Below are 53,553 nucleotides of genomic sequence, written 5' to 3' on the forward strand. Positions count from 1 at the left end.
ATTTTGACAATAAGGGCTGAATATACCCGGATGTGTCTGCCGTATAAAAATGCGTATAAAAGGCCGTTTTGCTCAAATATAAAGGTCTTAACAAGGAGAAAAAATGAAAGGGTTTAACAAAATTTGGCATTTGTTGCCGTCATCCCCGAAGGTTTCTGTCGGGGATCTGTTGTTACTAAAAAAGGGAAATGACAGATTCCCGAGCCCTGCGGGTCGCCTCACCCTTGGGAATGACGACTTTATGAAAAAAGGAGGTCATCCTGAACTTGTTTCAGGATCTACATCTTGGGTTGTGAGCCGTGGCTTTACCCTTATTGAACTATTAGTCGTTGTCCTTATTATCGGTATTTTGGCGGCGGTGGCTATGCCACAGTACGAGCGGGCCGTAGAAAAATCCCGTATCGCGGCGACTCTACCTCTTTTGGATGGTATTTATCAGGCCCAAGAGTCCTATTATTTGGCGAATGGTACATATGCTAGGAATTTAGAAGATTTGGATATCGCTCTTCCGTGGACAGAGAACGCTTGTCCCGGTTTATGCGGTATTTTTAAACAGTTTACCGAGGTTTCCTCCCGTTCGGATGGCCGGTTTGTTTTGGCTTCAAGCGTGAGCCGGGATGGAAGCACCTTGTTGGTGGCTGTGGTGGCACAAAAATATGCGCCCGGTTCCGGCTTTTTAAAATATGCGGGGCCCTCTTATAGAAATATTATTCCAGGTGCCTTATATTGCGTTCAGCGTACGGACGGTAATAATACTAACGATTATTGTAAAAAAATGGGCTACTCAAACCGCCTTACAGATTACGCAGGGCATTTTTGGTTTTATTCCCAGTCTTAATTCCCCTCGGGTAATGATAGCAGGCGTTTAATAATATCCTCGTGAATACGAAAAAGGGCTTCGTCCTTGGAGGCCAAATTGTTGGCCATTAATGCAAAAGCAATGATACGGCCGTCTTTATCGTGCGTATAACCCGCCAAGGCTTTTACTCCGTCAATCGTGCCGCCTTTTACGCGCACTTCCTGCACCTTTTTTTTCGGTTTTAAAAAACGGCGCAAAAGAAGCAAATCCCCGCGGTCGTCCGGCGTGGCTAATGAATTATAATAATAGGGAAAATTGGGGCTTTTTGCCATAAATAAAAGCGTGTTTACCAGCGTTTTCGGCGTGAGCATATTATCGCGCGACAGGCCGCTCCCGTCATATAAAACGGCTGTTTTTTCGTCTGCTAAATGATTCTTTTTGAGAAACGCATACAGTTCGTTTAATCCGTTTTGCACGCTGCCTTTTTTCCCGGCGTGTAAGGCTAAATTTCGCAAAAGCATTTCGGCATACAGGTTAAAACTCCGCTTGTTTACAATAACCACAATGTCTTTCAATTCGGGCGATTCGTAGGTGTCCAGCAGTTGCATTTGGGTATAATCGGGGGCGGTTTGCGTGGCAGACGGACGTCCGCCAACGGCTATACCTTCGGCGCGCAAGGCATTGTGTAAGGCTTCGGCCGCAAACTGCGCCGGATTGGGTAAGGCCGCTTTAATGGAAAATCCCATAAAATTAGTGGGAATTGTGCCGTAGAGTTCCATTTCGTACTGGTTGGGGGCGCCGTAAGCATAGGCATTGTCTTTTTTGGTTTTGCCGTCGGTAGTTACAAAACTTTTTAGGGTGAGGCCCGGCACTTGCGGAACCGTTTTTTGCACTTCGGCGGGTTTATCCGCGCGGGGCTGTGGTTTAAAGTGAATTTCAAAAGAATTGTCGTTAAAGCACAGCGGACTGGCGGGTGCGGCATAATAATTGCCGATATTTTCCCAGTTGACTTTGTTGGGAATAGACGGCCCTTCAAAGGCGGATTCGTCAGCGATAATACCGCCTTCCACACGCGTGATACCTGCCCGTTTGACGGCGCGCGCCCAACGGGCGGCCACATCTTGCCACGTTTCTCCGCCGGTTACGCGGGTGGAGCCTAGGGTAGGGTCGGCGCCGCCTTGCAGATACAGGTTTCCGTCCAATATCCCGCGCTCATCAGGCCTATGTTGTGCATATAATCTTGTTTGAAAGCGGTGGTGCGGCCCCAGTATTTCCAAGGCGGCGGCGGTAGTTAAAAGTTTTAAGGTAGAGGCAGGCGTAAAGCGGGCATCTGCCTGAACGGAAAAAATTTCCGCATTGTCATAGGCGGCGTAACCACCCCACCAAGCCCCGTTCAAAACAGGGTGTTGCAATCGTGCCTGCACATAAGTTTGCAAATTTTGCGCGCCGGAGAAAAGCGGGAAAAAGAGAAAAATGAGTAAGTAAAAATATTTCATATCTTAATATAGGATATCAAAATTAGCCCGTCTGCGCAGGGTTGAAAAATTGCTACAATAAAAAAATGAAGAATAAAATAATCCTTTTGTTTGCTGTATTTTTATTTAGCGTGAACGCTTGGGCGGATGAGCGGATTACGCGCTTTAACTCTACGGCTTGGGTAAATACCAATGCCACCGTGCGGATAGAGGAAGAAATTTCCGTCGTGGCGGAACACCGCCAAATCCGCCGCGGCATCTACCGCGAGTTGCCTTCTTCACGCAAAAATCCCGTACAAATAGAATCTTTGACAATGGACGGAGTACCGCACCCGTATTTTACCGAGCGCGCGGATAAAAACCTGCGCATAAATTTTGGTGATGATAATTATATTGCGCCCGGCCCGCATACCTACCGCTTGGTTTATTCTATGGCGAATGTGATTCGCTTTTTTGACGGGTATGACGAATTTTATTGGAACGTAACCGGGAACGGGTGGAACTTTCCCATAGAAACGGCGACGTTTTCGCTCCACTTACCCCCAGGCGCACAGGTGGACAAAAGCCGCATTTCCCTATATACGGGTGCTTATGGCAGCCGGGAAAATGAGGCAACGAGGAACTTTGAAAACCTTTCCTTTTGGACGACCCGCCCTTTGCAGCCTTATAATGGTTTTACCGTGGCGGTGCCGTTTGCCAAAGGGCTCATTATGCCTCCCGTCAAAACGTGGAAGGATGTTTTACTGGATCCGTATGGCTGGGGCGCAGTGGGCTTGCTGTTGGTTTTGCTTTGGGTATATTATTTATGGGCGTGGAACCGCGTAGGCAGAGACCCGCAGGCGCGCGTGCTGCGGCAGTTTGAGCCGCCCGAAGGACTTTCCCCGGCGCAGGTGGGGTATGTGTACCGCTATGGGAAAATGGACAATTTGTTCCCGGTGGTACTGGTTAGTTTGGCGGTGAAAGGTGTAATAAAAATACAGGAAAAAAAGGACTTTTTTGCGCGTGAATATACACTGAAACGTTTGGTATTTTCGCAGGAAGAAATGCCTGTTTTGGCAGAAGAAGAAACGGCTGTTTTCAACACATTGTTCCCCGGCAAACAAAAATCTGTGCCCATCAGCCAGGACTTTCAGAGAACCTTTGTAAAAGCGGGAAAAGAACTGCAAGAAAAATTAAAAGCGGTAAAGGCGCAGTATTTTTCCGAAAATCTGCTGTGGACGATACCTACTTATCTGGTTTTGGGATATTTTGCGTACCTGTTGCTTGACCTGGGCGGGATGGATTTGCTGCTTCCGATTTCGTTTTTTATGATGTTGGCTATATGGGTGCCGCTGTCTGCTTTAAAAAACTGGTTTATGATGCTTTATGCCGGTATTTTTGTCTTGTTTGTTGCGCCTATGTTTTTTTCTGCTTTGCGGGAAATGGAGGCTTTCCCTGTGCTTGTAGGTGTGGTGGTTGTGGGTGTTTCGGGCTCTTTTTTTGCTTGGTGGATTAAAGCCTATACGCGTGTGGGGCGGCAAAAAATGGACCAAATAGAGGGCTTTAAAGAATATCTAAAAATCGGTGAAGGGGGAAGAGTGGCCGCCTCCAATCCGACTGATGCGGAAAAAATATTTTGCGATTATTTACCCTATGCCTATGCACTGGGCGTGGAAAAGAAATGGATTTCCTATTTTGAACGCACCTTATCTGCCGAAATGGTTGAAAAGACCGTCCGCTCGCGTGGACTGTATCTGCACAATGTGGGCGGGTTGGGGGCGTTGTCGTGCTCTCTGGGCGGGGCTATGGCTTCGTCCGGCAGCGGCTCTGGCGGAGGCGGATTTTCCGGCGGCGGTTGTGGTGGCGGTGGCGGAGGAGGACGGTAATAAAAAGGGCCGTTTATGGTTTATGAACAGGTATGGGAAATTTCTAAAAAACCCCGCAGTAAGCGGGGTTTTTTACGTTACTAAAATCAGTTAAACCACGGATACCATTTATCGCGGTCGCGGATGTTTATCAGCAGGGAAACCGCTAATAAATCACGCGCGTTAATGGCTTGCGGTTTATCTATATTGCAAACAAAACTGTCAAACGGGGCGTGTGTATTTTGCAGGGAACCTTGCGCATCCATCGCGCCGTTTATCACATAATCTGCACGCAAGACGCCCCACAAATGCCCGAACAGTTTGCGTAAAATGGCTCTAAGTGCGCTAGGCTCCGCCAAGTGTGCCAATGCCGCCCCTTCGCGCGTAAACAACCGCCAATCCCGGCGGAAAGAAAAGCGCTTGCGGGTAACGACCAGTACATCTTTGGAGCGGGCAAAATAAATCTCGTACCGCTCGTTTTTCAGCCCGAAACCTTTTTGCAAAATAATGGCGGCTTTTTGGCCCTTGCGGTCAAAAAGTGTAATTTCGCGCAGGACCAACTGGGACCATACCAACCCGCAAAAAAACACAATTCCGCCCAACGGAATAACGAGTGAGCAGGCCGAGTAAACTGTGTTATACACAAAGTTGGAAACAGGGAGCAAATTCGTTTGTTCGCACAGCCCGGCCGCGGCCAGCACCGCAAAGGATAGCACAATTAAGGCCAGCCCGGAGAATAAAAATAAACTATCCCACCGCGAGGACAGCGAAATAAGCGTGTTGCCTTGGTTGTCTTTTGCGCGGAAAATGAGCGAAGGCGTACCATACAAGCGTTTGAACCAAATGGGGTAAAGTGAGTTGGGGTTGGCGGGGGGCAAATGGACCCCTTTACGCAGAAACGGACGTACGCAGCCGCTGCCTATAAGAAGGAAAATAAATAAAACTCCCAATACCGCTAATATGTCAAACCCGCGGCCCAACTGGCGCACATACGGCGGCATATTTTTAGATAACAGCGTTTTGCCTTTTAAAGAGATTAATACCTTTTTGAGTTTGGCAGTGAAAGAGACAGCCGGCTTTTTGGCCTTAACGGGGGCAGGCTCTTGCGGGGCCGTTTCCTCCACCGGGGCGACGAAAGTTTTTTCTAATGTTTCCTCGTGTACGGCGGGTAATGCCGTAATGTCGTAGGCGCGGGGGTCCTTTATATCTATTTCCAAGGGCTTTGCCACAGACTTTTCAACAGGGGAAATAAACGAAAACACCAGGTCCGTTTCCGCATAAGTAAGTTCCTTGGCTAAAATGGAATAGGCCTTGGAGTCAATCAAAAAATAGCCTGCGCTAAAATCATTTTTGGGTGTAAAAAAACTGATGTAAAAAAACGGGTCGCCGGTGGAAAATTCAATGCGTTTAATTTCTTCCCCGGTGTAGGAATTTTCCACTACTTTCATTTTTTTGCTTTTTACATCAGCCAAATCCGCGTTTATTTTTTGTTCAATGCAGGTTTCTGTGGTGCAGGGAACGCTTTTAATATCCAAACGGGAAGAGCCTTTTTGCAAGGAAAGAACCGTGGCGGCGGGCGTATTTTGCACCTGTTTCCAACCCGCAGGCATATCCAGTGTAAACGCACCGTCCTTAGACGTAAACACCTCCGCCTGCAACGCAAACGGAACGCACGCTAAAAGTGCGCCCAGCAGAAATTTTTTTAAAAACGCATATTGTGGCATACTTCCATTATTATATTATATTCTGGCGCGGTTTTACCGCAATATTCTCCTACGCGCGCGAAAACTAATAATTGTGAACGCGCTGTAAAATTGTTATGATATCTGTATAGAGGTTTTGGAGGGATGTATAATGGCTGAAAGTATTGTAACGGCGGACCGCTTTTCCGCACTTAAAAAATTAATGCAAGAAAACAACTTAGACGGCCTGGTTGTTACCAACAATTTAGACCAATTTTATTTGAGCAATTTCTTCTTTTACCCAAATGAATCTGTTTTTTTAATTCATCCAAAAGGCATTGTGTGTTTTACGCGCGAATTGTATGTGGATCCGTTTAGCAAGTTTGCCCCGTATATGGAAGTAATCGGTGGGGAACACCGTGTGGCTGCTACGGTTGCGAAAGTAAAAGAATTAGGGCTTAAAAATGTAGGTTTTGATGCCGAAAAAGAATCGTTTTTAAACGGTGAATTAATGTTAAAAAACGGTTTGGTGCAACAACCCAGTTTTATTACCGAACTGCGCAAAACCAAGGACGAAGCAGAGTTGAAAGTAATGCGCGAATCCAACCGTATTTCTTACTTGGCGTATGAATACATTTTGCCGCGCGTAAAAACGGGTATGACCGAGTGCGAAGTGGCTGCGGAAATGGAAAAATTTATGCGTGAACACGGTGCTACCTCCACTTCGTTTAATACGATTGTGGCCTTTGGCGCAAACTCCGCCAACCCGCACCACGAAACCGGCGATACAAAACTCAAAGAAGAAGATGCGGTTTTGGTTGATTTCGGTTGTTTGTATAAGGGCTATTGCTCGGATATGACGCGCAGTTGGTGGCACGGCAACAATGAGCCGGCCGAATACAAGAAGATTTGGGAAATTACCGATACCGCCCGCAAAACGGGTATCCAAAAAGTAGGCATCGGCATAGCGTGCAAGGCTGTGGACGGAGCCTCCCGCGCGGTAATTGAAGAGGCCGGATACGGCCCGTATTTTACGCACGGCACGGGGCACGGCGTGGGGTTGGAAATCCACGAGGAACCGTACAACGCGCAACACTCCGACGCTATTTTAAAAGAAGGAAATATTGTAACCGTGGAACCGGGCATTTATTTGCCGGGCAAATATGGTGTGCGCTTGGAAGACACCGTGGCAGTAACCAAAACCGGCGCTGAAATTTTAACGAAGAAATAATATGGCAGCCAAAGATTTTTCCCAAGAGCGGATGCGCGATTTCCGCCGCGTGCTCAAACAGGCGGGATTGGACGGTTATTTAACCGCTGACCCGTTGGAGCAACGCTATTTGTCCAGCATTGAACTTTCCGCCGGGGAAGCCGTCTTTTTGGTTACACCCTCCAAGGCTTGGTGCGTAACCAAACAGTTAATTGCCAGCAAAATGGTTCCCGCTGCCAAATTTTTAAAAACGGTTATCGTTCCTTTTGGCGGAATGCTGGACGGAGCATTAGCCGAAATCAAAAAGCGCGGGTTAAATACCGTAGCCTTTGATCCGGCCTTGGTGGACTTGGCGACTGGGCAGAAACTTTTGGACAACGGCCTTTGCCGTGCCGAGGGGCTGGTTGGCGAAATGCGCCTTAAAAAGTATGATGACGAAGTCGCCCGCATAAAGAAAGCCTGCAAAATAGCCGCCCAAGCATTTGACGAAGTTTTTCCGCAGATTAAAACCGGTATGACCGAAGATGAGGTGCGGATTTTAATGGCGGTGGCGATGATTAGCCGCGGGGCGGATTCTGTTCCCTTTAACATTGTGTGCTTTGGCGACAATACGGCTGATGCCCACCATACCGCCAGTAAAACGCGCAAGTTGAAGGCGGAGGAACCCGTGTTAATGGACTTCGGCTGTTTTTACGAAGGGTACTGCTCGGATATGACGCGCAGTTGGTGGCACGGCAAGAAAGAGCCGGCCGAATACAAAAAGATTTGGAACATTGTGGACAAAGCCCGTACGGCAGGTGTAAAAGCCTTGCGCCCCGGGGTGGCCGCGGGAGATATTGACCGCGCCGCCCGCAGCGTAATAGAAGCCGCCGGGTATGGAAAGGAATTTTTCCACACTACGGGCCACGCGATTGGCCTGGTGGTGCACGACCGTCCGATTTTGCGCTCCGGCGCGCCGGATGAGTTGGAGGAAAACTTTGTAGTAACCGTGGAGCCCGGCATTTATTTTGACGGGCGCTGGGGTATCCGCTTGGAAGACAGTTATCTGCTTACCAAAGACGGTTCCAAAAAATTGACGCACAAATAGATTCTTGGGCTTTGGCCCGAAAAGAGGTAATAAAAATGCTTAGCACTACAGAATTTCGTGAAGGTCTTATTTTTGAAGACGAAAACGGTCAGTTGGTAGAAATTATTGAATTTCAGCACCACCGCAAAAGCCAGGCCCGCGCCGTCGTTCGTGTGAAATTGCGCAATATTCACACCGGGTCCGTAATTGAAACGGCCTACCGCCCCGAAGACAAATTCAAAGAAGTGGAAGTTGAAAAACGCCCCTTCCAATATTTGTACACCAATGGCGATATGGCTACCTTTATGAACGCGGAAACCTACGACCAAATTGAAGTGCCCCTTAAAAAATTGGGCGATTTGAGCAAATATTTAAAAGATAATATGGATGCTATCGGCATTTATATTAACAACCAACTTTTTAATGTGGAACTTCCGATTAAAGTACCGCTTAAAATTGCTTCCACCGTTCCGGGTGTAAAGGGCGACACCGTCGCTAACACCACCAAGGAAGCCACCTTGGAAACCGGCGCTGTAATCAAAGTGCCGCTTTTCATCAACGAAGGCGATACCGTGTTGGTGGATACCCGCACCGGCAACTACGTTGAACGCGTGGCGGCCTAATGTTTTATAAGCGCATAGTCCTGTTGGGGCTGTGTTTGTGGGCCTCGTCGGGGCTATGCGCTTTTACCTTGCAGTACGGTTCTTTGTTTAAGGTGGCAGATATTACGCTTAGCCAAGAGGGTAAACCGGTTCTGCCGCTTGCCCGCGGAAAATATGCCAATATCCGCGTGCTTACCAAAGATACGTTTGAGATGTTAAAAAAGTGTCCGGCCTCTTGCCGACAAACGGCAGATAAAGGCGAAATTTCCATACACGGGTTCCGCCCGGCCAAAACTCGCCCCGGTATGTGGATTGCCGAGGTGGCTTACGATGAAAAATGGCTGGTTACTTTTTTAATATTTCAAAATAAGGAAGGTTTTGGCGTAGTTGCGCCGGAGCATTTTGTATTTTTGGATAAAACATTACGAGCGCGTACCGAACAGTTGTTATCGGCCCGCGCACAGGAAGAAAAATGAAGTGCGTATTAAAACGCACCGGCGAAACGCTGGCGCAAGAAATAGAAATGGCAAATTCGTATTGGACCCGCTTAAAAGGTTTGATGTTCCGGCGCGGGCTTGCGTTAGGAAAAGGGCTTTTGCTGGACCCTTGTCCGCAGATACACACTTGCTTTATGCGCTTTGCGATAGATGCCGTATTTTTTGATAAAAACGGTCGCGTGTTGTATGTGGCGGAGCAAATGAAGCCGTGGCGTTTTAGCCGCTTTGTGCGCGGCTCGCGTTATACGTTGGAACTGGCGGGCGGCACACTTGCCGGGCGGGTAATAGCCGGCGACGAAGTGGCGCTTATCAAATAACGATTTTAATTTTTATATAGAGGTTACAAATGAAAGTAAAGCAACTGGTTTTGGTTTTGACGGCGTTGTTTCTGTGCGCTCCGGGCGCGTTTGCCCGCAATATTTGGGACGATTTCGGCGCGAACGTAACCCAGCAAAACGTCCGTGCTTTTACGAAGGACTTGGGCGGCATTATCGGCTCGGGCACTTATACTACGGGCCGTATTTTGGGATGGGGGGGATTTCAAATCGGCCCCCGTGCCAGTATGGTTTTTAAAATGAGTAAAGGTAACGGTGAGGATCGTGCCACCCAACAGCATACCGCCTTGGGCGACCGCGACGAAGTGGGAGCGGTGGAATACCCGTGGTTGCAGGCAGATATCGGGATGCCGTTTCGTATTGACGGGTTTATCCGCGCGAGCAGTTACCAAGGTTTGACGATTGCCGGCGGCGGTCTGCGCTGGGGAATTACCCGCCCGAACGAAATGTTAGGCTCCTTTCAACCTATGTTGGTGGTGGCGGCCCATAGCGCGAGCGCGCGTGATTTTTCTGCCGCGCATTATAATGCCAGTTTAGTGCTGTCTATGAAGTTTAAATATTTTGTGCCGTATGTGGGCGGCGGGGTAGATTATACCACGCTTAATATTAACCAGGCTATGCTGGCCCCCGAACTTATTGGCACGCACGAACACGCCGCCACGGCGCGCGCTACGGCGGGTTTTAACTTTAAATTGCCGTCGTACTTGGATTTAAGTTTAGCCGCCAACTATGCCTATTACGGTTTAGGCGCGGAAGCCTCTCTATCGCTTCGTTTTTAGTTGCAAGTAGCCTTTTTGGGTATATATAAAAAACCCCGCTTTTAAGCGGGGTTTTTCTCTGGCAAGTTATAATTTACTTGTAGTAAATTTCCTTTTTGGTTTTGTTGGCGGTTTCTTGCCCGGCGACGGCTTCTAGCACCGCAAAGGCAAAGTCTATCGTGGCGGCCGCGCTCTTGCCCGTAACAATATTTCCGTCCGTTACGGCATAATCGTCGTGATAAATACCGCCGAAGTCCTCGTTCATAGAGGTAAAGCAAGTATAATTTTTACCTTTTAAATATCCTGCGTGGCCCAGTAAGGTGGGGCCTGCACAAATGGCGGCTACTACTTTGCCTGCTTCTATAAAAGTTTTAATCAGATCCTGTACGGCGGGGCTTGCTTCCAAGGTTTTATATTCCGGCCCGCCGGGAATAACCAGGGCCGCATAGTCAGCCGCATTTAGTTGGGAAAACAGATTCAATTTTGTACAGGTAAGGCCAAAGCGTCCGGTGGCATCTTGGTCAAGCAAGGAATAAATATCCACACTCAGCCCGCCCCGGCGCAAAATAGCATAAGTGCCTACTGCTTCTATTTCTTCAAATCCGTCTGTTAAAATCATACAAACTTTTTTCATTTATTCTTCCTCCGTGCGCGGGGCATATGGTTCAAAAATCCCGTCAAAAAGTATTTCTTCGGCCAGTCTGGCTGCATCGGCAATACACCCTTGGCAACTGCGCAAGACCTTGCCCGTTTCTATTCCTTTTAATTCGCGGCAGACGGTTGAGCCGTTCCACTCCTTAAAGCGGGTCATAAGTTGTTGGCCTAGTTTTATGGTGCTTCCGCGGCCCGAACGGTCGTTCGGGTTTCCGTTGCTGTTTTTTAGTCCGGCCAGCATTAAGAGCCCGCACACGGCTCCGCAGGTGGCCCCGCTGGCCGCAATTCCGGCGCCAAAGGCTTCCATTGCGCGCAGAGCATCAGCCTCGCTCATATTTAGCAGGCCGCAATAAGTGCAAGCCACCGCTTGTGCGCAATTATAGCCGCGCTTGTGGAGAGCGGTGGCTTCTTGTACCCGAGATTTTAACATTGTAAAAATTCCTCCTGATAAAACAGCCCCGTTTGCACGGGGCTTTAAATTAGTTTGCCGCTTTTTGAAGGGCACTTACTTTATCCGTCTTTTCCCACGGAAATTCTTTGCGGCCAAAGTGTCCGAAAGATGCCGTTTGCAGGTAAATAGGATTGCGCAGTTTGAAATATTCAATAATGCCGCGCGGGGTCATCGGGAAAATCTTGCGCGCAATTTGCGCCAGTTTTTCGTCGGGCAGAACGCCTGTGCCGTCCGTATCTACATAAAAGCCGACGGGTTCGTCGCGTCCGATAGCATACGCGATTTGTACCGTGCATTCTTTGGCAAGTTTAGCGGCTACAATATTTTTGGCAATGTAGCGCGCCATATATGCCGCGGAGCGGTCCACCTTGGTCGGGTCCTTGCCGGAGAAGGCTCCTCCTCCGTGCGGACAGCGGCCGCCGTAGGTATCCACGATAATTTTGCGCCCGGTAAGCCCGGTGTCGGACTGCGGGCCGCCGATAACAAATTTTCCTGTCGGGTTGATATAGATTTTAGTATCTTTATCAATCCATTTTTTAACAGCCGGAATAATGGCCGCGGCTTCAATTTCTTTTTTAGATTTTTCGGTAATTTTACTGCCTGTTCTATCCAAAATATCTTCGGTATGTTGGGTGGAAACCACTACTGTATCCACGCGCACGGGCTTGCCGTCCACATATTCCACCGTTACCTGGCTTTTTGCATCCGGGCCTAAATAGGGGAGCATTTTCGTTCGGCGTGCTTTTTCCAAATTCTTTAAGATTTCGTGCGAAAGCACCAAAGACAATGGCATATATTCCATTGTTTCGTCCACGGCATAACCCACCATTAAGCCCTGGTCTCCTGCACCGCCTACGTCAACCCCTTGGCTGATGTCGGGCGATTGCTTGCCGATGACGTTAATTACGGCGCAGGTTTTGTAGTTAAAACCGTATTTGGCGTCGTCGTAACCGATATTTTTTATTACGTCGCGCGCAATTTGTTCCACATCTACCCAAGTGCGGGTGGTAATTTCGCCGCCTACAATCACAAGTCCCCTCGTAATATATGTTTCGCACGCGACGCGGGCAGTTTTGTCTTTCTTTAAAATTTCATCTAAAATCGCATCAGAAATTTGGTCGCAGACCTTGTCCGGATGTCCTTTGGAAACGGATTCGGACGTAAAATAACATTTGCCTTGTTTAATCATACTACGGCTCCTAGATACAAATTTGAGGGGTATTAAATATATTATAGCACTTTGGAAAATCTGCGTGGAGATAAGCCTGTTTCCTGTGGCTTTTTGGGGGAAAACCTTTTGTTGTCCCAGTGCGTTTTGGTAGCCCGCTAGGACCCGGCGCGGAGAGTTCCAAAATCTAATCCTTGTTTTATAACAACAGATCCTGGACTACAACTTTCCAGGATGACGGCACCGGCGAACAACGGATTCCCGACTACGACATTCGGGAATGACATCAAAAGGAAGCCCCGAAGGGTTTTGGCGGCCCGCAGGGTTCGGGGATCTGTCGTTTATTGATTGGCTGTTAACGGGTCTAAAAGACCCGTATAAAAGAGTTTTTCCGTCTGGGTCCAAAAAAGGCTTGACTCGTTTTTTTTTTTTGATACAGTACCATTACGGTCCGGGGAGGGTTATATAAAAACTCCTACAGTCGCCCAAACCGGGCCGTACACAAGAGAAAGTGAAAAAGGAGAAGAAAAATGATTAAGAATAATAACAAAGGTTTCACGCTCATTGAGTTGTTGGTCGTGGTCCTTATCATCGGCATTTTAGCCGCAATGGCAATGCCGCAATACTTCAAAGCAATGGAACGCTCCCGTATGACGGAAGCCGTAACGTTGCTTGCTAACATTGCGCAGGCGCAACAACGCAAATATATGCAGATTAACGCTTATGCCAAAAATTACAGCGGTTTGGACGTTGCTCCGAAAGGTGCTTCTGCTGGTAATTATTGCACCAAAGGGACTTTGGCGGCGGATGGAAAATGTGGTAAAGGTAATGGTTTCTTGGTTTCCTTGGAACAAACTAATACTGGCTTAAACAAGGGTAATGCCGTAGCCAAACGCGTGGGGCCTGGAACCTTGCAATATCAGTACAATTTGGTACGCTATTATAATGGTGAAGGAACCCAATGCAACGCAGAAAACAAAAACGGTGCGGAACTTTGTATGGATTTCTGTGGCTTGGATGAAACTCCTACTGCTACTTATAAATGCTGCAGCGATGGTACCACGGGCGATAAAAAAGGTGCTTGTGCCGAACCGACTATGGACCTTGGCAACTAATATTATTTAGCAAATGCCTAACACCGCTCTTTCCTCTGTTTGGAAAGGGCGGTTTTTAATGGGGGGAAAATACATAAGTTTATTTTGTATTGTCATTCCAGGGCCCGCATACAAGCGGGAACCTGGAATCCAGAAATAAAATAAGGAGTTTTTCTAATAAACAGACTGGATCCCGGGTCCACGCCCGGGATAACAATTAGAAAGAGTGTTATCCCAGAGGGGAGTAGGCGGCCCGCCAGGACCCGGCGCGGAGCGTTCGGGAATCTAATCCTTGTTTTATAACAACAGATCCTGGACTACGACTTTCCAGGATGACGCCAACGACGAACAACAGATTCCCGAGCCCTGCGGGCGGCCACTCTTTCGGGAATGACGATAAGCAAAAAAGCAAAAAGCAAAGGCAATCGTCATCCCCGAGTGTTTTTGTCGGGGATCTGTCGTTATTGTTGTTTGCACGACGAACAACGGATTCCCGACTACAACTTTCGGGAATGACGGCAACGGCAAACAACAGATCCTGGACTACAACTTTCCAGGATGACGGCAACGACGAACAACGGATTCCCGACTACAACTTTCGGGAATGACAACAAAGACAAGGAATAAACACGAGCCTTTTCACCAAGGGTTTTTAAAAATGCAACAACAAGCAAAAGCAATCGTCATTCCCGACAGAAACCCTCGGGGATAACAAAGGAAAGTTGTGCGTCCGCCTTACTTTTTAAGTGTGGAACAAATTTCCTGCCCTTGGGGGGTGCGCGGAGTGCAGGTTAAAGGGCCGCCGCCAAAGGGGTAGTAAAGCGTATAAATGATGTCCATAGCCCCGGTGCGGGCATTGGCTTGTATGCCGCCGCGTTCCAACACCAGGTCAAAGCCGCGGCAGGAAAGTTTCTGCGGGCCAATTTTCAGGCACTCGCCCGGCAACACTTGCCACTCGCGCGGGTCCACCCCCGGGCGGGATGCGGCCGCCACCTGGGCGCGGGCGGCTTCGTCCGTTTCTGCCAGTACGCGCGTGAGTTGCACATACCGCTCTGTGTGTTGATATTGCGGCAAGGCAACTCCCCACAACAAGAGAAGCACAAACACAATCGCCAACGCCACCGATACGAGTGTTATCCAAGTAAGGGAGGCTTCCTCGTCTTCTTCTTCCATAGCGTCCGGGTCAAATTCGGCAGATTTTAAAATTACCGCGCTGTGGCTGATTCGGTCGTGCAAGGTGCGTTTCTTTTTGTCCCACGCGGCTACAAAGAATCCGAAATAAAAAGTTACATTGGTTACCAGTTTGGAAACAATGCGCTCCGTGGCCTGCCAAAAGGAAAGCCGGCGGCCGCGGCGGTCCACTACCTTTATGCCCATTAATATTTTGCCTACGCTGGCTTGAAGGGGGGAACTTTCCAAGAGCGCATAATAGAGCCAAATGATGACGAGTAACACAAGCGAAACGGTGGCATAACTCTTCATCATTTGCCACAATACCCAATACAAAACAGCAAAGAAAAGAACGTCAATTAAAAAGGCAAAAAAACGTTTTCCTATTCCGGCGTACATAAGGCACCTCCCAGAACAGCATATATGTATAGTATAGGGGTTTAACGCTATTTAACAAGCCGGAAAATGAATTATAAACATAGGGGTACGTCTTGTGCGTGGGCGGCTTTTAAGAGGTCATTGGGGTTGATTTTAATTTGCAAACCGCGCAGTCCCGCGCTGACGTATATAAAATCCCACAAAATGCAATCCTCGTGGATAAAGGTAGGAAAGGGTTTCTTCATACCCAAGGGGGAACAACCTCCGCGCATATAGCCTGTAACCGGTACGAGTTCTTTGACGTGCAGCATTTCGCACGATTTGTTGCCGCTTGCGCGGGCGGCGGCCTTCATATCCAGTTCCGCCCCGCCGGGGATTACACACACAAAAAAGCCCGTTTTGTCGCCGCGCAACACTAAGGTTTTATATACTTGGTCAATGTTTTGCCCCAGGGTTTGCGCAACGTGCAGTGCGCTTAAATTTTCTTCGTCCACCTCGTAGGGGATAAGTTCATAAGAAATATTTAATTCGTCCAAGTGGCGGGCGGCGTTTGTTTTGTGGATTTTATTTTTCATTTTTTGCTTCCCTTGGCTTTTTTGGAAGATGCCTTTGGAGCAGCAGTTTTGGGGGCGTGGAGTTTTTGCTCCGGGTGCGCTGCCAAAAATTTATCCACCGCTTCCAATTCCGGCTTTAAATAACGCCCGGTATAAGATTCCTTGCACCCGGCTACCTGCCGGGGAGTGCCCGCGCAAACAATCGTGCCGCCCTTGTCGCCGCCTTCGGGGCCGAGGTCAATCAGCCAGTCGGCGGTTTTGATAACGTCTAAATTGTGTTCAATAATCAGTACGGTATTGCCCTTGTCGGCCAGGCCGTGCAACACGTGCAAGAGTTTATCAATGTCTGCAAAGTGCAAGCCGGTGGTTGGCTCGTCCAAAATATAGAGGGTTTTTCCGGTCCCCTTGCGGGAAAGTTCGTCCGCCAGTTTTACGCGCTGTGCTTCCCCGCCCGAAAGCGTAGTGGCGGCTTGGCCCAGTTTAATGTAGCCGAGGCCTACGTCGTTGAGGGTTTTTAAATAGCGTTTGATTTTGGGAATAGCATCAAAAAATTCCAATGCCTGCGATACACTCATATCCAATACTTCGGCAATATTTTTACCCTTGAATTTTACTTGTAAGGTATCCTCGTTGAAGCGCTGGCCGTTGCACTCCTCGCACTTTACATAAATGTCTGGCAAAAATTGCATTTGAATTTTTAAAATGCCGTCGCCTTGGCATTTTTCGCACCGTCCGCCCTTTACGTTAAAGGAAAAACGGCCCGGCTGATAACCCCGGCGCTTGGCTTCGGGCATTTCGGCGAATAAATCGCGAATATGCGAAAATACGCCCGTATAGGTGGCGGGGTTACTGCGTGGCGTTTTGCCGATAGGGCTTTGGTCCACAATGATAACTTTATCAATGTTTTCCAGCCCCTTAATGGCTTTATGTTTGCCGGGGGCGTCTTTGGCTCCGTAAAATTTTTGGGCAAGGGCTTTGTATAAAATTTGGTGGATAAGCGTGGATTTGCCCGAGCCGGACACACCAGTTACGCAGATGAATTTGCCCAGCGGAAATTTAACGTCAATATTTTTGAGGTTGAACTGTTGTGCGCCTAAAATTTCCAAATACTTGCCGTTGCCTTTGCGCAGTTCCGCGCGCGGGAGAATCATCCGCCGTCCGTTTAAGTAGGAAGCCGTGAGCGACTTTTCATCGCGCAAAAAATCAGCCGTCGGCTCTGCCGCCACAATGTTGCCGCCGTATTCGCCTGCCGCGGGGCCGAGTTCTACTACATAATCGGCGGCTAAAATAGTGTCTTTATCGTGCTCCACAATGATAAGGGTGTTGTCCAAATCGCGCAGGTTTTTAAGCGTATCAATTAAGCGGTCGTTGTCGCGCGAGTGCAAGCCGATAGTCGGCTCGTCCAATACATACAGCACCCCCGTTAAGCCGGAACCGATTTGCGTAGCCAGGTGGATACGCTGTGCTTCCCCGCCCGATAAGGTTTGGCTTTTGCGCTCTAACGTTAAATAAGAAAGCCCTACACTGTTTAAAAAATCCAGACGGGCGCGGATTTCCTTTAATACGTCCTTGGCGATAATTTTTTCCTTCTCCGTTAGTTCAATCTGTTCAAAAAAAACTTTGGCGGCGGATACCTGCATAGCCGTAATATCATTAATATTTTTGCCGTTAATGCGAACGGATAAGGCCTCGGGCTTTAAGCGTTTGCCGTTGCAGGTGGGGCAAGTAATTTCGCGCATAAAGCGGTTATATATTTCCTCTTTTACAAAGTCGCTTTCGCTTTCTTGGTAGCGGCGTTTTAAGTTGGTAATTACGCCCTCAAAATCCTGCTCGCCGCCCGAAATGACGGACGTATAACTGGCTCCGCCCACACCGTATAGAATTAAATCGCGTTGTGCTTTGGGTAATTTTTTCCACGGTGTATTCATATTGATATGGTTGCGGTGGCAAATTTGTTTTAAAATATCAAAATAATAACCGCTCCACGAGGTTTTCCAACGGTGGGTGCGGGTGGTAACAGGATTGTGCCACGCGGCAATGGCTCCTTCGTTAATAGAAAGGGTATTGTCCGGCACGACCAAATCTTCGGCCACCTCTATTTTTAGCCCCAGGCCGTTACAGTCCGGACACGCACCGTAAGGGGAGTTGAACGAAAAAAGACGCGGTTCCAGTTCGCTAAACCCGATACCGCAATGTGCGCAGGCGTTATTTTCACTATATGTAAATTCGCACGGCTGGTCGCCCTCGGCTTCCACAATGTGCACAAGCCCTTGTGCGTATTTTAACGCGGCTTCCAAACTTTCCACCAATCGTTCACGGTCAAATTCTTCTACAAAAATCTCGTCCGTTACCAGTTCAATGGTATGCTTTTTGTAGCGTTCCAGCGAGGGGGTATTGTCCAACGTGATGACCGTACCGTCCACGCGGGCCTTTACATAACCTTCTTTTTTAAATTTGGCAAAAAGTTCCTCGTAAGTTCCCGCCCGCCCGCGGACGACGGGGGATAAAATAAAAACGGTTTTTTCGTTAAATTTTTTTAAAATATCCTGTGCAATACCCTGTACGCTCCAAGATTCCACTTCCCGTCCGCAATGGGGGCAAAAGCGGTGTCCCACGCGGGCGAATAACAGACGTAAATAATCGTAAATTTCCGTAACTGTGGCAACCGTGGAGCGGGGATTTTTGGACGGATTTCTCTGCTCAATGGAAATAGCCGGGGAAAGCCCCTCAATATGTTCTACATCGGGTTTTTCCATCAGTTCCAAAAATTGCCGGGCATAGGCGGACATACTTTCCACATAGCGCCGCTGCCCTTCGGCATAAATGGTGTCAAAAGCCAAGGAACTTTTACCCGAGCCGGACAGCCCGGTTACTACGACCATTTTATCTTTTGGTAATTCTACGGTAACATTTTTTAAATTGTGGCCTTTTGCGCCGATTACTTTAATACTCTTCATAACGTTAAAAACCCCCAGGGGCGTCGCACTCTTTTTATAAGCGCGTAAAACGCCCTTTTTGCTTAAATAAATTATATAATTTATATATCTTTCATACCCGGAGCGCGCGCGTGAAAAAACCGCTTAAATATTTGCTCTATACTTTGGGCATCCTTTTATCCGTCGGCCTGATTGCCGTTATGATTTATCAGGCTAAGGACAGTTTTGTAAAAATTTGGCAAGGTGTCAAAACCAAATACCTCTTTTTATCTTTGTTGTCATCCGTTCTTATTTATGTGGCAATGGGGATGAGCCTGTACGAAGTGCTGCGTATTATGGGGCGGAAAGTTTCTAAAAGCGCGGCAATGGGTATCGCTCTTGTTTCCACCACGGTAAACTATATCGTTTCCTCGTTGGGGGTCAGCGGGTTTGCTTTGCGCGCCCACTTGCTAAACCGCCGCCGGGTGCCGTTCGGCACTTGCGTTACGGCCAGCATTGTCATTACGGTACTTTTGTATTTTGTGTTGGCGATTATCATTTTGCAGGGGTCGGTGCTGATGCTGTTTAATTCGTCGGCAACCACAATGCAACTGCTAAAAAACTTTTCGCTTATTATTGTAATGTGTGCGGTGTGTGTGGTGATTACGGCATTTCTGTTTAATAACGAACTGCGCTCCAAATGGTTGCGAAAATGTTTCCGTATAATGAACAAGGTGCTTTACCGCGTTTTCCGCGCCTTAATTCCAAAAGGAAAATATGATGACTTTATGGACCAGTTGGACGAAGGAATAGACCTTATCCACCGCAAAAAGAATAAACTTACTATGACGATTATTTACGTCTGCGCGGATTGGCTGTTTACGATTTTGGTGCTTTATTTTGCCTTCCGTGCCGTGGGCATACACATTACGGCGGGGGTGTTGGTTGCCGGGTTTGCCGTCGGTATGGTTACGACGCTAATTCCCATTTTGCCGGGAGGTTTAGGCGCTATGGAATTGGCGATGACGGCGGTTTATTCCCAAATGGGTATAGACTGGGATTCCGCCTTGATGGCTTCGCTGATTTACCGTGTGGTGTATTACATTTTGCCGGGTATTGTAAGTATTTTTATCTATTGGGGCTTGCAACTTTCGTCCCCTTCCTCGCCGCGCAAAAATAAAAAGTCCAAAGGAGCCCTGCTATGAAAGAACGCATTAACGAACAAGTCCCCAGCGTGCGCCCCAGTTGTTATGTGCATAAAACGTCGGTATTAATCGGCGACGTTACGTTAGGGGAAAATGTGTCTGTTTGGCCTTGCGCCGTGTTGCGCGGGGATATCGCTTCCATTACGGTGGGGGATAATTCCAATATTCAGGAAAATGCCTGCGTTCACGTCAATTATGATGCCCCTTGTATTATAGGCCGCGGGGTTAGTGTGGGGCACGGGGCAGTTGTGCACGGCAGTAAAATCGGCGATAATTGCCTGATTGGGATGAACGCCGTAGTAATGGAAAGTGAAATCGGCCCGAACTGTATTATCGGTGCGGGAGCAGTTGTGCCGGCTGGAAAAAATATTCCGGCGGGTTCTCTTGTAATGGGTGTTCCGGCCAAAATTGTACGCAAACTGGAAGATGACGAAGTAAACGGTATTATCAAAAATGCCCGTGAATATGCCGGGGCTATCCGTTTGTACAAAGATAATTGCGAAGAATTGTAATATGAAAAAAGTGGTACTTATAGAAGATTCCAAGGTGTTGGGAAACGCTCTTTGCGGTGCCTTGAAAGTGGACGGAATTGAGGTGCATTGGGCCGAAAACGGCGTGGCCGGGGTGCAACTGGCTAAGCAGATAAAGCCTAATTTGGTTCTGCTTGATTTAATGCTTCCTAAATTAAGCGGGTTTGACGTGTGCAAACTGTTAAAGACCGATAATGCCACCTGGCGGATTCCGGTGGTAATAATGTCCACTTTATCCGACCCCGAATCGCGTGACCGGGCTACGGAAGCGGGGGCTGATTATTTTATTCCCAAGCCCTATGATTTAGCCGCCACCTTAGCCGAAATAAAAAAACTGTTGCAGATGTAGTTTGGCTTGTTTCCCTGCAAAAAGTACAGGGTACAAAGTTATATGGTAATGATTAAAAGTTTCAGGCCGTTAAATTAGGAGTGTATATGTCTCAATCCACAAAGAAACAAACCGCAAAATTAGATTTGGACGTTTTGGAAAATTTGCTTGATGAGGGCCGTCCGTCGGACGCTTTGGCGGTACTGGCCGAGGCCAAAAAGAAGGATGCCGCCGCTTGGTTTTTAACGGGGGAGGCGCAACGCCAACTCGGCTCCTTTGAGGACGCTTTAAAGAGTTATGCCGCCTGTTTGAAAGTAGCCGACGAGGCCGAACGCCGTATGGATGCGCTTTTGGCGATGGCGGCTTGCTACCGCACTTTGGGACACTCTGCGGCTGCGTATGAATTGGCCGAAGATGCCTTAAAAATGGCGCAGGAATTGGAATACGACGAGTTCGCCGTCCGTGCAATGCAAGAAATGGGTATGGCCTTGCGCGCTTGGGGCCGCTTGGAGGAAGCACTTGATTTGTTGGATGCCGTTTTGTCCGCCTATACACAGTTAAAGGACTATGCCGGAATGAGTTTCATCCATTGGGCCAAGGGGGGAATCTTCCGCCTGCAAGGCCATTTTGAAGAAGGCGTAGCGCAGTTTAAAAAGGCTATTTCTCTTGCCAAAAAAGCGGGCGATGATATTTCCGTGGCCTACGGGCATTGCGGTCTAGCCGGAATTAGCCGGATTTGCGGAAAGATTGACGAGTGTGTAAAGAACTATAAATTGGCGGAAAAAATCTTCCGCAAAAGCGAGGATGTTTTCGGCAAGGCCTATACCAACTGTGGTATGGCCAACGGCTTGCGCCAACAGGGCAAGTACGACGAAGCCCTGCGCCACTATAACGTGGCTGATAAACTCTATTCGTCTATCCACGATACGGTGGACTTGGGCTTTGTAAAATGGGGCCGCGCGGATATTTTAAAACGCAAAAACAAAATGGCCGCCGCCTTAAAAGATTTGGAAGAAGCGCGTGTTTTGTTTGATAATTCTGATGAAAAACGCGGGCAAATTCTCACAAAACTTTCTTTGGCGCAGGTGTTATATGCCTTAGGCCGCACCGACGAAGCAGAGCAACTCTACGAGGAGGGCGTATCGCAGGCGCGCGCCGAGGGGTTGCATACATATTTGGAAAGTTATACCTGATTTAAGTTTGAAGCAGTAAAAGCCCCTAGGCCCGTTCCTAGGGGTTTTTCGTTAGTTATATTTTAATCCCTTGTAAAAGGTAAAAAGAACAACTATACTATAAATATATTCATCTGTTGTAAAAGTGCCGTAAGGCGGGTTTTACAGCGGACTGTTTCCTATTGGGGAAAATATGAAAAAATATCTTTTATTATTAACCTGTTTAACACTCGCCGCCTCTGCAAGTGCGTGGGGGCTGTTGGAGGATTTGGTTTCATTTAATGGGGATCCTTATATATACAAGAAAAGTTTTTTGTATTATGTGCTGACTGCTAAAAACCCCAAGATTCGTGTGTGTGTGAGTACAGAGGGAACCAGCACCGACCCGGCCCGTCAAAAAATTACGCGGGATTATTTTTTGCAATCCACACAATCGGCATTGGATAATTGGTTATCTTTTGTCCGCACGCAGTTGGGCGAGCGCCAACCTGTCCGGTCCACTCCCGCCAAGGGTAAAAAGAAAGCCAAAAAGCAACAGACTTCTGCCGTTGCGCCAGAATTTGCGCGTAAGGGCGAGTTTGCTGATATTTTGGAGGCTTTGCCGCGCCGCATTGAGTTGCAAGTAATTAACCCCAATGGCGAAGATTGCGATAAAGTAATGAAAGGCAAATACGATTTGCGTATTAAATCGCTGGGAAATTTAAAGTATGGTTCCGTTTGGCAGCAACTTTCTCACACCCGGGGGAAGGCCGCCTCTATAAAAGGCGTTTACGATAAAGATCCGACGATTTGGATACTTTCTCTGCCGGGTAATGATGATTATACGGCTTCTAAATTGGCGGAGCAAGAGGCTATGAGAACAACCGGTATATTTATGAGCGCGTACACGTTAGACTACGATATGGATAGAGTAGCCAGGCACGAAATGGGGCATTTTTTTGGATTGGCCGACCAATATGAAGACAAGAAAAATATGAATAAGGTCCGCTCCTTGCTTCGCACCGAACCGGGCGAGGTCGTTTTTGGCGGCTTACCTTCTGTAATGGCGAAATCTACAACTCTCACTTGCGATGATTTGGAAGGCTTTATCAACGCGGTGGACTTTATTTGGGGTATGGAGGGGAAAAACTCCCCGCGCGTGCAAAATGGGTGGAAGAGCCTGTGCGGAAAACCTTATACCTATTTGCAGGGGATTCCCGTCAAAGATTCTGCCGATATGGCCAAGGTACAGGCCTATTTAAAAAATTGGAAACAATCTGCCGTGCAACTGGGACAGTTGGCCCAACTGGGGCAAGAGTGGCGCGCTTATTTGGAAAAAGTCCGCAAAATGGAAGAGGAGTATGTTGATGCTTTATATACCAAACGCCAACAAATGCGGGGCGGTTTGGATAAGGCGGGGCTGGCTTTGTCCGCCGAGAGCCGGTACTTAACGCAAAAAGCGGCTAAAATCAAGGATATTATAGAACAGCAAATTGAGCCGGCGGAAGAGGCTGCGCGGGCAGGCAATGTTTCAGCCCAGCAGATACGCCAGTTAGTGCAAAATTTAAGCCAATACAAGGGACAATATACGCCGGAATCCAAGGTTTTAGATGCCAAGGGTTTGCTGACGGCCCAACCGTATGAGGATGACTTTTCGCCGATTACTTACCCTTGCTTGGTTTGCGGTAAACCGGTGGGGCTGGAAAATGGTTATTTAAGCCAAGATGTAAAGGTACTCGGACGTATTCGCCCCTATCATATTCATAGCGCTTGCGAGGCTAAGGCCTCTGCCTATTATTCCAAATTGGGGAACACTTACCGACATAAGGCGACCAAGCGCACAGTACCGACGTGGACACAACTGACACAATCGCAAGAGGCTAATCCTTTGTTAGCACAGTTGGAGACGGATTTGATGCCTGCTAAAAAGACGGTTCCCGTGGTGCTTGATAATCTGGACGCTAAAAAGGGTAGCGAGGTTGCTCCGCGCAAAAATCCTTTGGTGGCTTCGTTGCCAGCCAAACCCGCGGGAGCAACGCCTAAACGGGCGACTCCTTCGTCAGCCCCCAAAAACAGCAAGCCTGCTTCTGATGGGCAAAATGCAGCCCCCGTCAAGCAGAAAGCGGAACCCGCTAAGCCCGTTGTATCTCCCGTTCAAACGCCTGTTATCGCGCCTAAGGCAAAATGCGTGGTCTGCGGACAGGAAATGGCGGACGGTACTTTTTACACCGATTCCGTGGGCCGCACCGTGCATAAACACTCGTTGTGTGCGTACCGCTTCTTTAAGCGTTTCCACAAAACGGATGAGGATAGCCTGACCCGCTATTCGGACTATTACTTTTTCAGTATGCCTAATGATGTGGTGCAGGCCAAGGCCGATATGCGTAAACTGGATTTGACCTTTGCCGATATCCGCCGCTACCGCGCGCAGGAAGAAGCCGCCGCCGAAGATTTTAAGAAATCGCTTGAAGCGGAAAAATTGGCTAAGGTGCAAGCACAGGCCAAGGCCGAAAAATGCCGCTTGGTGATACAAGTAACTCCGGCGGATGTGCAAGCCTATGAAAAGGAAAATAAAGCGGTATTGGCCCGCGTAGCACAAAAAGAAGCAGGCGGACGGCCACTGACCAAAAAGGAAACCTTGGTCAAACGGCATTACGCCCAATTAAAAGACAATTTGGCCCTCACGGAAGAGTGCAAGGGTTAAAATATATAAAAAACCCCGGGTTTTGGCCCGGGGTTTTTTTGCAAACAGAAAGAAATTAGTTGATTTCTTTAATTTCCACGTCAAAGGTCAAATCTTTTCCGGCTAACGGGTGGTTAAAGTCCAACACCACTTCTTTATCCGTGATTTCCTTTACCACCGCGCGGAAAGTGTGTCCTTCGTTGCTGGCACCCACCATATCACCTACTTTTAAATGTTCAGCCCCGCCAATGGCTTCTTTCGGTACGCGGCGGATGGCTTCCGGCAAGACTTTGCCATAGCCTTTTTCCGGCGCAACTTTTACAGTCTTCTTGTCGCCAACTTTCATCCCGGTAAGTTCTTCTTCCAAGCCCGGAATAATGTGCCCTGCTCCGTGGGTGTATTCCAACGGGCCGCGTCCGGCGGAGGTGTCGGCTACTTTGCCGTCAACCGTAAGGGTGTAGTCAAATTTGACTTTGGAACCTTCTTTAATCATTTGTTTCTCCTTTTGGCGCCGGGTGTCCCGGGCGAAAATATAATATATTGTAACAGTTTTTTAGCCAATGCGGGGAAAGTCGGCCCGTTTGGCGGATTGGCAGAATTTACCAAACAAAACCCCCGCCCGGGTGTGGGCGGGGTTACCAATATATTGGTTGGGGGGAATCAATGCGGACCGTTCCCCATGGGTCCCCTCACGGCGGCTTTGCCTGCAATGCGCCGTATGAAAAGGTTTGCCACTAATAGTATGGCTTATTGTCCGCCCTTTCACAAGCGCAAAAACAGATTAGATACGCAATTTGTCGTTATTATTGTTGTCATTCCCACATGCCGTAGTCGGGAATCTGTTTTTGCCGTGGGTGTTCTCTTCCGAAACAATAGATCCCCGAACCCTGCGGGCCGCCAATTCCTCGGGGATGACGGATAAACAATGTAATTTTTGTTGTTGCTTTTCCGTCGTTTATTTTAAAGGGGTTGTTCCGTTTTTTTTTTTTTGTTAAAATTTTGACAATAAGGGCTGAATATACCCGGATGTATCCACTATATAAAAATGCGTATAAAAGGCCGTTTTGCCCAAATATAAAGACCTTAAAAGGAGAAAAAATGAAAGAGTTTATTGAAGTTAGCCGTGCGGCTACTTGTGCTAGTGTCGTCATTCTGGAAAGTTGTAGTCCAGAATCTGTTGTTGCGAAACGGCGAGATTCCGTACAGAAACCTTACGGAATGACGTTTGTTTGGGGTGGTCGCACGGTAAAACCTATTTTGTCATCCCCGAAGGTTTCTGTCGGGGAACTGTTTTTATTAAAAAAGGAAAACGACAGATTCCCGACTACAACTTTCGGGAATGACTACGAATTCAAGAACGGAGACAACAGATTCCCGAACCCTGCGGGCCGCACCCTAGCGAGCCGCACCCTAGCGGGCCGCCAATTCCTCGGGGATGACGACTTTATGAAAAAAGGAGGTCATCCTGAATTTAGTTCAGGATCTACATCTTGGGTTGTGAGTCGTGGATTTACTTTGATTGAACTCTTGGTCGTTGTCCTTATTATCGGTATTTTAGCGGCGGTGGCGGTGCCACAATATCAGTTGGCGGTGGATAAGTCTAAATTTGCGTCCAATATGCCACTGTTGGATGCGGTGGAATCCGCCCAAGAGGCCTATTATTTGGCAAACGGCCAGTACGCGGAGACCTTTGACCAGTTGGATATAGAGATACCAAAAAACTATGCGTATAAAAAGCCTGAGGGATTGGGGGGAGATTGTTGGGGAACAAAGGAAAATTGGGGCTATGCCCATATCTGTACCAATAAATGTTTTTCGTATATTTCCCCGTGGACTGCGAATGATGCCTTTTATTTTCGGACGCATAACCATCCCAATTCTTCTGGGTGTATAGGAGGTGCAAGGACCTGTATTATGTCAAATGTATATCCTTCTCCTCGGTGGCGCCGTTTATGCAACGCCTTAGGTACGGAAACCTCCCAGCGTTATGCGGGTGGTGCTTTTGCCAGTAAATACACTTGGGATTTACACTAATATTTCTGTATAAAAAGTTAAAAAAACGCCCCAGGAATTGTATATCCCGGGGCGGTTTCTTATCAGTAACGGGTAATTAATTTGCGTTGGGTTGTTTGCCCACAATATTTTTGATGTTTTTTCGGGTTGTTTTGACAATCACCTTGCGGAAACACCACAGGGCCCAAATGTTCGGCACGGTCATCATTGTCATAGTAAAAATGACAAGTGCCCACATAAAGCGGGTTGAACCGTTGGCCTCGGCGGTGCGCAGTAAGGAGTCGGAAATCGTCCAATCCAACGAAAAACTGGTGCCAATCCAGCCGCCCACAAAGGTCAAAATAATAAACAGCACGCGCACGGGTTTTATGAGCATATTGGAACCTTTGCACAAAAACTGCAAAGCCTTTTCCACATAATATCCCCAACCGATAATAGTCGTGAACGAAAAAATTACCAGCGAGAAAATCAAAATCGGCGTACCGATATAAGGCACCGTTTTAAACGCGCTGTTGCACAGGTTGGCGGCATAGACGTTGGGGTTTTGCCAATCTCCTGCCAGTACAATAACCATACCCGTCAGCGAGCAAATAAAAATTGCCCAAAATACAGACGTAGCCGAAATAATCGCCATTTGCGTAGCACTGCGGGTTTTGGCCGCGGCGGCCGCAATAGAGGCACTTCCAAGCCCGGCTTCGGTTGCCAGTACAGCCCGCGTAACACCTGCGCTTAAAGCGGGTACCATAGCCTGCACAATGGCCATAATTCCTATGCCGGCGGCTCCGCCCACAGCGGCCTTGCCTGTAAAAGCACTTTTAATTACCATTAATAAAGCGGACGGAATTTCGGTAAGGTGCATACAAAGCACAATAAGGGCGAGTAATAAGTACAAGCCGCCCATAATCGGTACCAACCACTCGGAATACGCGGCAATACGTTTTACCCCGCCGATAATCACCACGCCCGCCGCTATGGCTACAAATAAGCCCACATACCACGGGTTTAAATTGTATCCTTCGCGCAAGGCATCGGCAATGGAGTTAGATTGCAAGGCACTGCCGGCGGTTAAGGCCATTAATACCGTGCCCACCGCAAAAATAAGGGCGAGCCATTTAAACTTTAAAATGCGGGAAAGATAATACATCGGCCCGCCCACATATTCGCCGTCCGGCAGGCGTACGCGGTATTTAAAGGCCACCATACATTCGCAGTATTTAATGGCAAAGTTGAAAAATCCCGCCACTACCATCCAAAACAGCGCCCCCGGGCCGCCCTCGGCTACGGCGGTAGTTACGCCGATAATGCTCCCGGTGCCTACGGTTGCGCCAATCATTACGGCGAGTGAGCCGAAACTGCTGACCATCCCTTCGGATTCTACTTTTTTAACCGACAGTTTCATTGCCGGCCAAGTGTATTTTTGTAGAAAATGCAAACGGATAGTAAAATAAATACCTAAAAAAAGCAGGATAATAATCATTGGCGGACCCCATACCAAAGTATTGAATCCGTTCATTACGTCGTACATATGCTGCAAGGTTGGCGCTGTCGCAAATGCGCAAACCGCTGTCCATAATTGTTGCAGGCTTTCCATTGTGTTTTTTTCTTCCTCCCAAACGGTACAACTTTTTTATTGTACTAAAATATAAGAGGAAATCTGCGAAAAATTTATAAGGGAAACCTTTCCAAATCCACGCAATATGATATATAATTTAGTAACGCGCGGGTTTGCCCCGCATTAATAAGGAGACGGGTTATGAAGAAACTTTTACTCGCGGCCTTTATCGCCGCTTTCGGCGCAGCCGCTTGCTCTTCCGGCAACGCCAACACCAAAACTGCGGATTCCCGCAACAAAGCATCCGCCAAGAACGCCAAATACCAAATCATTGACCAGGAGTTTGACAACCTGTTGGCGCCTGAGGCCGATTACGACACGTTGCCCGCCTATGAATTGCAGGCCTGCGGCGATTCTTATCTGCCGCCCGCCGAACAAACGGTAAGAGGGGCCAAAAAGCCCGCTGCTAAGGTGGTTAAAAAATCGGCTGCCAAAAAGAAAACGTCCAAGAGTTCTTCCAAAACCACTACGACCAACAAAAAGGTAGTAAACAATACCAATATTTATTATTTAGACGGTTCCGCACCGAATACGTCCACCTCGTCCACCAGCACGACGACCACTACTTACACGAGCGACGAAGTTGCGCCGGACACCTTGCAATAATTTATGCTTACGCCGTTAGAAAAGGAAGCACAACTTACACAAGAAGCCCATAGATTATATGGGCTTCTTAAATCTGTATCCAAAACAAAAGCCGCCAAGTGGACGTTTGAGGACTGCCTGGCCGCCGCGCCGTATGTACTGGCGATTAACCGCTTTAAAAAAGAGCAGAACGCGGTGATTCTCGCCCACTCCTATACCACACCCGATTTGGTTTACGGGGTGGCTGATTTTAGGGGGGACTCGTATGAACTGGCATTAAAGGCGCGCTCCTCTACGGCGGATATTATCGTTTTTGCGGGCGTGTGGTTTATGGCGGAAACGGCCAAAATCATCAACCCGGATAAAAAGGTAGTTATCCCGGCTGGCAAGGCGGGGTGCACTTTGGCCGATTCTATGACGGGGGAAGATGTAAAAAAACTGCGCGAAAAACACCCCGGCGTACCGGCTTTGTGCTATATTAACAGTTCCGCAGATGTAAAGGCCGTGTGCGATTCGTGCGTAACGTCCGGCAATGTTTTTGATATTGCGCAGAAAATACCCGGTAATGAACTGATTTTTGTGCCTGATATGTTGATGGCTCAAAATATTGATGCCGAACTCAAACGCCGCGGTACACCCAAAAAGATAATTTCTTCCGGCGGGTCCTGCTGTGTGCACGATAAATACCGCCCGGAAATTGTGGATAAACTGCGTGCCGAACACCCCGGTATTAAAATGTTAGCGCACCCGGAATGCCCCATTGAAGTTTGCCAAAAGTGCGATTATGTAGGCAGTACCAAGGGAATGGCCTCTTATGTGGCATCCTCGCCGGATAAGACATTTGGTATGCTTACGGAGTTTGGCCTTGTGAACCGTTTGGAAGCCGAACACCCGGACAAAACCTTTATTTGGCCCTACGGCGTGTGCAGTTATATGAAAAAGAACAGTTTGATTAATACCCTGGAAGCGTTGATTGACCCGCGCCCCGACCAAGTGGTTACGGTGGACGGGCGCGTAGCGGTCCAGGCCAAAAAAGCCATTGAAAAAATGTTTGAACTTGCAAAATGATACTGGATAAAATTATTGAACTTGCGTTGTTGGAAGATTTAAGTTTGGGGGATATTACCTCGGATACTATTTTTACGCCCGAAAACCGGGCCAAGGCCGCTATCCGCGCCAAAGAAGATTTGGTGCTATGCGGAATGGACGTAGCCAAAACCGTATTTCACGCGGTGGACCCGGATGTCATTTTTACTCCGCTTAAAAAGGACGGCGATAATGTGAAAAAAGGTGAAGTGGTGCTGGAACTGACCGGAAGCACTTTGTCTATTTTAAAGGCCGAAAGAACCGCGCTTAACTTTATGCAGCGGATGAGCGGTATTGCCACCGCCTCGCGCGAATATGCGGCTATCGGCAAAAAATACGGCGTAATGATTGTGGATACGCGCAAAACACAGCCCGGTTTGCGCCGCTTGGATAAGTACGCTGTGCGCACCGGCGGAGCGCGCAACCACCGCATTAGTCTGGCCGACAGCGTGATGATTAAGGATAACCATATTGCAGCGGCAGGCTCCATTACGGCAGCCGTCAAAAAGATTAAAGACGTTATCGGGCACACTCCCAAGGTGGAGGTGGAAACCACGACCCTGGACGAGGTAAAAGAAGCCCTAAACGCCGGGGCGGATATCATTATGCTGGATAATATGACCCCCGAACAAATTGCCGTGTGCAAAAAGGAAATTGCCGGGCGCGCCATTATAGAGGTGTCCGGCGGCGTGAATAAAACGAATTTGGAAGCGTACTGCGCGGTCCGTCCGGATGTGATTTCTATGGGAGCGCTTACGCACTCTGTTCCGGCAAAAGATTTGAGCCTAAAAATTGTACAATATATTAGTTAAGCGATTATTTAAAAATTGGGAGTAGCAGATGAATTACAATGAGTTGTTTTCCCAAGTGGTAAGCCGCTCCAAGGCTTCCGCCATTAGAGAACTTTTGAAAGTGATAGCCCGCCCGGATATTATTTCGTTTGCGGGGGGGCTGCCGGCCCCGGAATTATTCCCTACGCACGAAATTGACGGTATTATGCACCATGTGCTGACGAAAACCCCAAAACAGGCTTTGCAGTACGGCACCACCGAAGGGCAAATGGCTTTGCGTACGGAACTGGTAAAATTATTAAAAGAAACCGAAAATATTGATGTAACCACCGACCAAATGCTGGTGGTGTCCGCCTCCCAACAGGCTTTGGATATGACGGCGCGCCTATTTATAAACCCCGGCGACAGCATTATTACCGCTTGCCCTACTTATTTGGGCGCGTTGCAGGCGTTTCACGTGGCGGGTGCTGACATTACGGGTGCGGAAAGCGATGCGTATGGTATTTTGCCCGAAGATTTGGAAACGAAACTGGCTGAATTAAAAGCCCGTGGCAAACAATGCAAATTTATTTATTTGGTGCCCGATTTCCAAAACCCCACAGGCACGACGATTCCGGAAGACCGCCGACTACAAATTTTGGAACTTGCCCAAAAGTATAACACCTTTATTTTGGAAGATTCTCCATACCGTCAAGTCCGCTTTGAGGGCACTTCCCCGCGTACTTTTTACGCGTTGGACAACGGACGTGGCAACGTGATTACAATGTTCACGTTTTCCAAGGTGTTTGTGCCCGGCTTCCGTTTGGGCTACATTGTCGGCCCGGAAGATGTTATTCGCAAATATGTCATTTTAAAGCAGGCGATGGATTTGTGCACTTCTCCCATTTTGCAGTTGGCTACGGGGGAATATCTGCGCAGCGGGATGCTGATGCAGCACGTCAAAGAAATTATTGCATCTTACCGCGAAAAACGCGATTTGATGTTGGAAACCTTGGCTAAATATATGCCGAAAAATGTTTCTTGGACGCGCCCCGAGGGGGGGCTCTTCCTGTGGCTGACTTTGCCCAAACATATGAACGCCACAGACCTGTTGCCCAAGGCCATTGAAAACAAGGTGGCCTATGTGGCCGGAGTAGATTTTTATCCGCAAGGGGATGTGTTTAACGATATGCGTTTAAATTTTTCTTACTCTACCAAAGAGCAAATTGTGGAAGGCCTAAAACGCCTTGCGCAAACTATTAAAGATAATTTGTAAGTTCTTGGGGGAGCCTGTACAGGTTCCCTCTTTTTTAGGTCCTTTGCCCTATATAAAAATGGGTCCAAGGGCCCTGTTATTTGGGGTGAAAGTATTGCAAAATGTAAGTATGGGTAAAAAAATATTTATTTTATTTTTAGCAGGTTTACTGGTTCCTACGGCGGTTTTTGCGCAGAAAAATCCGCTTAAATCCGTTAAAGGGGTAAGGAGGGCTTTGACTAGCGCCTCCCGCGTAGTTATCCCGGTGGAAGAAAAAGCGTTGCAGCATTTGGTGGAAGCCACGCCAGAACGCCAGATTTTAGCGCGTTTTGCTTCGGTATTGCCCTCGCGCGGAGTCTTGGCCCCGTTGTTGAAAGACGGCAAACTTCACTCGGAAATATCCAATACACTTTCCCACGAAATCTCTAATGCCCTTTTCAAAATGCAGGACCGAAACACCAATAAATTAAGTCCGTGTATGGTGGTTCTCTCCCAGCGTATCCGTACAGGGATGAAACTCAGTTATACTTATTTGCTTGCTTTGGAATATGAATTGCGCCTTGCACAAAAACAGGCGGAACAGGAATTTCGCAAGCGCTATCAGTATTCGGCGGGGACCCAAATTTTGGACGATAATCCCAATTTTCGCGCCCTGTTGGGTGAGGCCACGGCACAGCGGTTGAACGACCACTTTTTGCCGCTTTTGCCTTCTGCGGACAGAGTGCGGTTCTTAAAAATTTTAATGCAGGGTATCTTTGCTCCTACTGTTAATACGCACGAATTTTATACGGCCCTTTTATACCGCGAGGTCCGCACCGGCTTGCGCGAAATGGGCGGTACTTTAAGCACCGAGGAAGTGCAATATTACGGAAAAATTAAAGACATGCTCTTGTTCTGTGCCCGGGTGTCTGCCGAGGAAGCGGCCTATAACAGTTTGCAATCGCCACGCCAAGTACGGGAGTTGTTTGTTTATAAGATAGAGGAAATGTCTTCCCGCTTTGCAGATACTCCCGCGGCGCTTGCGATGTGGAATAGGCTTGTAGAATATTACAAACATCATTTTGACCCGCACAATCCACAGAAATAAAATACTTTTCGCCCCGGTTGGTTTATTTCCCGACCGGGGGTTTTGTTATTATGCAGTTATTTTGCAATAAATTCCAAATCGGCAATTTGTTTTTGCCTGAGGATGTTTTGCCCGGTTACGGTTTCCGGTAGAGGAATATCGGTTGCCTTTCCGTCGCAACATTACAAATGCGGCCTCTCCTATGAGTGTTAATCTAAATCTACAACTAAAAACAAAATACTAATGCAGTTTTCTGTCATTGGTTTATACTTCTATTTTGGTAAAATATATATATGTATTTCCCTAAATTACTTGTCCTTTCCTGCTGTGCGCCCTGTTCTTGTGCGGCTATCAAAAAATTGGCAGATGACGGCATAGATGCCACCGTTTTATTTTATAACCCGAATATCTACCCGTCGGCTGAATATGAAAAACGGCGCGACGAGCAGAAGCGCGTATGTGAGCATTTTGGCCTAAAATTTGCCGAACTGCCTTATGAACCCGAAAAATGGGATAAAGCCGTAGCCGGGCTGGAAAACGAACCCGAGCGCGGCAAGCGGTGTTCGGCCTGTTTTTATATGCGTTTGGAAAGAGCCGAACAGTATGCGCTGGAACATAAATTTACGGCGTTGACCTCTGTGCTGGGTGTATCGCGCTATAAAGATTTGGACCAAGTAAACGAGGCCGCCCGCCGCGCGTGGTATGCCGTAGGTAAGCCGTATGCGGCGATTAACTGGCGCAAGAATGGGTTGGAAGAATTGCGCCAAGCGCTTATAAAAGAATTACAATTATACAAGCAAGATTATTGTGGCTGTAAATACAGTATGAGGGGTAAAAATGACAAATAAGGTTTGGCGGCGCTTGGCTACGGTAGCGGTGTGCACGCTGATTTTATTCTTTGGGGCAGACCTTGCTTTGCGGTGGGTATCGTCCAGTAATTGGATGAAAAAATACGCGGTACAAAAGATGCAAGAGGCCACCGGACGCGAGGTACGTTTGGAAAAAATGTCCGTCAGTTTTATGGGGGTAAAGGCGGATAAGTTTGCTTTATCGGAAGCGGGCGGTTTTGAAAAAGGGACTTTCTTATCGGTGGAGCGGCTGCGGATTAGGGTATCGCTTATCCATTTAGTTCACGGGCATATTAAGTTAAAATCGCTTACCGTTAGCGGGGTGGAAGCCTATTTGCTCCGCCGGGCTGACGGAGTGTTTAATTGGGCGGATTTGTTGCCTGCGGATAAGCCGTCATCAGATGAGCCTGCGCAAACGGATACACTTTCCTTGCCGTATTTAACCTTAACAGATTTATCATTAAAAAATATCAATATATTTTATCAAGACGAGGAAAATAAAAGACAAGCCGCGCTAAAAAATATTACATTGCGGGGCAAACGGCTGGTGGTGCGCGATTTGATTAATTTGGGCTTTGCGGCGGACGGCTTTTACCAAGAGGGGGAAAAACAGTATGAATTTCCTGTATCGTTTAATGTGCGGCTTAATTTGGCGGGGGGCGATTTGTCGCGCGCGCAGGTACAAATGCCCGACTTTTTGCTTTCTTATAACGGTGCCAAAGTTAAAATAAATTTTCAAGCGCAGGATTTTATTGCGCCCCACATCAAGTTGGGTGTTACGTTAGAAAATTTAACCACGGACACTTTGCAAAATCTCGTGCCGGACGAACCGCGCTTTGAGGTCCCGCAGGTGCATTTTAAAACGGATGCAATAGCCAATTTGCCGGAGGAAAAACTGACGGTTAATCAAGCGGTTTTGGCCCTTTCCGGGGTGAAACTGTCGGCTATTGGCGGCATAGATTACAGCGCAGTTTTAAAATACGAAGCCCGCGCTGAGTGGCAAGTTGATTTTAAGGAGTTTCTTGCGCAACTGCCCCAACTGGCTGAGGAATATCAAGCCGCAGGAACCGCCGGCGGTACGGTGCATTTTACCCAGCAGGATTGGCAGACGGCCGTTACAGCGGCCGATATGGGTGCAAATGCGGGCTATGCGGGCCGTTTGGAGCAAGGAGTAATGAAAGTATCTGCACAGGGAACAACCGATTTTAAAACGGCGGTTTCCAGTATAACCGTTTCCGGCTTGCTGAATAAGGAACCTTTTTCTGTGAACGCATCTTGGAACCAGTCTCCCAAGAATTTGTCGGTTTCGTTAAATGCTTTTGCAAAAAAATTAATTTTACCTCCTTTGCCGGAACGTACAGAGAAAGGCGTGGCTGAAAAGAAAGTACAAACGGATAAACAGCCTGCCCCTGCGTGGCCCTTGCCACCGGCCACCGTTACCGGGAAAATACAAATAGATGCGTTGGACGCGCCGTATATTGCGGGGCGGCAGATTTTGCTCCAAGCGGATTTGGGCAACCTCACCCCCGATATGAAGCGCGCACGCGGCGAACTCAATTTGTCTATGGGGAACGGGGAAATTAAGGACTTATATAAACTGACAGAAGCTAATGCTTTAACCAAGGTGTTGTTTATGTCTGTAAATATCGTGGGAAAAGTATTTAATTCGCTTAATGTGTTTTCTGTGTTAAACGGTATCGGCAGCGGGCTTGTGTCCGCCGTCAGCACATCAGACAAAGAGGAGGATACCGTTTTGCAAACCGTTACCGGACCGGACGGACAGCCGATGCAAATTCGTGTACCCAAAAGCCAACAAAAGATTGACGGGCGTATGGCTTTTGATAAGTTTACTACCGACGTAACCTTTACCAAAGGCAAGGCTTCCGTAAAAGACGGCAGTTTTGTTTCCGATATGGTGTCTTTTAGTTTGAACGGTACGACCGATTTTAACAGCGGCGTGATTGATATGACGGTACAGGCCGCCCCGGGCAAGCACGAGGCGGACGGCATTATGCCGCTGAAATTGAATATCGGCGGTACGGTGGACGACCCCAAGGGCAGTATGAGTATGTTGGGGTCGGTGTCTTCGCTCGTTACGCAAGGTATTGGTAATAATTTTGCCAGCCGCTCCGTAAAAAAGGGCATTGGCGGACTATTTGGCATTTTTAAAAAGAAGGAAAAATAAGCCCTGCGGCCCGCACCTTGCAGGCCACGCCCTGCGGACCGACACTCTATGCGCGGGTTTGCAATTCGTGGAGCCACCCTTTTTTGCTATACCGCGCCCTAATGGCTAAAACATCAGTAAGAACAGTTCTGTGCCTTTTGCCGGCAGCATTAAGGTTCCTTTCGCGTTTGTCCTAAATAGAATATTCCTACTGGAATACTATCAGGCATTGGTATAACCTTTATGGAACCACTAGCATAGCCGGTGGCTTTCTATCCACAAAAGAGCCCTATAATAGAGTATTTTTCCTTGTGCTATTAACCACAGCAACAAGAACCTTCTGGCAAATTTAATAATTTGGCATAATCATAAGAAGGTGGGGTAGAAATCACGCCATCGCTATAAACAGTGATTTCTTCGTTTCCTTCATCATTATGGTCATAACATAAACACACATCTTCTTTTTTATATAAAACGGTAGCGTGTGCATATCCACAGCAATCCGAAGAAGCCCAATAGACAAAATCTTTTGTTTCTATAGAAGGATCCCCACAATATTTATCAGTTTCCGTTCCTGGAATTGTAATATCCAAATCTGTAATACTGCATTGACCCCACTTATCGGTTCCTCCTCCTAACTGACAAACCTTGTCGGCTTCGGCAATCGTCTTTAAATTTGTTATTGCCTCGGTAAATTTGGCCTTAGTAACGGCCTTTTGATATTGTGGCAGGGCTACCGCCGATAAAATGCCGATAATCAGTACAACAACCAACAATTCAATTAAGGTAAAGCCTTTTTTCATAGTTTTCTCCTGGTTCTGCCTTTGGAGAAAACCGCCCATAAAAAACGGCCGTTATTATTGAGCCATTCAGCCTAACCCAAATAATAACAGCCGTGGCTTTCTGCCATATAAATATATGGCAGAAAGCACTCGGCACAGCACCCCCGAAGGATCAGTTCTGAGATGTTGTGCCTAAAACGACTGCTTTTGGAGGCTGAATGTGCCGCTTATAAGCAGCGCACCGTATTCTGCATACGGTTCCAAAAACAGATTAAATTGTATCGGACTTTTGCGCCCGTTTTGCAACAAATTTATTATAACAACTTTGGAGTTTTTTGTCCTCTGTTATTAAAAACCCCGGGCTTTATAAAAGGCCCGGGGTTGCCATTTGTTCTTAATTTATTTAATCACTTCTTTGATGATTTTGTAGGCGGCAGGGTTCTTTTTACCTGTTTTAAGTGCTTGTTTGAAGAGGGCCGCGCCGTCCTCTAACCGTTTTTTATCGGACGCATACAGCGTGGCAATTACGTCGCCTTTTTTGACGGCATCACCCGCCTTTTTGGAGAGCCAAATGCCCGCACCGTAGTCAATCACGTCTTCCATTGTGTTTCTTCCGGCGCCAAGCAATACTCCGGCCATACCGGCGGTTTTTGCGTCAATGTGTTGGACATATCCGGAGGCTTCGGCCTTGATTTCCAATTTGAGTTTGGCATCTTTAAAGTAGCCTTCCGGGTCGTCCACGGATTTGGGGTCTCCGCCTTGCCACTTCACCATTTCGCGCAGTTTGGCGGCGGCTTCGCCGTTTTCAATCTTTTCTTCCATCAGCGCGCGGGCCTTTTTGATATCTTTTACTTTACCGCTGATAACCAGCATATTGGCGGCTTCTTCAATTAAAAGTTCGTAAAAGTCGGGCGCGAGGGTCTTGTCGCCTTTTAAAATTTGAATTGCCTGGCGCATTTCGTTAGCGTTGCCGATAGCGCGGCCGAGCGGCTGGTCCATATAGGTAATAAGCGCGCGGCATTTCAGGCCAAGGAGTTTGGCGGTGCTGACGAGCGCGCGGGCCAGTTTGCGGCTGTCTTCCAGTTTTTGCATAAATGCGCCGGAGCCGTATTTTACGTCCATTAACAGGCTGTCCACCCCTTCGGCATATTTTTTAGAAAGGATACTGGCCACGATGAGCGGGCGGCTTTCCACGGTGCCGGTGGCATCACGCAGGGAATAGAGTTTTTTATCGGCCGGGGCCAGGTCTTTGGTCTGCCCGAACATACAAACATTTAATTTTTGAATTTGGCGGTAAATCAGTTTGACGGGTACGCGCACTTCAAAATTCTTCATAGATTCCAATTTGTCCAAGGTCCCGCCCGTATGGCCTAATCCGCGGCCGGACATCATCGGTACGGCTACTCCGCCGCAGGCCACCAGCGGGGCCAATGCCATAGAAATACCGTCGCCCACGCCGCCGGTGGAATGTTTATCTACTTTGGGAAGTTTGGTGGAAGAAAAATCAAGCCGTCCGCCTGAGTGGGCCATCGCCTTGGTGAAAAGAGCGGTTTCTTTGTCTGAAAGGGGATTTAAAAAGCAGGCCATTAAAAAGGCGGAAAGTTGGTAATCGGGCACGGTGCCTTTTGCCGCGCCTTGTGCAACAAAGTTAAATTCCTCTTGGGTTAGGGGTTTGCCTCCGCGTTTTTTGATAATTACATCAATCATTCTCATGGTGCTGCCTCCTTGTATTTAAATGCTAGCGTCTGGAATTTCAGCATAGCATTTTATTTATTTAAAGAAAAGGTTTTTTTGTATAGATAAAAAAATCCCGGCACAGAAAACTCTTGCCGGGAAAGCATTATTTGAGTAATTCTATTTCCGCTTCCAACTCGCATAATCGGTCCAAAACTTGGGTTTTAATGCGGTTTAAGCGTTCCAGTTGCGCGGCAAAGGAAGCCTGCGTGGCGGCTTGCCAAAGTTGGTGTTCCGTGTCGGCAGGAGAGACCTTTTTTTCGGCTTGTTTTAATAAGTATGGTGCCCGCACGTCCAAAAAGTCCTCGCGTGCCATCAGTTTGCCAAGCAACTTTTCCAGCCGTTCGTACTGGGTTTCCAATACCGTTAAACGGTTTTTCTTTAATTGTTCCGCAATAAGGGAAAAAGGTATTTTGTACGTCATTGTTCCGTTGGGCCATAAAGCATCTTTTTCGGCGCGGGTGGCTTGGACGGTTTGGGCTATTTTCTTTACTCCGGCCAAATCTTGCGGGTGCTCTAACAAATACAACGCAGCAGTCGGTTCCAAGTACGTTACGGCTCCTAAAATGAGGTTGGCGCGGTCTGTGGGGAAAAAGGCCGATACTTCCGAAAAGTGTTCAAAATCCTCTCCCGTCCAAAAGCCCTTTTGCTGCAACTTTTTGACGAGGGCAATTTGTACGCGCTCTGCGTAATCCAACGCGGCATTGTCGGTTTGGAAGGGGGTTCCCTCGGGATCTAAAAGAAGTTGCGGAATTTCCCGGAAAGTGCCCATATATTCTTGGACGAAGTAAAACGACAGCCCCTGCGAAGCGTTGGCAACCGTCATCATCATTTCCGTCTTGGTGGCGGGTAAAATATCCGGGTCGTACAAAATGGCATCTAAGAGTTGGGGGAGTGTGTTGGCCTTGGTATCCACAATGCGCTCAATTACATCTCGTCCGTTTAAGGCGGCTTCCGTCAGTCCGGCGTGGTCCGGTTCCGGCATTGGGATTACCCATACCTCATCTAATCCCGGGGTGCCCCAATGCAGTTCCGGCGTTTCGCTATTCAAAATATCGTATTGGTCCGAGGCATTTTTCGCCCGTGCCAAAGCGGCCGTTCGCCGGTCCCATTTTATACGGCTTGCCGGGGTGGGGGAAGATGTTTTTTGGTCCAAAAGTTGGCCGAGGGCTTTCCGTTCTTGCTCTAAGGTTTGTACTGTTTGTTGTAAAAAGCGGGTCCGCTCTGCGGTAGTGGCGAGAGCGGCGGGAACTTGCGGCAAAGGGAGCCCTAAGTTTTTTAAATGGTTGCGCGATGCGTTAAATTCCGGCGTAAACGCCCAACCCGGATTTTTGATTAAGGCCTTGCGCGTTTGGTCTATGGCATAGAGGTTGGAGGATAATAAATGAAATTCTGATTCCGATAAAATCTTGGCCGGTTGGACGAATTTAGCGGCGGTAAAAGATTTTAAAACAGCCTTTTGGGCTTGCAGGGGAGTAACTCCCATAATACAGACGGTAAGTAACAAAATAAAAAAACGTAAGTTCATTCTATTCTCCTATGTAATAAGAATAAAAAATATCGGCTGGGGGAACAAGAGTCCAAAGACCTATTTTGTAGGCGGGTCCTTTGGCCCCTTGTTTCTGGGCCCTCCGCGCGCGAAGCAGATTTGATATCATATATATAAGCAGTCTATTTTGGAGGAATTATGAAGAAACTCGCCGTACCGGGGTGGATTAAGTCTTACGCTTGGTTCATCTTGGCTAACTGGGTGGTGTTTACCCTTTTCCGCGGAATCTTTTTATTTGTGTTTCACGCGGCACTTGTACCGCAGTCTTACCACGAATTGTGGGAGACTTTTTATATCGGTGCGAAATTTGATGCCCGCCTCGCTTGTGCGTTGGCAATCCCCTTGGGCTTATATTTTACCGTTTGTGCTTTTTGGCACGGGGCGCGTGTTATCCGCAAGGGTATTTCCGCTGTGTATGCGTTGCTGGAAGCCGCGGTACTGCTTATTTACTTTGCCGATTTTGCACACTATGCTTATATTGCAATGCGTATTAACTATTCCATTTTTAAATATTCCGAAAATGCCCTCATTTCCCTGCAAATGGCTTGGGAAACATATCCCTTGGTGTGGGCTGTTATCGGGCTGTTGGTCTGGGCCGTGTTGGGTTTTTGGTTTGTAAACCGCTTGCAAAAAAAAGCATTTTCCCAAACGGATAGTTACCGTTGGAAAGGTAATCTGGGTTGGTTTTTTGCCGGTTTGTTGGTTACGGGCGGGCTGATGTTTGGCCAGTTGAGCCAATATCCGCTCCGTTGGAGTAATGCGTATCACTCTACCAACAATTTTATTTGCAACTTAACATTAAACCCGGTACTTAATATTTTTGATACGGCCCGCTTTGTAAAGGCGGATAGTTTTGATAAAGCCAAAACGCAGCAATATTACGATACCGTAGCCTCTTATTTGGGCGTACAACACCCCGATAAAGAAACGCTTAATTTTGAACGTACCGTGGCGGCAAAACCCAAAGCGGAGCAGCACGATTACAATGTGGTGGTTATCTTTATGGAATCGTTGGCTTGGAATAAAATTTCTATGACCAATCCGGATATTGACCCCACGCCGTTTATTAAAAGTTTGGCGGATAAGTCCATTTTGTTTACGCATTTTTATTCGCCCACATCCGCTACGGCACGCGCTGTATTCGCCACAGTTACGAGTATTCCGGACGTAACGTCTTTTAAAACCAGTTCCCGCAATCCCTTGATTGTGGACCAACACGTCGTGGTAAATGCCTTGCGCGACTACGAAAAATATTATTTCATCGGCGGCAGTGCCAGTTGGGGTAATATACGCGGTATTTTGGAACATAATCTGGGCGGTGTGCATATGTACGAAGAAGGCAATTTTGAACACGAACACCGCAACGACGTGTGGGGTATTTCGGATCTGGACCTTTTCCGCGAAGCCAACCGCGTTTTGAACAAAGAGCAGAAAGAAAACAACGGCAAGCCGTTCTTTGCGTTTATCCAAACTTCCGGCTATCACCGCCCTTATACTATCCCGGCGGATAATGCGGGTTTTGAACTGAAAGATATCGGCGAAGATTTGGCCCATAAACGCAGTTTTGTGAGCGTGGCCGAATACAATTCCCTGCGCTTTTCCGACCACGCTTTGCGCGAGTTCTTTAAATTGGCGGAAAAATCGGATTATTATAAAAATACGATTTTCCTGATTTTCGGCGACCACGGTTTGGCGGCTCCCCAGTCCGAAAATATGCCGCGCGGTTATGTGGACTTAAACCTGATTAACCACCAAATTCCGCTGATTATTGCCGGCGGGCCGATTAAAAAACCGCAGGTAATTAACAAAACTGCCAGCCAAGTGGATATTTTGCCTACGGTAATGGGTATTTTAGGCCGTCCGTACTTTACGCGGGCTATCGGCCGGGACGTGCTGACGGACCCCGCTCCCGAACCGGGTGCGCTTATCTACGGTTGGGCTGTTTCGCCCGCTACCATCGGCTTTGTGCAGGGGGATTATTACTACCACAGTCAAGGCGAAAAGGAAGGCCTTTACAAGTATGCCGCAGATAATTATAATGAGGATATCTCTAAAAAAGAGCCGCAGCGTTTTGAGCATATGAAGGCGCTTGCCAAGGGACTGTATGAAACGTCCCGCTACCAGTTCTATCACAACCAAAAACGTGATGAACGTGATGATTAAGGAGAAACGATGAACGGACTTTGGATTATTGTTATTTTGGCGGCGGTATTTGTGATTTATGCCGTCAGCATATATAACGGGTTTGTGCTTTTAAAGAACCGCGCTACCGAGGCGTGGAGTGATATTGAAGTGCAAATGAAACGACGCTATGATTTAATCCCTAATTTGGTGGAAACCGTAAAGGGATATGCCCAGCACGAAAGCGCCACCTTGGAAAAAGTTATTCAGGCGCGCAATATGGCTATGTCGGCGCAGGGGAATATGAAGGAAATTTCCCAAAGCGAAAATATGCTTACCGGGGCATTAAAATCTATTTTTGCCCTGTCCGAAAATTACCCGGATTTAAAGGCCAATGCCAACTTTATGGAGTTGCAACGCGAACTGCGCGATACCGAGGACAAAATTCAGGCCGCCCGCCGCTTTTACAATGGTAATGTGCTGGCTCTTAATACCAAAATTGAAATGTTCCCCAGTAACATTGTGGCTTCTATGTTCCACTTTGAAAAACGGGAATTTTTTGAATTGGCGGAAGGTGAAAACGCTGCCCGCCAACCTGTAAAAGTGCAGTTCTAACGGGAGCCGTAAATGGCTACCACCTACGACTTTATAAAACAAAACAAGCGGCGCACCGTGCTGCTTGTTTTGTTGTTTCCTATCTTGTTTGCGCTCTTAACGTGGGGCGTGTTTGCGCTTATCTTTTTTGTGATAGGGGGCGACCCGTACGCCACGGTAAGCGAATTTCAAGCCACCGACCAAATGGCAGAACTTAACAAACTGATGATGTTTGTTTTGCCCATTTGCTGGGGGCTTGCAATGGTGTGGATGGCCATTTCTTACTTTACGGGCGACCACATTATTTTAAATAGCGTAAATGCTATCCCGGTAACGGCGTACGACCAGCCTGAAATCTACCGTTTGGTGGAAAACCTGTGCATTACGCGCGGCCTGCCACCTCCTAAAATCTATATTTTAAATGACAACGCGCTCAACGCCTTTGCCACGGGGCGGGATCCGGAGCACGCCTCTTTGGCACTTACCAAGGGCATTGTAAAAAAACTGGACCGCGCGGAATTGGAGGGCGTTATTGCGCACGAACTGGCCCATATAGAAAACCGCGATATCCGCCTGATGTTAATTACCGTGGCGGGCATTTCGTTCTTTACGCTGGCGGGCGAAATTTGTTTTAGGATGGGGTTAAGCCGCGGGCGCAGCCGGGAGAGCGGAAAGGCGAATTTGCTGTTTTTTGTGTTGGGCGTTATTTGCCTGATTTACGGCTATATTATTGCGCCGCTGCTGCGTTTGGCTGTTTCCCGCGCGCGCGAATACCAGGCGGATGCTACGGCGGCCTTAACTACGCGTAACCCGCGTGCTTTGGCAAGTGCGCTTAAAAAAATATCCGCTTGCCCGTATGTAGAGGACATCCAAGAACACTCCTCTATGGCGGCTATGTGCATTGAAAGCCCCGTAGGACCTTTGGGAATGGGGCTGTTTGGCTCGCTGTCGGGCCTGATGGCTACACACCCGCCCATTGAAAAGCGTATTCAGGTGCTTTTGGAAATGGACCGCGGCATTTAATTTATCCCGAAAAAGGCCCCTAAAAGGGGCCTTTTCTATTCCATTACTTTTTCCAAACTGGGGTCAAAGTCAAAATATTCGTAAGGTTCAAATTCAAACATTTTGGCAACGAAATTGAGCGGTATAATTGCGGCTATTGTATTAAAATCGCGTGCTGCGCTGTTGTATTTTTTCTTGGCGCTTTGCACTTTCCCTTCGGCATAAATAATGCTTTTTTGCAATTTTAAAAAATGCTCGTCGGTTTTCAATTCGGGGTGTTTCATAGCGGCTGTAAAAACCTTTTTAAATTTTTGCGTGATTTCGTTTTCTTTGGCTACGCGCTCTTGCAGGGTTTGCGCGGTGCGGCAGGCTTCCTTCATGTGGGAAAGTTCATAAATAAACTCGCGGTCCAATTCGCTAAACGAGGCGGCGGATAGCGCCAGCACAGGGATTAACTCTGCGCGGTTCTTCATATTATTGTCCAATTTTTGCCAAGCATTTTGGGCGGCCTTGTTAAGCGACACAAATTTCAAATATGCCAAGCCAAACAACACTACTCCCATACACATTGCTCCGAATAAAAACCAAATCAACATATATAAAACCTCCCATTGACGAACTGCCGGTTTATAATTACAATTAAAGTATCGGTCCTGATATACTACAAAGTATAACGGTTAACCCGCCAGAAATCAAGGACCGGGCGGGAAAATCGGTCAGTTTGGTGTTTCTTGTCGGGCCGGCTCACGCCGGAACTTTTACGGATTATCTACGGAGGAAATATGTTGCTTACGCTGTCGTCGTTTGCAGGTTTTACGGCGCTTGTGCTGGGCTTGTCGTATTACCTAACACGCAAGAAAGATGTTTCTTCCTCGGAAGGCTATTTTCTGGCCGGAAGAGGACTTACCGGGTGGGTGATTGCCGCCTCACTCTTGCTTACGAACCTATCTACCGAACAAATGGTGGGCTTAAACGGCCAGGGATATATGTTTAATATGTCCGGTATGGGGTACGAAATCGGGGCATCTTTGGCGCTTATTATCGTGGCGTTTTTCTTTCTGCCGCGTTATTTAAAAAAGGGTTATGCCACTATTCCGGACTTCGTGGGCGACCGCTACGACGGCGCCACCAAGCAGTTTGTAAACTTTTTGTTCTTGGCGGGGTATGTGCTTATCCTGTTGCCGACGGTACTGTATTCCGGCGCGATTGGTATGGGCGGTATCTTTGACATTATGGGCACGTTCCACTTATCGCCAATGATGGCTATCATTGTAGTAGTGGTGGCGATTGGTGTGCTGGGGTGCTTATATACCATTTTCGGCGGACTTCGCATTATGGCGATTGCCGATACGCTTAACGGTATTGGGCTGATTATCGGCGGGATGATGGTGCCGCTGTTTGCCCTTGCCTATGTGGGCGACGGTAATATTTTGGCGGGCCTTAGTGAGGTGGTAAAAGCCCACCCGGAAAAATTTAACGCTATTGGCTCCGCCACCGACCCGGTTCCTTTTGCTACAATGTTTACGGGAATGTTTTTGGTAAACCTGTTCTATTGGGGTTGCAACCAAACGATTATCCAGCGCGCCTTAGCGGCCAAGAATTTAAAAGAAGGGCAAAAGGGGCTTTTGCTTTGCGCCATTTTTAAATTGATTGGGCCTATCTACTTGATTATTCCGGGCATTGTGGCGTTCCACATTTTCCAAAGCACTCCTTTGGAAGTGGGGGATATGGCTTACCCGATGCTGGTAAATAAAGTGCTGCCCTTCTACTTAATCGGCTTCTTTGCGGCGGTGCTGTTCGGGGCGATTTTAAGTTCGTTTAACGCGGCCTTGAACTCTACCTCCACTTTGTTTATGCTTAATGTGTATAAGCCGCTTATCAAACCGTCTGCTACGGATGAAGAATTGGTAAATAAGGGCAAATATGTGGGCATTTTGCTGGCAGTATTTTCTATGATTGTAGCGCCGTTGATTGCCAAGGCACCTTCGGGCCTGTTTAACTACTTGCAGATGGTGAACGGGTTTTACAATGTGCCGATTTTTACGCTGATAATTTTCGGTATGCTTAATAAAACCGCGCCTGCGTGGTCGGCCAAAGTTACCCTTGTATTTTTTATGGTGGGCTACGGCCTTACGCAGTTGGGCGTGATTAAGACGGACCTGCACTTCCTGCATATTTTGGCTATTTTGTTTGCTGTGTCCATAGCCTTTATGTACCTGACGGGCAAACTGTGGCCGGCCAAAAACCGCTATGATGACGGCAAGGACCTGAATATTGTGGATAATACACCGTGGAACTTGGGCGTAACCGTCAGCGTGGCGATTGTGCTGTGCGTGTTTGGTGTGTATATCTTATTTTCCAAATTGGGTATTGCCGCTTAAACAAGCGTTTTATAAAAAAAGGGGGCGGGGCGAAAGTTCCGCTCTCTTTTTTTGTTCGGGCGGGGGAAAACTTGTTATAATAAACTAGACGAAAGGAGAATTTTATGACAGAAACCCGCATTAATATTATGGACCCTCAGCCTGTTTCCGTTCAGCCGCAGGCGGATGAAACCCCCAAGGTGGTGTATGCCTCGGTAACGGAACGGTTTGTTGCCTTACTGATTGATTATGGCGTAATTTTTATTCCCGGCCAGTTTGTCGGCCTTGCCATTTTAAAGATTTTAGGCCCATATGCCGAAATGTGGCAGATTGCGGCGGTTCTTTTGGGAATTAATGCTTTATTTGTGTTGTATGAAGCCATTTTTTCGTCCGGAGACCGCGTAACCCTCGGTAAATCTTTGGTGGGCATTGCGGTAGTTAAACAAGATTTAAGCGGCCCCGTATCGTTTCCACGCGCATTTATGCGTGCGGTTGGCTATTACATTAGCGGTGCGCTTTTGATGTGCGGTTTTCTGTTTGCCTTTTTTGACGACAGACACCGTGCGTTGCACGATTTTTTAGGTGGAAGTGTGGTCGTGCAAATCCGCAAAAAAGCCTGGTGGGAAAATTTAATGGTACGTTTATTGGGCTCACTTTTGTTGGCGGGGTTTGCGTGGGTAATGTACCAACAATGCTTCGGCGGCGGGTCTGTTGTTCAGCAGTATTATGTAAACAGAGCCAAGACCCAGTTGCAAAATGTGGCGCTGCTGGAAGAAGCCCATTATGCACGTTACGGCTACTATACCAACGATTTGTTGCGCTTATCCTTGTTGTCCGGCGACCCGGTGCAATTCCAGCGTGATACGCAAAAGGCGCTTTCCCCCAAAGGGTTTAGAATTGGGGTGCAAAAGGATTCCTATAAAATTATGGCATATGCCAAGGATACCAAGAAAACGCCTGTTTATTTTTCCAGTAAATAGCGTGGAATTTAGATTAAAAAAGGGAGCCTGTTCAAAGGCTCCCTTTCTTTGTGTCAAAAAGCGTTATTCGTGGCTTTTTTCCGTGGAGTGTTGGCAGTTTACGCAGTAGCGTGCAAAAGGCATTGCTTTAATGCGTTTTTTGGGAATAGGCTGGCGGCAATATTCGCAAAAGCCGTAAATTCCTTTGTCAATTTTGCGCAAAGCGGCTTCAATCTGCCCGATAGTGTTGTGGGCATTGCCGGAGAGTTCAAACAAAATTTCTTTATCTAAACTTTTGGAAGCATCGTCAATCGGGTCGCCCACTTCGGCTTCCGGCATATCCATATTCTTTTTATCTTTCAGGCGTGCGGTGGCGTCCTCTTTCAGTTCCTCTAAATGTTTTTTAATTTCCTTTAATTCTGCGGCGGTGAGAGCCTCTTTGTTTGCTTTCTTAGTAACCATACAACTATTCCTTTCTATACAAAAATTTACGTCCTAACAGGTTGGCCCCGTTTGGATAACTGTTTGATTAGTTTAGCAAAGTAAAAATACTTTTGCAACCCCAGCCGCTTCTGCGGACAAACGAGCCGGGGAATTGTTATAATAAAATAAGTTGTTTTATACCGGAGATTTCTATGAAAAATTTTTTAACCCGTCCTTTGGGGGAACTTATCGTTTCCAACCCGTTTGTAGATAATTACAGAAAAATGTGGCCCTTTGTAAAACCCTATCTTTTCCGTGCGGTTTTGGGGCTTTTGCTTGCGCTGCCCGTCGGTGCGTTAGACGCTACGGTCGCTTTGTTTATGAAGTATTACACCGATGATGTGCTGGTTGCCAAAAACGCTATTTTTGCCGCTTGGATTCCTCTTTTGATTATCGGTTTTGTGCTGGTGCAAAGTATTTTAACGTACCTGGTTAAATATCTCAATACTTGGGTGGGCAATAAAATTACCTTGGACGTGCGTAAAAAACTCTTCCATAAATTGTTAAGTATGCACAGCGGGTATTTTGACACGACTGACTCCGGCTATATTATGCTGCGCTACAACGGCGATGCTGATACCGCCTGCAACGGACTTATCAATAACCTGCGTATGGTGGTTACGCGCGTATTTTCGTCCATTACCTTGGTGTTTGTGTTGCTCTACAACTCTTGGCAGTTGACGTTTATTGCCATTGGCGCGTTTGCCGCGGCGGGTGCGCTTATTTATGTGGTTCGCAAAAAATTAGAAGAACTGGTGCGCAATACGGTTGTAATTTCCTCTATTGCGATGCGTGCGTATAACGAAACTTTTAACGGCAACCGCACCATTGCCGCCTACAACCTGCAAGAGGACCAGGAAAGCCGCTTTAATCACTTAATGGATGAGGTGTTTAGCCTGAATATGGGTATGGTTAAACATACGGGTTGGCTGTCCCCGGTGATGCACTTTATCGTGTCCTTGGGGCTTGCCCTGGTGTTCTGGCAGAGCAGTTCTATGATTGTAAAGGGGACTATTACCAGCGGTAATTTTACGTCGTTTGTTACGGCGCTTTTAATGCTCTACACCCCGGTTAAAACGATGGGCGATAACTATGTGGATATCAAAAAGGCCTTTTTGGCTATTGACCGTATTTTTGAAATATTTGCGCTCAAAACGGACATCTATGACAAACCCAATTCGGCGGAAATGGACGGACTCAAAAAAGAAATTTGCTTTAAGGATGTTTATTTCTCTTACAAACCCGGAGTAGAGGTGTTGAAGGACATTAATTTAACCGTTCCTGCGGGTTCTACGGTGGCTTTGGTGGGGAACTCCGGCGGAGGGAAATCTACCGTTGTCAGCCTGCTCCCGCGTTTTTATAATGTAACCAAAGGCGCCATTACGATTGACGGCGTGAATATCCAAAATTTTACGCTAAAATCTTTGCGCAACCATATTTCGGTGGTATTCCAGGATAATTTCCTGTTTACAGGTACGATTCGTGATAATATTTTAATCGGCCGTCCCGGCGCTACGGAAGAGGATTTAAAAGAGGCCGTTAAAAATGCCCATTTGGACGATTTTATCCATACGCTTAAAGACGGTTTAGATACGGTATTGGGAGAGCGCGGTTTGACCCTTTCCGGCGGACAGCGCCAACGTGTAGCCATTGCGCGCGCTTTTATCCGCCGTGCGCCTATCGTCATTTTGGACGAAGCCACCAGCGCTTTGGATAATAAGTCGGAAGCTGTGGTGCAAAAGGCGCTTGATAACTTGATGAAAAACCGTACGGTTTTTGTGATTGCGCACCGTTTATCTACCGTGGTAAATGCGGATAAAATCGTAGTGATTAATGAAGGGCACATTGTGGAGGAGGGCACACACGAAACCCTGCTAAAAGTGCCAAACGGTGCGTACGCATCCCTTTACAACGCGCAGTTCAAAAAGAAGGAACATCACAAATAAGTTGAGCCGTTTGATACTAGCCCCGGTTTTGGTTTTTACCACCCGGGGCTTTTTTATGCACTTTTGGCTGACAGAAATTTTGCTTTTTCGTTGTTTATGTTAAAAGGGTTGTTTTATTTTTTTTTTTGTTAAAATTTTGACAATAAGGGCTGAATATACCCGGATGTATTTGCCGTATAAAAATGCGTATAAAAGGCCGTTTTGCTCAAATATAAAGGTCTTAACAAGGAGAAAAAATGAAAGGGTTTATTGATGTTAGCCGTGCGGCTACTTGTGCTAGTGGTGTCCGTCCCGGGGGTTTTAGTCGGGAATCTGTTGTTGCGAAACGGCGAGATTCCGTAACCCTGCGGGCCGCCAAACCTTACGGAATGACGTTTGTTCGGGGTGGCCGCACGGTAAAACCTATTTTGTCATCCCCGACTAAATTCCTCGGGGATGATGACTTTATAAAAAAAGGAGGTCATCCTGAACTTGTTTCAGGATCTACATCTTGGGTCGTTAGCCGTGGCTTTACCCTTATTGAACTATTAGTTGTCGTCCTTATTATCGGTATTTTGGCGGCGGTGGCGGTGCCACAGTATCAGTTGGCGGTGGATAAGTCTAAATTTGCGTCCAATATGCCGCTGTTAGATGCGGTGGAATCCGCCCAAGAGGCCTATTATTTGGCAAACGGCCAGTACGCAAGCACCTTTGACCAGTTGGACATAGAGATACCAAAAAACTATGCGTATAAAAAGCCTGAGAGTTGGGGCGGAGATTGTTGGGCGACGGGAGACTCTTGGGGCTATCCGTATATATGTACTAACCAATGCTATTCTTTTATAGCCCCGTGGATGCCGTATGACGCTACATATTTTCGTACGCATAACCATTCCAGTTCTTATAGCAAGGTATGTGTGGATGCCAAAAGGGCCTGTATTATTGGATACGAAAAGGTAAATTCCCAGCCAGCCCGGTGGCGCAGGTTGTGCAACGCCTTAGGTACGGAAACCTCCCAGCGGTATGCGGACGGTGCGTTTACTAGTAAAAGCACTTGGGACTTGCACTAATATTTAGTTTAAAGCAGGCCCGCCCTCGCGGTGTTCGCCTTTCGGCCTGTGGCCTCAAACTCACACAACGCTGTGGGCTTAAAATCCCGACGCAATACCAAGCAGTTGATGTTGCTCCAACTCTCTATAAATTTAAAAACCCCCGCCAAGAGTAGCGGGGGGTTAATGTTGTATAGGAAAACGGAGGGAGGAATTTGCCCTGCATAAATTTCCTGACGGAAATTTTGCCCGGGCCCGCCCTCGCGGTGTTCGCCTTTCGGCCTGTGGCCTCAAACTCACACAACGCTGTGGGCTTAAAATCCCGACGCAACACCAAGCAGTTGGTGTTGCTCCAACTCTCTATAAATTTAAAAACCCCGCGTAAGTGCGGGGTGTTAAATTTCTACGGAGTGTGTAGTTTGCTCAGCAATATGCTGTTAGTTTTTTGTGCCAAATTCCCTGATATGCAGGGAAAATACAGGGAAAATGTTAATTTTTAGGGTTTTTTGAGCCATTTTTTGCCCTGTTTCCCCTATACAACTTGTATAAATTCCCTAAAAACAAAACAGGGAATTAATAGAAAATTTAGCCAAAAATTCTTAATTCCAACTCTGTTTTCAGGGATTTATAATTGTTGTAATTTAAATGCCTTGAATAAGAGGTAAAATCTTTCAATTTTGCTTTGGAAGAATTAAAGCCAATGTGGACTAGAAAAATGCCAAGACTCCTTGTGAGGTTTGCTAGTACATTCGCTTGCTGTAGGCAATAGTAAAAGGGATTAGATTAATTTCTAGCCCCTATTTATATAGGCATCTAGTGCTTCCAGTAATCCACATGTGCTACAGATTTCCGTCTTGTTATCCTTCCGGCTTATAGCAGGGTAACCTACCATGTATCGGCCACAGTTTGGGCATTTTCGGCGTGTCTTGGGCATATTTAACCTCGGTTGGTATGTAGATAGGTCATTACCGCGTAAACATTTTTTATGCGCTCTGCGGTGCAATCCAATCCATACAAGCTCCCCATTATCAGGTTTTGGTCCGATGTGGCAATACCGTCCTTGGCGTCCTTTACTCTTTCGTTTAGGTCCTTTACCAACCCCTGCAATACTTCATAGGAATGTTTGATTACTTCTAATTTCTCTTTTTCGGTCATATTACGCTGTTCTCCGTTTATTTTTTTTATTACCAAACACATTTAATAATTGTTCTCGTGCTGTGGTATTTGGCTCGCAGGTTTCAAAGTTGCTAAAGAACTCCCAATGACCACCAGTTTCCCGTATGTAGGTGCTTGCCTTAGTGGGAGTATCAAAACGGCCTATATGTCTGAGGTCTAGGCTATTCCCAATCTTATCTTCTGCGTGTACGGGATATGTCCAACTAACGCATTTTAATCCGTTTATTTTATCTTCCGGCATCTATCCTCTCCTAGCACCAATCCCAATTTGCTTCCATTATCCCAGTCCACCATAATGGTCCCAATATCGTCCACTCCGGTTACAGTGCCTTGTGTCCCTATGGGCGGAGCTTGTACATCATCCATTTTTATCAACTCCACCCTAGTACCTTTGGGGTAATTAATCCGGAGCATTCCAACGGTTGCCCGAATTGCATCTTTCTCTATTTTTTCTGCCATTCCAATAACTCCTTGTGGAAAAATACATAACCGCTAATTGGGTACTCCGTAATGGCCATAGCTAAACCGGAAAGGGATTTATAACACTTCCCTTCCCAATACAAACCATCTTCTTTTACTTCTATCATCAGGTCCTTGCCCTTAAAACGCTTGACAAAATTAGTGCCTACGGCTGGAAGCCTAGGGTCCTTGGGTTTTTTAAGTATCGTGGGGTTAGCAATTACGCTTTCTAGAGTGGCCTTAATGGGCGTTACTCTTGCGGCACAGGTGATGGATTGCGTTTTAGTCTTTGAGCTTTTACTACAAGCAGGCTTTTTCTTTGGCATTTTCGTTCTCCTATAAGTTTGCATTTCTATTCGGGGATTTCGTCCCGTACTACATATACACTCTTATAGGAGGGAGAAGTCAAGTGATATAAGATAAAGGAATTTTTTCTAAATTCAATATGGATTTGATACAATAAAAATATGGCTGAGATAAATTTAACCCAACAAGAAGCTGACAAGTTAATCGGTATGGATAAATTTTTGACCGACACGACTAATATTACGTTGCCCATTGCTGGAGAGAAACTCACATTAGGTTGCTTTTCTCTTAATAAACGAGAGGAATTCGTATTAGACTGTTTCAGAGGAACTATTAAATTAAGCAAAGTTACGCATCAAATGAGAGCACGAAAAGTTGTTCCACTAGTCCGTTTAGATATAGATGCAGCGCCTCATCAAAATCCAGATGGAACGGAAGTAGGAAACACACACCTACACATTTATAGTGCAGATTATGCCGATAAATATGCGGTTGCCGTCCCAAACACATTTACGAATCTAGCAGATATAGCTCAAACTTTAATAGATTTCATGAAATACTGCAATATAAAAAATACTCCTCAGATAAATGGAGGATTGTTTTAATGGATTCAGCAAAAAAATTAATAGAAAAGTACTACTCCTGGTTGCAAGACAAAACCTTTTTAAAAGATTTTGGGGAATGGACCGAAATTACTACTCCATTTTTAGATCGCCACAATGATTATATTCAGATCTATCTTAAAAAAGAAGGGGATGAATATATTTTGTCTGATGATGGATATACAATTAATGATTTAATCAGCTCTGGATGTGTTTTGGACTCTCCCAAGAGACGTAAACTTATAGATCTAACCTTAAACGGATTCGCAATAAAGAAAGATGATAAAAATTGTTTATTTGTCAGATCGAATTTTGACACTTTGCATATTAAAAAGCATTGCTTAATACAGTCGATACTAGCAATCAATGATTTATTCTACTTGGCAAAAGCACATGTTTCCAGTTTGTTTTTTGAGGATGTAAAAAATTGGTTGGACATGTCTGATATTCGAAGTACCGAAAATGTTATTTTCAAAGGGAAATCTGGATTCGATAGAAAATTCG

The 53,553-nt window shown here is 47.1% G+C and carries 49 protein-coding genes; 31 read left to right on the forward strand and 18 right to left on the reverse strand.

Annotated elements, in window-relative coordinates:
* Window positions 1-103 precede the first annotated feature (103 nt).
* Window positions 104-838, forward strand: a complete 735-nt coding sequence (locus ACZOTW_RS05595) for a type IV pilin protein (RefSeq protein ID WP_483997706.1) — start codon at window positions 104-106, stop codon at window positions 836-838.
* Here the strand turns inward: ACZOTW_RS05595 and dacB are convergent.
* Window positions 835-2,295 (reverse strand): D-alanyl-D-alanine carboxypeptidase/D-alanyl-D-alanine endopeptidase, encoded by a 1,461-nt coding sequence (gene dacB / locus ACZOTW_RS05600; protein ID WP_483997707.1) that lies wholly within the window; start codon window positions 2,293-2,295, stop codon window positions 835-837. The genes ACZOTW_RS05595 and dacB overlap by 4 nt on opposite strands.
* 65 nt (window positions 2,296-2,360) lie before the next feature.
* Here dacB and ACZOTW_RS05605 point away from each other — a divergent pair, with 65 nt between their 5' ends.
* Window positions 2,361-4,139 (forward strand): DUF2207 domain-containing protein, encoded by a 1,779-nt coding sequence (locus ACZOTW_RS05605; RefSeq protein WP_483997708.1) that lies wholly within the window; start codon window positions 2,361-2,363, stop codon window positions 4,137-4,139.
* A gap of 86 nt (window positions 4,140-4,225) precedes the next feature.
* Here ACZOTW_RS05605 and ACZOTW_RS05610 read toward each other — a convergent pair whose 3' ends face one another.
* On the reverse strand, window positions 4,226-5,842 hold the full coding sequence (locus tag ACZOTW_RS05610; protein WP_483997709.1) for a hypothetical protein: 1,617 nt from the start codon (window positions 5,840-5,842) through the stop codon (window positions 4,226-4,228).
* Between the two features lie 130 nt (window positions 5,843-5,972).
* Between ACZOTW_RS05610 and ACZOTW_RS05615 the strand changes: the two genes are divergently transcribed.
* Genes ACZOTW_RS05615 through ACZOTW_RS05640 form a run of 6 tightly spaced genes read left to right on the forward strand, consistent with a single transcriptional unit; the run spans window position 5,973 to window position 10,289 of the window.
* Window positions 5,973-7,031, forward strand: a complete 1,059-nt coding sequence (locus ACZOTW_RS05615) for a M24 family metallopeptidase (protein WP_483997710.1) — start codon at window positions 5,973-5,975, stop codon at window positions 7,029-7,031.
* A 1-nt stretch (window position 7,032) separates the two neighbouring features.
* Window positions 7,033-8,097 carry a M24 family metallopeptidase gene (locus ACZOTW_RS05620; RefSeq protein ID WP_483997711.1) on the forward strand — a complete coding sequence of 355 codons (1,065 nt, stop codon included), beginning with the start codon at window positions 7,033-7,035 and terminating at the stop codon, window positions 8,095-8,097.
* A 35-nt stretch (window positions 8,098-8,132) separates the two neighbouring features.
* A complete protein-coding gene (efp, locus tag ACZOTW_RS05625; protein WP_177746246.1) occupies window positions 8,133-8,699 on the forward strand; it encodes an elongation factor P in 567 nt (188 codons plus the stop codon).
* Entirely contained in the window at window positions 8,699-9,154 is a 456-nt protein-coding gene (locus tag ACZOTW_RS05630; RefSeq protein WP_428044646.1) for a hypothetical protein, read from the forward strand. The genes efp and ACZOTW_RS05630 overlap by 1 nt, the downstream gene beginning before the upstream one ends.
* Window positions 9,151-9,492, forward strand: a complete 342-nt coding sequence (locus ACZOTW_RS05635) for a DUF192 domain-containing protein (protein ID WP_483997712.1) — start codon at window positions 9,151-9,153, stop codon at window positions 9,490-9,492. The genes ACZOTW_RS05630 and ACZOTW_RS05635 overlap by 4 nt, the downstream gene beginning before the upstream one ends.
* Window positions 9,493-9,521: 29 nt before the next feature.
* Window positions 9,522-10,289: a hypothetical protein gene (locus ACZOTW_RS05640; protein ID WP_428043243.1), complete on the forward strand. Its 768-nt coding sequence runs from the start codon at window positions 9,522-9,524 to the stop codon at window positions 10,287-10,289.
* Window positions 10,290-10,362: 73 nt separating this feature from the next.
* Here ACZOTW_RS05640 and ACZOTW_RS05645 read toward each other — a convergent pair whose 3' ends face one another.
* The 3 genes from ACZOTW_RS05645 to metK are packed head-to-tail and all read right to left on the reverse strand — an operon-like array spanning window position 10,363 to window position 12,562.
* The gene (locus ACZOTW_RS05645; protein WP_483997713.1) at window positions 10,363-10,902 is read right to left on the reverse strand and encodes a DJ-1/PfpI family protein; all 540 of its coding nucleotides are present in this window, start codon (window positions 10,900-10,902) and stop codon (window positions 10,363-10,365) included.
* A complete protein-coding gene (locus ACZOTW_RS05650; RefSeq protein WP_483997714.1) occupies window positions 10,903-11,352 on the reverse strand; it encodes a C-GCAxxG-C-C family protein in 450 nt (149 codons plus the stop codon).
* Window positions 11,353-11,401: 49 nt separating this feature from the next.
* Window positions 11,402-12,562 (reverse strand): methionine adenosyltransferase, encoded by a 1,161-nt coding sequence (gene metK / locus ACZOTW_RS05655; protein WP_428043240.1) that lies wholly within the window; start codon window positions 12,560-12,562, stop codon window positions 11,402-11,404.
* 509 nt (window positions 12,563-13,071) lie between these two features.
* Here metK and ACZOTW_RS05660 point away from each other — a divergent pair.
* Window positions 13,072-13,656, forward strand: coding sequence for a type IV pilin protein (locus ACZOTW_RS05660; RefSeq protein ID WP_483997715.1), 585 nt, complete (start codon window positions 13,072-13,074; stop codon window positions 13,654-13,656).
* 714 nt (window positions 13,657-14,370) lie between these two features.
* Here ACZOTW_RS05660 and ACZOTW_RS05665 read toward each other — a convergent pair.
* From ACZOTW_RS05665 to uvrA, 3 genes are all read right to left on the reverse strand, one after another.
* Window positions 14,371-15,204, reverse strand: a complete 834-nt coding sequence (locus ACZOTW_RS05665; protein WP_428049863.1) for an RDD family protein — start codon at window positions 15,202-15,204, stop codon at window positions 14,371-14,373.
* Window positions 15,205-15,275: 71 nt separating this feature from the next.
* Window positions 15,276-15,758, reverse strand: coding sequence for a Cys-tRNA(Pro) deacylase (ybaK, locus tag ACZOTW_RS05670; RefSeq protein ID WP_177745624.1), 483 nt, complete (start codon window positions 15,756-15,758; stop codon window positions 15,276-15,278).
* Window positions 15,755-18,694: an excinuclease ABC subunit UvrA gene (uvrA, locus tag ACZOTW_RS05675; protein WP_483997716.1), complete on the reverse strand. Its 2,940-nt coding sequence runs from the start codon at window positions 18,692-18,694 to the stop codon at window positions 15,755-15,757. The genes ybaK and uvrA overlap by 4 nt, the downstream gene beginning before the upstream one ends.
* A 110-nt stretch (window positions 18,695-18,804) precedes the next feature.
* On the opposite strand from uvrA, the gene ACZOTW_RS05680 reads away from it, so the two are divergent.
* The 5 genes from ACZOTW_RS05680 to ACZOTW_RS05700 all read left to right on the forward strand — a co-directional run bounded on the left by ACZOTW_RS05680 (window position 18,805) and on the right by ACZOTW_RS05700 (window position 24,570).
* Complete coding sequence (locus ACZOTW_RS05680) at window positions 18,805-19,857, forward strand: lysylphosphatidylglycerol synthase transmembrane domain-containing protein (RefSeq protein WP_483997717.1); 1,053 nt, start codon at window positions 18,805-18,807, stop codon at window positions 19,855-19,857.
* Complete coding sequence (locus tag ACZOTW_RS05685; protein ID WP_428043254.1) at window positions 19,854-20,369, forward strand: gamma carbonic anhydrase family protein; 516 nt, start codon at window positions 19,854-19,856, stop codon at window positions 20,367-20,369. The genes ACZOTW_RS05680 and ACZOTW_RS05685 overlap by 4 nt, the downstream gene beginning before the upstream one ends.
* 1 nt (window position 20,370) lies before the next feature.
* Window positions 20,371-20,736, forward strand: a complete 366-nt coding sequence (locus ACZOTW_RS05690) for a response regulator transcription factor (protein ID WP_177745635.1) — start codon at window positions 20,371-20,373, stop codon at window positions 20,734-20,736.
* 86 nt (window positions 20,737-20,822) lie between these two features.
* Window positions 20,823-21,908: a tetratricopeptide repeat protein gene (locus ACZOTW_RS05695; protein ID WP_483997718.1), complete on the forward strand. Its 1,086-nt coding sequence runs from the start codon at window positions 20,823-20,825 to the stop codon at window positions 21,906-21,908.
* Between the two features lie 172 nt (window positions 21,909-22,080).
* Entirely contained in the window at window positions 22,081-24,570 is a 2,490-nt protein-coding gene (locus ACZOTW_RS05700) for a hypothetical protein (protein WP_483997719.1), read from the forward strand.
* A gap of 55 nt (window positions 24,571-24,625) precedes the next feature.
* Here the strand turns inward: ACZOTW_RS05700 and ACZOTW_RS05705 are convergent, their stop codons facing one another.
* Window positions 24,626-25,042, reverse strand: coding sequence for an FKBP-type peptidyl-prolyl cis-trans isomerase (locus tag ACZOTW_RS05705; RefSeq protein WP_177745644.1), 417 nt, complete (start codon window positions 25,040-25,042; stop codon window positions 24,626-24,628).
* Window positions 25,043-25,647: 605 nt separating this feature from the next.
* Between ACZOTW_RS05705 and ACZOTW_RS05710 the strand changes: the two genes are divergently transcribed.
* A complete protein-coding gene (locus ACZOTW_RS05710) occupies window positions 25,648-26,583 on the forward strand; it encodes a type IV pilin protein (RefSeq protein WP_483997720.1) in 936 nt (311 codons plus the stop codon).
* Between the two features lie 76 nt (window positions 26,584-26,659).
* On the opposite strand, the gene ACZOTW_RS05715 is transcribed toward ACZOTW_RS05710, so the two are convergent.
* Window positions 26,660-28,153 (reverse strand): alanine/glycine:cation symporter family protein, encoded by a 1,494-nt coding sequence (locus ACZOTW_RS05715; RefSeq protein ID WP_483997721.1) that lies wholly within the window; start codon window positions 28,151-28,153, stop codon window positions 26,660-26,662.
* A 162-nt stretch (window positions 28,154-28,315) separates the two neighbouring features.
* Here ACZOTW_RS05715 and ACZOTW_RS05720 point away from each other — a divergent pair, with 162 nt between their 5' ends.
* From ACZOTW_RS05720 to ACZOTW_RS05750, 7 genes are all read left to right on the forward strand, one after another.
* Window positions 28,316-28,780, forward strand: coding sequence for a hypothetical protein (locus ACZOTW_RS05720; RefSeq protein ID WP_428037910.1), 465 nt, complete (start codon window positions 28,316-28,318; stop codon window positions 28,778-28,780).
* Between the two features lie 3 nt (window positions 28,781-28,783).
* Window positions 28,784-29,827, forward strand: coding sequence for a quinolinate synthase NadA (gene nadA, locus ACZOTW_RS05725; protein WP_428041140.1), 1,044 nt, complete (start codon window positions 28,784-28,786; stop codon window positions 29,825-29,827).
* Complete coding sequence (gene nadC / locus ACZOTW_RS05730; protein WP_428045680.1) at window positions 29,824-30,657, forward strand: carboxylating nicotinate-nucleotide diphosphorylase; 834 nt, start codon at window positions 29,824-29,826, stop codon at window positions 30,655-30,657. The genes nadA and nadC overlap by 4 nt, the downstream gene beginning before the upstream one ends.
* Before the next feature lie 28 nt (window positions 30,658-30,685).
* Window positions 30,686-31,891 (forward strand): aminotransferase-like domain-containing protein, encoded by a 1,206-nt coding sequence (locus ACZOTW_RS05735; protein WP_428044936.1) that lies wholly within the window; start codon window positions 30,686-30,688, stop codon window positions 31,889-31,891.
* Window positions 31,892-32,000: 109 nt separating this feature from the next.
* Entirely contained in the window at window positions 32,001-32,957 is a 957-nt protein-coding gene (locus ACZOTW_RS05740) for a hypothetical protein (protein ID WP_483997722.1), read from the forward strand.
* A gap of 272 nt (window positions 32,958-33,229) precedes the next feature.
* The gene (locus tag ACZOTW_RS05745) at window positions 33,230-33,784 is read left to right on the forward strand and encodes an epoxyqueuosine reductase QueH (protein ID WP_428076709.1); all 555 of its coding nucleotides are present in this window, start codon (window positions 33,230-33,232) and stop codon (window positions 33,782-33,784) included.
* Entirely contained in the window at window positions 33,774-35,969 is a 2,196-nt protein-coding gene (locus tag ACZOTW_RS05750; protein WP_483997723.1) for an AsmA family protein, read from the forward strand. Before ACZOTW_RS05745 ends, ACZOTW_RS05750 begins: the two co-directional genes overlap by 11 nt.
* A gap of 296 nt (window positions 35,970-36,265) precedes the next feature.
* On the opposite strand, the gene ACZOTW_RS05755 is transcribed toward ACZOTW_RS05750, so the two are convergent.
* From ACZOTW_RS05755 to ACZOTW_RS05765, 3 genes are all read right to left on the reverse strand, one after another.
* Window positions 36,266-36,751, reverse strand: coding sequence for a pilin (locus ACZOTW_RS05755; protein ID WP_428043154.1), 486 nt, complete (start codon window positions 36,749-36,751; stop codon window positions 36,266-36,268).
* A 378-nt stretch (window positions 36,752-37,129) separates the two neighbouring features.
* Window positions 37,130-38,443 (reverse strand): thymidine phosphorylase, encoded by a 1,314-nt coding sequence (locus ACZOTW_RS05760; protein ID WP_483997724.1) that lies wholly within the window; start codon window positions 38,441-38,443, stop codon window positions 37,130-37,132.
* Window positions 38,444-38,570: 127 nt separating this feature from the next.
* Window positions 38,571-39,992, reverse strand: a complete 1,422-nt coding sequence (locus tag ACZOTW_RS05765) for a hypothetical protein (RefSeq protein WP_483997725.1) — start codon at window positions 39,990-39,992, stop codon at window positions 38,571-38,573.
* Between the two features lie 159 nt (window positions 39,993-40,151).
* Between ACZOTW_RS05765 and ACZOTW_RS05770 the strand changes: the two genes are divergently transcribed.
* From ACZOTW_RS05770 to ACZOTW_RS05780, 3 genes are read left to right on the forward strand one after another with little or no spacing between them, the layout of a single operon-like run.
* Entirely contained in the window at window positions 40,152-42,176 is a 2,025-nt protein-coding gene (locus tag ACZOTW_RS05770) for an LTA synthase family protein (RefSeq protein WP_483997726.1), read from the forward strand.
* Window positions 42,177-42,185: 9 nt separating this feature from the next.
* Window positions 42,186-42,749, forward strand: coding sequence for a LemA family protein (locus ACZOTW_RS05775; RefSeq protein WP_177745696.1), 564 nt, complete (start codon window positions 42,186-42,188; stop codon window positions 42,747-42,749).
* Between the two features lie 12 nt (window positions 42,750-42,761).
* The gene (locus ACZOTW_RS05780) at window positions 42,762-43,751 is read left to right on the forward strand and encodes a M48 family metallopeptidase (RefSeq protein ID WP_177745693.1); all 990 of its coding nucleotides are present in this window, start codon (window positions 42,762-42,764) and stop codon (window positions 43,749-43,751) included.
* A gap of 35 nt (window positions 43,752-43,786) precedes the next feature.
* On the opposite strand, the gene ACZOTW_RS05785 is transcribed toward ACZOTW_RS05780, so the two are convergent.
* On the reverse strand, window positions 43,787-44,326 hold the full coding sequence (locus tag ACZOTW_RS05785; protein WP_177745690.1) for a LemA family protein: 540 nt from the start codon (window positions 44,324-44,326) through the stop codon (window positions 43,787-43,789).
* Window positions 44,327-44,512: 186 nt separating this feature from the next.
* On the opposite strand from ACZOTW_RS05785, the gene ACZOTW_RS05790 reads away from it, so the two are divergent.
* Window positions 44,513-46,111 (forward strand): solute:sodium symporter family transporter, encoded by a 1,599-nt coding sequence (locus tag ACZOTW_RS05790; protein ID WP_483997727.1) that lies wholly within the window; start codon window positions 44,513-44,515, stop codon window positions 46,109-46,111.
* A 104-nt stretch (window positions 46,112-46,215) separates the two neighbouring features.
* A complete protein-coding gene (locus tag ACZOTW_RS05795) occupies window positions 46,216-47,070 on the forward strand; it encodes an RDD family protein (RefSeq protein WP_483997728.1) in 855 nt (284 codons plus the stop codon).
* 63 nt (window positions 47,071-47,133) lie between these two features.
* Here the strand turns inward: ACZOTW_RS05795 and ACZOTW_RS05800 are convergent, their stop codons facing one another.
* The gene (locus ACZOTW_RS05800) at window positions 47,134-47,511 is read right to left on the reverse strand and encodes a TraR/DksA family transcriptional regulator (RefSeq protein WP_177745681.1); all 378 of its coding nucleotides are present in this window, start codon (window positions 47,509-47,511) and stop codon (window positions 47,134-47,136) included.
* Between the two features lie 173 nt (window positions 47,512-47,684).
* Between ACZOTW_RS05800 and ACZOTW_RS05805 the strand changes: the two genes are divergently transcribed.
* Window positions 47,685-49,478, forward strand: a complete 1,794-nt coding sequence (locus tag ACZOTW_RS05805; protein WP_428045692.1) for an ABC transporter ATP-binding protein — start codon at window positions 47,685-47,687, stop codon at window positions 49,476-49,478.
* A gap of 236 nt (window positions 49,479-49,714) precedes the next feature.
* The gene (locus ACZOTW_RS05810; RefSeq protein ID WP_483997729.1) at window positions 49,715-50,527 is read left to right on the forward strand and encodes a type IV pilin protein; all 813 of its coding nucleotides are present in this window, start codon (window positions 49,715-49,717) and stop codon (window positions 50,525-50,527) included.
* A gap of 915 nt (window positions 50,528-51,442) precedes the next feature.
* On the opposite strand, the gene ACZOTW_RS05815 is transcribed toward ACZOTW_RS05810, so the two are convergent.
* From ACZOTW_RS05815 to ACZOTW_RS05825, 3 genes are all read right to left on the reverse strand, one after another.
* Window positions 51,443-51,661 carry a hypothetical protein gene (locus tag ACZOTW_RS05815; RefSeq protein ID WP_428070680.1) on the reverse strand — a complete coding sequence of 73 codons (219 nt, stop codon included), beginning with the start codon at window positions 51,659-51,661 and terminating at the stop codon, window positions 51,443-51,445.
* A gap of 243 nt (window positions 51,662-51,904) precedes the next feature.
* Window positions 51,905-52,141 carry a DUF4314 domain-containing protein gene (locus ACZOTW_RS05820; RefSeq protein ID WP_428070682.1) on the reverse strand — a complete coding sequence of 79 codons (237 nt, stop codon included), beginning with the start codon at window positions 52,139-52,141 and terminating at the stop codon, window positions 51,905-51,907.
* Window positions 52,126-52,467 carry a DUF2924 domain-containing protein gene (locus ACZOTW_RS05825; RefSeq protein ID WP_428070684.1) on the reverse strand — a complete coding sequence of 114 codons (342 nt, stop codon included), beginning with the start codon at window positions 52,465-52,467 and terminating at the stop codon, window positions 52,126-52,128. Before ACZOTW_RS05825 ends, ACZOTW_RS05820 begins: the two co-directional genes overlap by 16 nt.
* Window positions 52,468-52,608: 141 nt before the next feature.
* On the opposite strand from ACZOTW_RS05825, the gene ACZOTW_RS05830 reads away from it, so the two are divergent.
* Window positions 52,609-53,052 carry a DUF6978 family protein gene (locus ACZOTW_RS05830; RefSeq protein WP_428070686.1) on the forward strand — a complete coding sequence of 148 codons (444 nt, stop codon included), beginning with the start codon at window positions 52,609-52,611 and terminating at the stop codon, window positions 53,050-53,052.
* Window positions 53,052-53,553: DUF1828 domain-containing protein (locus ACZOTW_RS05835; RefSeq protein ID WP_483997730.1), on the forward strand; the 502-nt coding region annotated here is incomplete at its 3' end. The genes ACZOTW_RS05830 and ACZOTW_RS05835, both read left to right, overlap by 1 nt.

It is taken from the genome of Candidatus Avelusimicrobium sp. (genome assembly GCF_056976295.1).

What these genes read in the sequence shown, in the direction of transcription:
- ACZOTW_RS05755 (WP_428043154.1), bottom strand. Translation starts at nt 36,751, where the DNA reads ATGAAAAAAGGCTTTACCTTAATTGAATTGTTGGTTGTTGTACTGATT.
- ACZOTW_RS05770 (WP_483997726.1), top strand. Translation starts at nt 40,152, where the DNA reads ATGAAGAAACTCGCCGTACCGGGGTGGATTAAGTCTTACGCTTGGTTC.
- ACZOTW_RS05805 (WP_428045692.1), top strand. Translation starts at nt 47,685, where the DNA reads ATGAAAAATTTTTTAACCCGTCCTTTGGGGGAACTTATCGTTTCCAAC.
- ACZOTW_RS05800 (WP_177745681.1), bottom strand. Translation starts at nt 47,511, where the DNA reads ATGGTTACTAAGAAAGCAAACAAAGAGGCTCTCACCGCCGCAGAATTA.
- ACZOTW_RS05640 (WP_428043243.1), top strand. Translation starts at nt 9,522, where the DNA reads ATGAAAGTAAAGCAACTGGTTTTGGTTTTGACGGCGTTGTTTCTGTGC.
- ACZOTW_RS05705 (WP_177745644.1), bottom strand. Translation starts at nt 25,042, where the DNA reads ATGATTAAAGAAGGTTCCAAAGTCAAATTTGACTACACCCTTACGGTT.
- ACZOTW_RS05700 (WP_483997719.1), top strand. Translation starts at nt 22,081, where the DNA reads ATGAAAAAATATCTTTTATTATTAACCTGTTTAACACTCGCCGCCTCT.
- ACZOTW_RS05820 (WP_428070682.1), bottom strand. Translation starts at nt 52,141, where the DNA reads ATGGCAGAAAAAATAGAGAAAGATGCAATTCGGGCAACCGTTGGAATG.
- ACZOTW_RS05720 (WP_428037910.1), top strand. Translation starts at nt 28,316, where the DNA reads ATGAAGAAACTTTTACTCGCGGCCTTTATCGCCGCTTTCGGCGCAGCC.
- ACZOTW_RS05810 (WP_483997729.1), top strand. Translation starts at nt 49,715, where the DNA reads ATGAAAGGGTTTATTGATGTTAGCCGTGCGGCTACTTGTGCTAGTGGT.
- ACZOTW_RS05595 (WP_483997706.1), top strand. Translation starts at nt 104, where the DNA reads ATGAAAGGGTTTAACAAAATTTGGCATTTGTTGCCGTCATCCCCGAAG.
- ACZOTW_RS05815 (WP_428070680.1), bottom strand. Translation starts at nt 51,661, where the DNA reads ATGACCGAAAAAGAGAAATTAGAAGTAATCAAACATTCCTATGAAGTA.
- efp (WP_177746246.1), top strand. Translation starts at nt 8,133, where the DNA reads ATGCTTAGCACTACAGAATTTCGTGAAGGTCTTATTTTTGAAGACGAA.
- ACZOTW_RS05750 (WP_483997723.1), top strand. Translation starts at nt 33,774, where the DNA reads ATGACAAATAAGGTTTGGCGGCGCTTGGCTACGGTAGCGGTGTGCACG.
- ACZOTW_RS05660 (WP_483997715.1), top strand. Translation starts at nt 13,072, where the DNA reads ATGATTAAGAATAATAACAAAGGTTTCACGCTCATTGAGTTGTTGGTC.
- ACZOTW_RS05615 (WP_483997710.1), top strand. Translation starts at nt 5,973, where the DNA reads ATGGCTGAAAGTATTGTAACGGCGGACCGCTTTTCCGCACTTAAAAAA.
- ACZOTW_RS05830 (WP_428070686.1), top strand. Translation starts at nt 52,609, where the DNA reads ATGGCTGAGATAAATTTAACCCAACAAGAAGCTGACAAGTTAATCGGT.
- metK (WP_428043240.1), bottom strand. Translation starts at nt 12,562, where the DNA reads ATGATTAAACAAGGCAAATGTTATTTTACGTCCGAATCCGTTTCCAAA.
- ACZOTW_RS05795 (WP_483997728.1), top strand. Translation starts at nt 46,216, where the DNA reads ATGACAGAAACCCGCATTAATATTATGGACCCTCAGCCTGTTTCCGTT.
- ACZOTW_RS05690 (WP_177745635.1), top strand. Translation starts at nt 20,371, where the DNA reads ATGAAAAAAGTGGTACTTATAGAAGATTCCAAGGTGTTGGGAAACGCT.
- ACZOTW_RS05790 (WP_483997727.1), top strand. Translation starts at nt 44,513, where the DNA reads ATGTTGCTTACGCTGTCGTCGTTTGCAGGTTTTACGGCGCTTGTGCTG.
- ACZOTW_RS05610 (WP_483997709.1), bottom strand. Translation starts at nt 5,842, where the DNA reads ATGCCACAATATGCGTTTTTAAAAAAATTTCTGCTGGGCGCACTTTTA.
- ACZOTW_RS05715 (WP_483997721.1), bottom strand. Translation starts at nt 28,153, where the DNA reads ATGGAAAGCCTGCAACAATTATGGACAGCGGTTTGCGCATTTGCGACA.
- uvrA (WP_483997716.1), bottom strand. Translation starts at nt 18,694, where the DNA reads ATGAAGAGTATTAAAGTAATCGGCGCAAAAGGCCACAATTTAAAAAAT.
- ACZOTW_RS05685 (WP_428043254.1), top strand. Translation starts at nt 19,854, where the DNA reads ATGAAAGAACGCATTAACGAACAAGTCCCCAGCGTGCGCCCCAGTTGT.
- ACZOTW_RS05745 (WP_428076709.1), top strand. Translation starts at nt 33,230, where the DNA reads ATGTATTTCCCTAAATTACTTGTCCTTTCCTGCTGTGCGCCCTGTTCT.
- ACZOTW_RS05825 (WP_428070684.1), bottom strand. Translation starts at nt 52,467, where the DNA reads ATGCCAAAGAAAAAGCCTGCTTGTAGTAAAAGCTCAAAGACTAAAACG.
- ACZOTW_RS05695 (WP_483997718.1), top strand. Translation starts at nt 20,823, where the DNA reads ATGTCTCAATCCACAAAGAAACAAACCGCAAAATTAGATTTGGACGTT.
- ACZOTW_RS05785 (WP_177745690.1), bottom strand. Translation starts at nt 44,326, where the DNA reads ATGTTGATTTGGTTTTTATTCGGAGCAATGTGTATGGGAGTAGTGTTG.
- ACZOTW_RS05710 (WP_483997720.1), top strand. Translation starts at nt 25,648, where the DNA reads ATGAAAGAGTTTATTGAAGTTAGCCGTGCGGCTACTTGTGCTAGTGTC.
- nadC (WP_428045680.1), top strand. Translation starts at nt 29,824, where the DNA reads ATGATACTGGATAAAATTATTGAACTTGCGTTGTTGGAAGATTTAAGT.
- ACZOTW_RS05620 (WP_483997711.1), top strand. Translation starts at nt 7,033, where the DNA reads ATGGCAGCCAAAGATTTTTCCCAAGAGCGGATGCGCGATTTCCGCCGC.
- ybaK (WP_177745624.1), bottom strand. Translation starts at nt 15,758, where the DNA reads ATGAAAAATAAAATCCACAAAACAAACGCCGCCCGCCACTTGGACGAA.
- ACZOTW_RS05605 (WP_483997708.1), top strand. Translation starts at nt 2,361, where the DNA reads ATGAAGAATAAAATAATCCTTTTGTTTGCTGTATTTTTATTTAGCGTG.
- dacB (WP_483997707.1), bottom strand. Translation starts at nt 2,295, where the DNA reads ATGAAATATTTTTACTTACTCATTTTTCTCTTTTTCCCGCTTTTCTCC.
- ACZOTW_RS05665 (WP_428049863.1), bottom strand. Translation starts at nt 15,204, where the DNA reads ATGTACGCCGGAATAGGAAAACGTTTTTTTGCCTTTTTAATTGACGTT.
- ACZOTW_RS05630 (WP_428044646.1), top strand. Translation starts at nt 8,699, where the DNA reads ATGTTTTATAAGCGCATAGTCCTGTTGGGGCTGTGTTTGTGGGCCTCG.
- nadA (WP_428041140.1), top strand. Translation starts at nt 28,784, where the DNA reads ATGCTTACGCCGTTAGAAAAGGAAGCACAACTTACACAAGAAGCCCAT.
- ACZOTW_RS05740 (WP_483997722.1), top strand. Translation starts at nt 32,001, where the DNA reads ATGGGTAAAAAAATATTTATTTTATTTTTAGCAGGTTTACTGGTTCCT.
- ACZOTW_RS05775 (WP_177745696.1), top strand. Translation starts at nt 42,186, where the DNA reads ATGAACGGACTTTGGATTATTGTTATTTTGGCGGCGGTATTTGTGATT.
- ACZOTW_RS05650 (WP_483997714.1), bottom strand. Translation starts at nt 11,352, where the DNA reads ATGTTAAAATCTCGGGTACAAGAAGCCACCGCTCTCCACAAGCGCGGC.
- ACZOTW_RS05760 (WP_483997724.1), bottom strand. Translation starts at nt 38,443, where the DNA reads ATGAGAATGATTGATGTAATTATCAAAAAACGCGGAGGCAAACCCCTA.
- ACZOTW_RS05735 (WP_428044936.1), top strand. Translation starts at nt 30,686, where the DNA reads ATGAATTACAATGAGTTGTTTTCCCAAGTGGTAAGCCGCTCCAAGGCT.
- ACZOTW_RS05780 (WP_177745693.1), top strand. Translation starts at nt 42,762, where the DNA reads ATGGCTACCACCTACGACTTTATAAAACAAAACAAGCGGCGCACCGTG.
- ACZOTW_RS05635 (WP_483997712.1), top strand. Translation starts at nt 9,151, where the DNA reads ATGAAGTGCGTATTAAAACGCACCGGCGAAACGCTGGCGCAAGAAATA.
- ACZOTW_RS05765 (WP_483997725.1), bottom strand. Translation starts at nt 39,992, where the DNA reads ATGAACTTACGTTTTTTTATTTTGTTACTTACCGTCTGTATTATGGGA.
- ACZOTW_RS05645 (WP_483997713.1), bottom strand. Translation starts at nt 10,902, where the DNA reads ATGAAAAAAGTTTGTATGATTTTAACAGACGGATTTGAAGAAATAGAA.